This window comes from Streptomyces sp. NPDC107546 (genome assembly GCF_055639175.1).
Genome location: NZ_JBVKBA010000047.1, coordinates 1 through 41,018 on the forward strand (window position 1 = coordinate 1; position 41,018 = coordinate 41,018).

Consider the following 41,018-nt stretch of genomic DNA (forward strand, 5'->3'; position numbering starts at 1 on the left):
CGGTTACATTCCGAACCCGGAAGCTAAGCCTTACAGCGCCGATGGTACTGCAGGGGGGACCCTGTGGGAGAGTAGGACACCGCCGAACAATTCTTCAGAGCGGGTCCCCGAACTTCGGTTCAGGGACCCGCTCTTTTGCGTTGTGCGTCACTCCGCGTTCACGTTGCCGGACCACCATCCCAGCCATGGGTACTGCTGGAATGCTCACGGCCGCAGGTGTCGGCCGCGGTGACGAGGTCATCGTGCCGGCGTTCGGCAACATCGAGGTGGCCGAGGCCGTGGCCTCGGCGGGTGCGACGCCGGTCTTCGCGGACATAGACTCTGCGACGTACTGCCTGGATCCGGCGGCCGTGGAGGCCGTCGTGAGCTCCCAGACCGTCGCGGTCGTCGTCGTGCACCGCTTCGGGCGGCCGGCCGATGTCGGCGCGCTCCACGAGGTCGGGCAGCGGCACGGCCTGCTGGTGCTGGAACAGGGCGAGTCAGAGACGCCGTACGCCGAGGTGGCGCAGCGGCGGGAGCGTGCGGCGTACCTCGACAAGCGGCTGCGGGGCGTGCGAACGCCCGAGGACGGCGGCGGGCACACCTATCAGCAGTACGTCGTGCGGGTGCCGGGCAACGGGCGGCCCGACCGGGACGCCTTCGCACGAGCCGTGCGGGCCAAGGGAGTTGAGTGCCGGGTTCCGGTGAAGACGCCCGTGCACCGTATGCCGGCGTTCCGGCGCGACGTGTATCTGCCGGAGACCGAGCGGGCCGCCGACGAGACGCTCTCGCTACCGGTGGACGCGTCCCTGACCAAGCGTGAGATGAACAGGATCGTGTCCGCGTGCAATGCCCTGGGCGGACTGCTGCAACCCGCTTTCTGAGCCGGTGCACCGATGGTTGGGAGCACACGTCAGTTCGGGGTATGATCTATCCCGTTGCCGCGAGGGAAACCTCAAAAAGCGCGACAAGCCCCTATAGCTCAGTCGGCAGAGCGTCTCCATGGTAAGGAGAAGGTCAACGGTTCGATTCCGTTTGGGGGCTCCGAGAAAAGGCCTCGCCCAGCAGGGCGGGGCCTTTTTCTCATGCCCAGACCCTCACTCCTTGGGAAGGTCCGGGACGCGCATCGCCAGAATCGCCATGTCGTCCGACGGGGCGTCGGAAGCGAAGCGTTCCACCGCGCGCATGATGCGGGCCGCCACCGCGCCCGCTGTAAGACCCGTGCAGGTCGTCAGCACGTCCGCGAGACCGTCGTCGCCCAGCATGCGTCGGCCCTCGCGGCGTTCCGTGACGCCGTCGGTGACACACAGCAGGACGTCGCCCGGGTCGAGCGTCACCGTCTGCTCGTACAGCTCCAGGTCCTCCATGACGCCGAGGAGCGGCTGCGGTTCGGCCGCCGGTTCCACCGTGCCGTCCTGGCGCAGCCGGAGCGGCAGCGGATGGCCGGCGCACACCACCTTCAGGACCGCACTGCCGTCCTCCTGCGGCCACAACTCGCCGTAGAGGAGCGTCAGAAAGCGGCTGCGGGCGCCCTCGTCGAGAATCGCGGAGTTCAGGCGTTCGAGGACAGCGGGGCCGCCGAAGCCCTCGCGGGCCAGCAGACGCAGCGCATGGCGGGCCAGGCCCGTGACCGCGGCGGCCTCCGGTCCCGTACCGCACACGTCGCCGATGGCGAAACCGTATGCGCCGTCGCGGATCGGGAAGAGGTCGTAGAAGTCGCCGCCGACCTCGTTGCCCTCGCCGGCCGCGCGGTAGATGACCTCGACCTCGACGCCGTCGATGGGCGGGAGTCCCGGCGGGAGCAGGCTGCGCTGGAGGGACTGGCTGATGGCCGTGCGCTCCGAGTACAGCCGGGCGTTGTCCAGGGCGAGTGCCGCCCGGCGGCTCAAGTCCTCGGCCAGTTCCAGGATCTCCTGCCGGAAGTGTTCGTCCGTCGGCTTGCCCAGCGTCAGCATGCCGATGACGCGGTTGCGGGCCACCAGCGGCAGTACGACCGTTTCGCCGCCCACCGTCGAGGCCGTCGCCAGCGTGGTGCCGATGCCGGAGCTGACCGTCGCGGGCTCGCCGAGGCCGAGGCTGCGCATGGAGGTGCGCAGGGCGGCCTGGTGGGCCGCCTCCCCGGGGGCCGTCCAGATGCGGGCGCCCGGTGTGGGGATCGGCTCCGGAGGCGGGATCTTGGACAGGAGGGCCTTGAGGCCGTCGATGCGGTCCTCGTCCTCGTGCAGGACGTACGACAGGTACGGCTCGGAGGCCTGGTCGGCGATCGTGTAGACCGCGCACCAGGTGGCCAGGGTCGGGATCGTCATCTGGGCCATCAGCGCCAGCGTCTGGTCGCGGTCCAGGGTGCCCGCGAGGAGGTCGGAGGCCTCCACGAGGAAGCTCAGGGAGCCGCGGCGCAGGCGTTCCAGCTCGCCCAGTCGGGCCGATTCCACGGCGAGGGCGATGCGGTCGGCCGCGAACTGCAGGCGTAGCGCCTCCTCGTTGGAGTACCGGGAGGGTGCCTCGGCCGCCACGCCGAGGGAGCCGGTGAGGCGCCCCTCGACCTTCAGCGGGACCGTCACCACCGAGCGCATACCGGTGCCGTTCAGCAGCGGGACCGCGCCCGGTACGGCCGTGAGGTCCTCGTGGACGGCCGGCATGCGGGCCGAGCCGTAGCGGCCGGGGCCGGCCTCGACGGGGACGCGGGCGAAGCGCTGGCGGGCGGAGGGCAGGCCAGTGGAGGCCCGTACCTCCAGCTCGGTCTCGTCGTCGGTGGCCAGCAGCAGGAAGGCCGCGTCGCCGTCGAGCATGTCGCGGGCGCGTTCCACCGTGCGTTGCAGCAGGCCGTCGAGGTCGTCGGGGGCGGGGGAGCCGATGAAGACCTCGAAGGGGTCCGCGGTCTGGCCGTCCGCGGTCGTGGTCGTGTCGGGGGCCGGGCCCCGCAGCGGGGTCTGCAGGACGGCCCGCTCGTGGTCGCGCACCAGCAGGCAGACCGTGGACGGCTCGCCCGCCGTGTCGCGGACGCGCAGGTGGGAGGCGTAGACGGGGATGACACGGCCGTCGGCGCCGCGGATGCCGTAGCTGCCCTCCCAGCGGGAGAGCTGGAGGGCCTCGGCGATGCCCGTGCCGGTTCCCGGGGTGTGCGGCCAGGCCGCGAGGTCGGTGAGGGGCTTGCCGGTGACCTGCTCCCCGGCGTAGCCGAACAGTTCCTCCGCGTCCTCGTTCCAGGCGGTGATGCAGCCGGAGCGGTCGATCTGGACGACGGCGACGCGCACCCGGCCGTCGGCGAGCGGCAGCAGGTCGGCGGGGAGGGCGGGGCCCGCCGCCCGCGTGCCGACCGGGCGCTCGGGCAGGTCGAGCTGGAACCAGACCTGCTTGTGCGTGGGTGTGTAGTCCACGCCCCAGCGGCCGGCCAGGGCGGCGCAGAGCTGCAGGCCCCGGCCGCCCTCCCGGTCCGGGCTGCCCATGTCGACGGCGGTCGACTGCAGCGGGATCTCGCGCTCCGGATACCGGTCGGCGACCTCGATGCGCACGCCGTCGTCGCTGCGCAGACACAGGACGTCCGCGGCGGTGCCCGCGTGCACGACGGCGTTGGTGACCAGCTCGCTGGTGAGGACCACGGCGTCGTCGACGATGTCGGCGAAACCCCAGCCCTGGAGGGTGTCGCGGACGAAGGACCGGGCGCTCGCGACCGATCGTCCTACGGGCTCGAAGCTGGCGGCCGCGCGCGCGGTGATCACAGAACTCCTCGTCCGGTTCTCGACGTGCAGGGCTCCCGGGCCGACCCCCTCCTGCCGAGGCAGTGGCTCGTCCTCACTCTGCCGGGGATCCTGGGGTGGTCCCCCGGGATGCAGTCCGGTGGTCATGGTGCGGCGCCCCTCCGATGCCTGCCCGCTCGTGCTCGTGCCACCGCCCAGGCCGGTCGACCGCTGCGGCTGGACAGCCGCATGCAAGGTTACTTACCTTCGCCGTCCATGCGGATGCCGGTCGCCGGTGTTTACGTCCGGAGAGTGTGCGGAGCGTGTGCGAAGCTGCCGAACTGTTATGGCCTGGTTCCGGCATGGTGAAACACTGGGCAAGCTTCTAGAAGAAGGTTCGGCGGGCCGAGTGTCTTCTGCCACGCCGGGCAGGAGCACGCGCGTGTGCCTGGCTGGATCGGGCAGGACTACGCATCGGTAACCGTTATGTCGAGCAGTACCCCTGAGCACAGCAGTGATGGTCGATCCCCGCGGGAGGGACACAGTGGAGTCTGGCGCAGCGACGCGTGGCACGAAGACGCGCGCGAAAGGCGGACAGTCCCTGGGCAACCAGCGCGCGGGGCGGGGCGGAACCACCGCGGTGGACACGGCGGCCCTGAACCGGCTGCTGGCGGCCCTGGTGTCGATGAGGGACGGCAACTTCCGTAAGCGGCTGACCGTCTCCGGTGACGGGGTCATGTCCGAGATCGCGGCCGTCTTCAACGAGGTGGCCGACCGGAACATGCACCTGACCGGCGAGCTGGCGCGGGTGCGGCGTGTGGTCGGCCGTGAGGGCAAGCTCACGGAGCGGCTGGAGACGGGTGCCTGTGAGGGTTCCTGGGCGTCGGCGATCGAGGCGTCCAACGCGCTCGTGGACGATCTCGTCCGGCCGGTCTCCGAGGTCAGCCGGGTGCTGTCCGCGGTGGCCGAGGGCGATCTGTCGCCGCGCATGGAGTTGCGGACGCCGGGTCCGGAGGGGACGGGGCATGCGCTGCGCGGCGAGTTCCTGAAGGTCGCCCGTACGGTCAACAATCTGGTCGACCAGCTGTCGACGTTCACCGACGAGGTCACGCGGGTCGCGATCGAGGTGGGCACCGAGGGCAAGCTGGGCGGGCAGGCCCGGTTGCGTGGCATGTCCGGTTCGTGGAAGGACCTGACGGAGTCGGTCAACACGATGGCGTACCGGCTGACCGCGCAGGTGCGCGACATCGCGCTGGTGACGACGGCGGTCGCGAAGGGTGATCTGTCCCGCAAGGTCACGGTACATGTCGCCGGCGAGATGCTGGAGCTGAAGAACACCGTCAACACGATGGTGGAGCAGCTGTCCGCCTTCTCGTCCGAGGTGACGCGGGTTGCCCGCGAGGTGGGCACGGAGGGCATCCTGGGCGGCCAGGCGCAGGTGCCGGGCGTCGCCGGGGTGTGGAAGGACCTCACCGACTCGGTGAACGTGATGGCCGGCAACCTGACGGCCCAGGTGCGCGGGATCGCGCAGGTCACCACGGCCGTCGCCAACGGCGACCTGTCGCAGAAGGTCACCGTGCCGGCGCGCGGCGAGGTCGCGCGCCTCGCCGAGACGATCAACCAGATGACCGAGACGCTGCGGATCTTCGCGGACGAGGTCACGCGCGTGGCCAACGAGGTGGGCGCCGAGGGGCAGCTCGGCGGTCAGGCGAACGTGCCGGGTGCGGCGGGAACGTGGAAGGACCTCACCGATTCGGTGAACACGGTCTTCCGGAATCTGACCACCCAGGTGCGGGACATCGCCGCGGTGACGACGGCGGTGGCCAACGGCGACATGTCGCAGAAGGTCACGGTCGACGTGGCCGGCGAGATGCTCGAGCTGAAGAACACCGTCAACGGCATGGTCGACCAGCTGTCGGCGTTCGGTGCCGAGGTCACGCGCGTGGCGCGGGAGATCGGCGTCGAGGGTGAGCTGGGCGGTCAGGCGCAGGTGCCGGGCGCGGCCGGTACGTGGAAGGATCTGACGGACTCCGTCAACACCGCTTTCCGCAACCTCACCGGTCAGGTCCGCAACATCGCGCAGGTGACGACGGCGGTGGCCAACGGCGACCTGTCGCAGAAGGTCACCGTGGACGTCTCGGGTGAGATGCTCCAGCTGAAGAACACCGTGAACACGATGGTGGACCAGCTGTCGTCGTTCGCCGACCAGGTCACACGGATGGCGCGGGACGTGGGTACGGAGGGCCGCCTGGGCGGCCAGGCCCGCGTGGACGGCGTGTCGGGCACGTGGAAGGAGCTCACGGACTCCGTCAACTCGATGGCGTCCAACCTGACCGGTCAGGTGCGCAACATCGCGCAGGTGACGACGGCCGTGGCGCGCGGTGATCTGTCGCAGAAGATCGACGTCGACGCGCGCGGGGAGATCCTGGAGCTGAAGAACACCATCAACACGATGGTCGACCAGCTCTCCGCCTTCGCCGAGCAGGTGACGCGGGTGGCCCGCGAGGTGGGCACGGAGGGCCGGCTGGGCGGTCAGGCGCAGGTGCCGGGCGTGGCCGGCGTGTGGCGTGACCTGACGGACTCCGTGAACGGCATGGCGGGCAACCTGACCGCGCAGGTGCGCAACATCGCGCAGGTCGCGACCGCCGTGGCGCGCGGTGACCTGTCCCAGAAGATCACCGTGGACGCGCGCGGGGAGATCCTGGAGCTGAAGAACACGCTGAACACGATGGTGGACCAGCTGTCGTCGTTCGCCCAGGAGGTCACGCGGGTGGCCCGTGAGGTCGGTACGGAGGGCATCCTGGGCGGTCAGGCCGAGGTGCAGGGCGTCTCCGGCACCTGGAAGGACCTCACGCAGTCCGTGAACGGCATGGCGAACAACCTGACCATGCAGGTGCGCAACATCGCCGAGGTCACGACCGCGGTCGCCAAGGGCGACCTGTCCAAGAAGATCACCGTGGACGCCAAGGGCGAGATCCTCGAACTGGTCACCACCGTCAACACGATGGTGGACCAGCTGTCGTCGTTCGCCGAGCAGGTGACGAGGGTGGCCCGCGAGGTGGGCACCGAGGGCATCCTGGGCGGTCAGGCGCACGTCCCGGGGGTCACGGGCATCTGGAAGGACCTCAGCGACAACGTCAACCTCATGGCCAACAACCTGACCATGCAGGTGCGGAACATCTCCCAGGTGGCGGCGGCGGTCGCCAACGGTGACCTGACGCGGACGGTGACGATCGAGGCGCGCGGTGAGGTCGCGCAGCTCGCGGACACCTTCAACACGATGGTGAAGACGCTGAGTTCGTTCGCCGACCAGGTCACCAAGGTGGCCCGTGAGGTGGGCACGGACGGCATCCTGGGCGGCCAGGCCTACGTTCCGGGCGTGGCCGGCACGTGGAAGGACCTCACCGAGTCCGTGAACCAGATGGCGTCGAACCTGACCGGTCAGGTGCGCAACATCGCCATGGTGACCACGGCGATCGCCAAGGGCGACCTGACCAAGAAGATCGACATCGACGCGCGCGGTGAGATCCTGGAGCTGAAGACCACCATCAACACGATGGTCGACCAGCTGTCCTCCTTCGCGGAGGAGGTCACGCGCGTGGCCCGCGAGGTGGGCACGGAGGGTCAGCTCGGCGGTCAGGCACGCGTGCGGGACGTCGACGGCACCTGGCGGGATCTCACGGAGTCCGTGAACGAGATGGCCGGGAACCTGACCCGGCAGGTGCGCGCCATCGCGCGCGTGGCGACCGCGGTGACGCGCGGCGACCTCAACCTGAAGATCGACGTGGACGCCTCCGGGGAGATCCAGGAGCTTCAGGACTACATCAACAAGATGATCGCCAACCTGCGCGACACCACGATCGCGAACAAGGAGCAGGACTGGCTCAAGGGCAACCTGGCCCGTATCTCCGCGCTGATGCAGGGCCGCCGTGACCTGGAGGACGTGGCCTCCCTGATCATGAGCGAGCTGACGCCGGTGGTCTCCGCGCAGCACGGCGCGTTCTTCGTCGCGATGCCGCTGGTCGACGGCCAGGACGTGAGCGCCGAGAACGACGACCAGTACGAGCTGCGCATGCTGGGCTCGTACGGCTACTCGATGGGCTCCATGCCGACGTCGTTCCGGCCGGGTGAGGCGTTGATCGGGACGGCGGCCATGGAGAAGCGCACGATCCTGGTGGAGAACGCGCCCAGCGGCTATCTGAAGATCTCCTCCGGGCTCGGGGAGGCGCCGCCCGCCCAGGTGGTCGTCATTCCGGTGCTCTTCGAGGGGAAGGTGCTCGGCGTCATCGAGCTGGCGTCCTTCACGCCGTTCACGCAGATCCAGAAGGACTTCCTCAACCAGATCGCCGAGATGATCGCGACCAGCGTCAACACCATCTCCGTCAACACCAAGACGGAGGTGCTGCTGAAGCAGTCGCAGGAACTGACCGAGCAACTGAGGCTGCGGTCGGAGGAGTTGGAGCAGCGGCAGAAGGCCCTCCAGGCGTCCAACGCCGAACTGGAGGAGAAGGCCGAGCTGCTGGCCCAGCAGAACCGCGACATCGAGGTCAAGAACACCGAGATCGAGGAGGCGCGGCAGGTCCTGGAGGAGCGTGCCGAGCAGCTCGCGGTGTCCATGCGTTACAAGAGCGAGTTCCTGGCCAACATGTCGCACGAGCTGCGCACGCCGCTGAACTCGCTGCTGATCCTGGCCAAGCTGCTGGCCGACAACGCCGAGGGCAACCTCTCGCCGAAGCAGGTGGAGTTCGCCGAGACCATCCACGGAGCCGGCTCGGACCTGCTGCAGCTGATCAACGACATCCTGGACCTGTCGAAGGTCGAGGCGGGCAAGATGGACGTCTCCCCGACGCGGATCGCGCTCGTCCAGCTGGTGGACTACGTGGAGGCCACCTTCCGGCCACTGACCGCGGAGAAGGGCCTCGACTTCTCGGTGCGGGTGTCGCCGGAGCTGCCCGCCACGCTGCACACCGACGAGCAGCGGCTGCTGCAGGTGCTGCGCAACCTGCTGTCCAACGCGGTGAAGTTCACCGACACCGGGGCCGTGGAGCTGGTCATCCGGCCGGCGGGCGGCGACGTCCCGGTGGCCATCCGGGAGCAGCTCCTGGAGGCGGGCTCGCTGCGGGACGCGGACGCGGAGATGATCGCGTTCTCGGTGGCCGACACCGGCATCGGCATCCCGGCGAGCAAGATGCGGGTGATCTTCGAGGCGTTCAAGCAGGCCGACGGCACCACCAGCCGCAAGTACGGCGGTACGGGTCTCGGGCTGTCCATCTCGCGGGAGATCGCCCGGCTGCTCGGCGGTGAGATCCACGCGCAGAGCGAGCCCGGCCGCGGCTCCACGTTCACCCTGTACCTGCCGCTGCACCCGAGCGAACTGCCGCCGCACGGCTACCCTCAGCTCGCGCCCGCCCTGGAGGCCGGTGAGCTGCTGGCCTCCGAGGCCGAGCTGTCCGCGCCGGACATCGAGACCCCGGCCGAGGTGAAGTCCTACCAGGAGACCCAGAACGGTCCCGCGGCGCTCTTCCGGCGCCGCCGCAGGGCCGTGACCGCGGGTCGCGGCGGAGCGGGCCAGGAACAGGCCGGCGGTGAGCCTCAGGGAGGCGTGCTGCCGCGGCAGGGCGTGCGGTTCGACGGCGAGAAGGTGCTGATCGTCGACGACGACATCCGCAACGTCTTCGCGCTGACCAGCGTCCTGGAGCAGCACGGTCTGTCGGTGCTGTACGCCGAGAACGGCCGGGAGGGCATCGAGGTCCTGGAACAGCACGACGACGTCGCGGTCGTCCTGATGGACATCATGATGCCGGAGATGGACGGGTACGCCACGACCACCGCGATCCGGCGGATGCCGCAGTTCGCGGGGCTGCCGATCATCGCGCTGACGGCGAAGGCGATGAAGGGGGACCGGGAGAAGGCCATCGAGTCGGGCGCTTCCGACTATGTGACCAAGCCGGTCGATCCCGATCATCTTCTTTCGGTGATGGAGCAGTGGATGCGCGCGGAGTGAAGGGATGGCGGAGAAGCCCTGCCGTTCACGCGGAGTTGCCGGGTGAGGGCGGCGACAGCCGTGTAGAAGTGCGGTGTGCGGGGAACCTTCTGGTTCCCTGCCGCGTTTCTGCTATGTGCACAGTGACATCGCGGTGACAGGGTGTGGCGACGGGCGGGGTGCGGCTACGATGACCGGCACAAGGACGGGCGGCGCAAGGGAGTCGTCCCCTGGGGCGGCGCCGGGCGGTGTCATCCCGAGTCCTGCGGACAGGGGAGGCCCCAAGCCGGGGCGAGGAGGGCGGGCCATGGTGCAGAAGGCCAAGATCCTCCTGGTCGATGACCGGCCGGAGAATCTGCTGGCGCTGGAGGCCATTCTCTCTGCGCTCGATCAGACGCTGGTCAGGGCATCGTCCGGGGAGGAAGCGCTCAAGGCGCTGCTGACGGACGACTTCGCGGTCATTCTGCTGGACGTCCAGATGCCGGGCATGGACGGTTTCGAGACCGCCGCGCACATCAAGCGGCGCGAGCGGACCCGGGACATCCCCATCATCTTCCTGACCGCCATCAACCACGGCCCGCACCACACCTTCCGGGGGTACGCGGCGGGTGCGGTGGACTACATCTCCAAGCCGTTCGACCCGTGGGTGCTGCGGGCGAAGGTCTCCGTTTTCGTCGAGCTGTACATGAAGAACTGCCAACTGCGGGAGCAGGCGGCCCTGCTTCGGCTCCAGCTGGAGGGCGGCAAGTCCGGTGGCGGCGACAGCAAGGAGCCGGCGGGCATCCTCGCCGAGCTCTCTGCGCGGCTCGCGGCGGTGGAGGAGCAGGCGGAGGCGCTGTCCAAGCAGCTGGACGACGAGTCCGCGGACGCCGCCGCGGTGGCGACGGCGGCCCACCTCGAGCGCAAACTCACGGGCCTGCGCAGGGCGCTGGACGCGTTGGAGCCGGGGACGGGCAGCGGGGCGCCGTCGGTGCCTTCGCAGAACTGACGCTGGGCGGGGACCGGCGCGGCGCCGTGAACGCCCGGTTGAGGCGACGTCAACTTCGCGCATCTCTTGAGGCGACACGAACGGGTGAAGCCGCAGGGACGTGTGTTCCCTGCCCTTTCCACCGGTAATCTCACACCCATGGCCCCACGTCCCGCAGCCAAGAAGTCGCCCGCGAAGAAGGCGGCCGCTCCCAGGAAGGCTCCGGCGAAGAAGGCCCCCGCCAAGAAAGCCGTCGCCAAGAAGGCAGCGGCGAAGAAGCCCGTCCCCGCACCGGCGCCCAACCCGACCGCCGGCGTGTACAGACTCGTACGCGCGCTGTGGCTCGGCGCCGCGCACGCCGTCGGAGCCCTGTTCCGCGGGCTGGGGCGGGGCGCGAAGGGGCTCGACCCGGCGCACCGCAAGGACGGTCTCGCGCTCCTGTTGCTCGCGCTGTCGTTGATCGTCGCCGCCGGCACCTGGGCCAATCTCCGCGGTCCCGTCGGCGACCTCGTCGAGATGCTGGTGACCGGCGCCTTCGGCCGCCTCGACCTGCTGGTGCCGCTGCTGCTCGGCGTGATCGCCGTGCGCCTGATCCTCCACCCGGAGCGCCCGGAGGCCAACGGCCGCATCGTCATCGGCCTGTCCGCGCTCGTCCTCGGCGTGCTCGGCCAGGTGCACATCGCCTGCGGCGCCCCCGCGCGCGGCGACGGCATGCAGGCGATAAGGGACGCCGGTGGGCTCATCGGCTGGGCGGCGGCCACCCCGTTGACGTACACCATGGGCGACGCCCTCGCCGTGGCGCTGCTCGTCCTGCTCACGTTCTTCGGCCTGCTCGTCGTCACCGCCACCCCCGTCACCGCCATCCCGCGACGGCTGCGCCACGTCGGCATCAAACTCGGGCTCCTGCACGACCCGCAGGACCAGGAGCACCTGAGCGAGGACGACGAACGCTACGACGAGCAGTGGCGCGAGGCGCTGCCCCGCACCCGGCGCCGTGGCCCCGCCCCCGACGCCTACGACCCGGACGGAGTCGAGCAGGAGGCGCTCTCCCGGCGACGCGGCCGTCCGCGGCGCCCCGCCGTGCAGCAGCCGGCCATGGGCAGGGAGATGGACGCCGTGGACGTCGCGGCGGCCGCTGCCGCGGCCCTGGACGGCGCCGTCCTGCACGGCATGCCGCCGTCCCCGGTCGTCGCCGACCTCACCCAGGGCGTGAGCGTCACAGACCGGGAGCCGACCACGCCCACGCCCGTGCCGACCGCGCGCCCCCAACCGGAGGAGCCCGCATCCCAGGCCGCGGTGCCCGACCTGACGAAGAAGGCCCCCAAGGAGCCCCGCGAGCTGCCGCCGCGGGCCGAGCAGCTGCAGTTGTCCGGCGACATCACCTACGCCCTGCCCTCCCTGGACCTGCTCCACCGGGGCGGCCCCGGCAAGGCACGCAGCGCCGCCAACGACGCCGTCGTCGACGCACTCACCAACGTCTTCACCGAGTTCAAGGTCGACGCCCGCGTCACCGGCTTCACCCGCGGCCCGACGGTCACCCGGTACGAGGTCGAGCTCGGCCCCGCCGTCAAGGTGGAGCGGATCACCGCGCTGACCAAGAACATCGCGTACGCCGTCGCCAGCCCCGACGTGCGGATCATCAGCCCGATCCCCGGCAAGTCCGCGGTCGGCATCGAGATCCCGAACACCGACCGGGAGATGGTCAACCTCGGGGACGTCCTCCGCCTCGCCGAGTCCGCCGAGGACGACGACCCGATGCTGGTCGCCTTCGGCAAGGACGTCGAGGGCGGCTACGTCATGCACAGCCTGGCCAAGATGCCGCACCTGCTGGTCGCCGGCGCCACCGGCTCCGGCAAGTCCTCCTGCATCAACTGTCTGATCACCTCGGTCATGATGCGCGCGACCCCGGAGGACGTGCGCATGGTCCTCGTCGACCCCAAGCGGGTCGAGCTGACCGCGTACGAGGGCATCCCGCACCTGATCACGCCCATCATCACCAACCCGAAGCGGGCCGCCGAGGCGCTCCAGTGGGTCGTACGCGAGATGGACCTGCGCTACGACGACCTGGCGGCGTACGGCTTCCGGCACATCGACGACTTCAACGAGGCCGTTCGGCACGGCAAGGTGAAGCCGCAGGAGGGCAGCGAACGCGAGCTGCAGCCCTACCCGTACCTGCTGGTGATCGTCGACGAGCTGGCCGACCTGATGATGGTCGCGCCCCGGGACGTCGAGGACGCGATCGTGCGCATCACGCAGCTCGCGCGCGCCGCCGGCATCCACCTGGTGCTCGCCACGCAGCGGCCGTCCGTGGACGTCGTCACCGGCCTGATCAAGGCGAACGTCCCCTCCCGGCTCGCCTTCGCCACCTCCTCCCTGGCCGACTCGCGCGTCATCCTCGACCAGCCCGGCGCCGAGAAGCTGATCGGCAAGGGCGACGGGCTGTTCCTGCCGATGGGCGCGAACAAACCGGTGCGCATGCAGGGCGCGTTCGTGACCGAGGAGGAGGTCGCGGCCGTCGTCCGGCACTGCAAGGAGCAGATGACGCCCGTCTTCCGGGACGACGTCGTGGTCGGCGGCAAGCAGAAGAAGGAGATCGACGAGGACATCGGCGACGACCTCGACCTGCTGTGCCAGGCCGCCGAGCTGGTCGTCTCCACCCAGTTCGGATCCACCTCGATGCTCCAGCGGAAGCTCCGCGTCGGCTTCGCCAAGGCCGGGCGGCTGATGGACCTCATGGAGTCGCGGAACATCGTCGGTCCCAGCGAGGGGTCCAAGGCACGTGACGTTCTCGTGAAACCGGACGAGTTGGACGGCGTGCTCGCCCTGATCCGTGGGGAGGCTCAACCGTAGGGATCCGGACGGTCCCGGGCCGCTCTCGGGAGGGCCGGCCGAGCGGGTCCGAGTGCGCCCGGCGGGGCGCTCGGACGCTCGGCCGTGACCCACTCGTAAGTGTTCCGTGAGCAACCGTTTCCCGCCATCGGACGTCAAGTTGGAGAGAGGACAGACCACTCTCCCGGCATCAGGATGACCGGCCATTCTGATGGCGTACAAAGTCCTACCGCCCGGTTGCCCCACCCTTTCGCACCCCTCCTAGACTGAACTTCCAGCACAGGTGGCTACACGCTCGAAAGGCGTCCCCGTGTCCATCGGCAACTCCCCTGACGGCAACTCCCCTGAGGACGCTCGTCCGTTCGAAGACGGCCGTGACGACGCCTCCGCGTCGGATCGCCCCTCGATCGGCCGGGCCCTGCGACAGGCGCGGATCACGGCCGGGCTGACCGTCGACGACGTCAGCAACGCCACCCGGGTCCGTGTCGCCATCGTGCACGCGATCGAAGAGGACAACTTCGCCCCCTGCGGCGGCGACGTCTACGCCCGCGGTCACATCCGCACGCTCGCGCGCGCAGTGCACCTCGACCCGGCGCCGCTGCTGGATCAGTACGCCGCCGAGCACGGCGCACGGCCGGCCCCGACCCCGGCGGCCCCGCTCTTCGAGGCGGAGCGCATCCGGCCCGACCGGCGGGCGCCGAACTGGACCGCGGCCATGGTCGCCGCCATAGTCGTGGTGATCGGTTTCGTCGGGTTCACCCTGATCAAGGGGACCGGCAGTTCGGACACCGCCGACACACCGGTCGCCAAGGGCCCCGCGGCGACCACCGGAAAGTCCGCCTCGCCCACGCCCAAGAGCAGCAAGCCTGCCGAACAGAGGCCCGAGCCGTCCGAGAGCGCCATCGCGGCCGCGCCCCGGGACAAGGTGACGGTCCAGGTGAGCGCCACCGACGGCCGCAGTTGGATCTCCGCCAAGGACCACAACGGCCGCACCCTCTTCGACGGGCTGCTCAAGAAGGGCGACTCGCAGACCTTCCAGGACAAGGAGAAGATCGACCTCGTCCTCGGCGATGCGGGTGCCATCCAGCTCTACGTCAACGGCAAGAAGATCCAGGACGACTTCCGGCCCGGCCAGGTCGAGCGCCTGACCTACACCAAGGGCGACCCCGTCACCGGCTGACCGAGCGGCACTCGGCGGTACTCAAGGGGCAGGGACACACGGGGTTGGCCAAGATCGGCCAACCCCGTCGACGTGGGCTGTCAGTGGGACGAAGTAGTCTTGAGCCCATGCCTGAACGCCGTACCGTCGCACTCGTCACCCTTGGCTGCGCCCGTAACGAGGTGGACTCGGAGGAGCTCGCAGGCCGTTTGGAGGCGGACGGCTGGCAGCTCGTGGAGGACGCCGAGGACGCTGACGTCGCCGTGGTGAACACGTGCGGCTTCGTCGAGGCCGCCAAGAAGGACTCCGTGGACGCCCTCCTGGAGGCGAACGACCTCAAGGGCCACGGCAGAACCCGGGCCGTGGTGGCGGTCGGCTGCATGGCCGAGCGGTACGGCAAGGAGCTGGCCGAGGCCCTCCCGGAGGCCGACGGCGTGCTCGGCTTCGACGACTACGCGGACATCTCCGACCGCCTGCAGACCATCCTGTCCGGCGGCATCCACGCCTCCCACACCCCGCGCGACCGCCGCAAGCTGCTCCCGATCAGCCCGGCCGAGCGGCAGGAATCGGCCGCCGCGGTGGCGCTGCCCGGCCACGGCCCGGCCGACCTTCCGGAGGGCGTCGCGCCCGCCTCCGGCCCGCGCGCGCCCCTGCGCCGCCGCCTCGACGGCTCCCCGGTGGCCTCGGTCAAGCTGGCCTCCGGCTGCGACCGGCGCTGCTCCTTCTGCGCCATTCCCTCCTTCCGGGGCTCCTTCATCTCACGCCGCCCGAGCGACGTGCTGAACGAGACCCGCTGGCTGGCGGAACAGGGCGTGAAGGAGATCATGCTGGTCTCCGAGAACAACACCTCCTACGGCAAGGACCTGGGCGACATCCGCCTCCTGGAGTCCCTGCTGCCGGAGCTGGCCGAGGTGGACGGCATCGAGCGGGTCCGCGTCAGCTACCTCCAGCCCGCCGAGATGCGCCCGGGCCTCATCGACGTGCTGACCTCCACGCCGAAGGTCGCGCCCTACTTCGACCTGTCCTTCCAGCACTCCGCGCCCGGCGTGCTGCGCGCCATGCGGCGCTTCGGTGACACCGACCGTTTCCTGGAGCTGCTCGACACGATCCGTGGCAAGGCGCCCGAGGCGGGCGTGCGCTCCAACTTCATCGTGGGCTTCCCCGGCGAGACCGAGGCCGACCTGGCCGAACTGGAGCGCTTCCTCAACGGCGCCCGGCTGGACGCGATCGGTGTCTTCGGCTACTCCGACGAGGAGGGCACGGAGGCCGCCACGTACGACAACAAGCTCGACGAGGACGTCGTCGCCGAGCGGCTGGCCCACATCTCCCGGCTCGCCGAGGAACTGGTGTCCCAGCGCGCCGAGGAGCGCGTCGGCGAGACCGTCCACGTGCTCGTGGAGTCGATGGACGAGGACGACGACGAGTTCGCCGCGTACGGCCGAGCCGCGCACCAGGCGCCCGAGACGGACGGCCAGGTGCTGTTCACGAGGGGCGAGGGCCTGAGCGTCGGCCGTATGGTCGAGGCGAAGGTGGTCGGTACGGAAGGTGTCGATCTGGTGGCAGAGCCCCTCGCGGGGGCGCTCGGGTGTCCTGAGGAGGCGGGCAGATGACCGGAATCCCAGCCTCCGCGGCGGGTGGCTCCTCCGGTGCGCGTGGCGCGACGCCCACGCCGGGCGCCTCGGGCGCGACCGGCAGGTCCGGGGCCAAGCCGGCCAAAGGGCCCGCCGCTGCTTCGGTCGCCAAGTCGGTCGGCCGCCCGGACGGCACGGACGCACCCGGTGGCCCCGGCCCTGCCGACGGGCAGGAGGACGCACGGGCGGCGCGGGGCGGCAAGCTGACGGCCGCCGCGGTCAACCAGGCCAGCGTGTGGAACGTCGCCAACCTCCTGACGATGCTCCGCCTGCTCCTCGTCCCGGGCTTCGTCGCCCTCATGCTGGCCGACGGCGGGTACGACCCGGCATGGCGCTCGCTCGCCTGGGCGGCCTTCGCCATCGCCATGATCACCGACCTGTTCGACGGCCATCTGGCCCGCACCTACAACCTGGTCACCGACTTCGGGAAGATCGCCGACCCCATCGCCGACAAGGCGATCATGGGTGCGGCGCTGATCTGTCTGTCCTGGCTCGGCGATCTGCCGTGGTGGGTGACGGCCGTCATACTCGGCCGGGAGCTCGGTATCACCCTGCTGCGCTTCCTGGTCATCCGCTACGGGGTGATCCCGGCGAGCCGGGGCGGCAAGCTGAAGACGCTGACGCAGGGCGTGGCGGTCGGCATGTATGTGCTGGCGCTCACCGGGTGGCTGGCGACACTGAGGTTCTGGGTGATGGCCGTGGCCATCGTGCTGACCGTGGTCACCGGGCTCGACTATGTGAGACAGGCCATTGTGCTGCGCAGGCGCGGTATCGCCGAGCGCCGGGCCACGGCCGAGGAGGCGGAACGGTGAATTCCATGGCTGCCGAGCTGCTGCGACTACTCACGGTGAGAGGCGAGACCCTCGCCGTCGCCGAGTCGCTGACCGGTGGCCTGGTGGCCGCGGAGCTCACGGCGGTGCCCGGGGCCTCCGCGGTCTTCCGCGGCTCCGTGACCGCGTACGCCACCGATCTCAAGCGGGACCTGCTCGGTGTGGACGGTACCCTGTTGGATACCCGCGGTGCGGTGGACCCGCAGGTCGCGGGGCAGATGGCGGTCGGCGTGCGCAAGGCGCTCGGCGCCGACTGGGGACTCGCCACGACCGGAGTGGCCGGCCCCGACCCACAGGACGGACAGCCTGTCGGCACGGTCTTCGTGGCCGTCGCCGGACCCTTCGAAGAGGTTTCCGACGAACTCGGTGGCGAGAAAGTGGCCTCCCTGCGGTTGAACGGCGACCGTGCGGAAATCCGTATGGAGAGTGTACGGAGCGTGCTCGCACTGCTCCTGGAGCAGCTTGCGGGCGAACAGACCGGGAACGAGCGGGCACAGGATACGGAACAGAACGGGGGGACTTGATGTTTGCAGCTTTCAGTGAACACAACAGCGCTCCCCGCACGGCCGCGGCGCAAGGCGGTACGGTGGGGCGAGAAGGATGCGGCTACGCGGTCCGAGGAGGGAGCCACCGATGATTCTGCTCCGTCGCCTGCTGGGTGACGTGCTGCGTCGGCAGCGCCAGCGCCAGGGCCGTACTCTGCGCGAAGTCTCCTCGACCGCCCGAGTCTCGCTCGGCTATCTCTCCGAGGTGGAGCGGGGGCAGAAGGAGGCGTCCTCCGAACTGCTCTCCGCGATCTGCGACGCGCTGGACGTACGGATGTCCGAGCTCATGCGGGAAGTGAGCGACGAGCTCGCGCTCGCCGAGCTGGCACAGTCGGCGGCGGCCACCGAGCCGGTGCCCGCACCGGTGCGTCGCCCGATGCTCAACTCCGTGTCCGTCACCGGTGTCCCACCGGAACGGGTCACGATCAAGGCGCCCGCCGAGGCAGTGGACGTGGTGGCCGCCTGATCCTCACGCGCGGGAGCGGGTGAGGCGGCAAGCTGTACGAGAGCCCCGGCCGGGGCTTCTCCGGGGAGACCTGGAGGGGCACGGTCGGGGCTCTCGCGCGCTCCCGGCGCCGGCGTGACTCCCGTTTGCCGGGTTCGGGTGGGGCCGTCATGGTGGAGGGGCGGGGGCTCGGGGTCGTACGAACGCTCTCGGAGGATGCCGATGTACGTCGTGAAGAGCCCGCTGCCCGACACGGACCTGAAGACCGTCTCCGAGGCCCTGCAGGGCGCCCTGGTCGACCTGCTGGACCTCTCCCTCGTGGCGAAGCAGATCCACTGGAACATCATCGGGCCGCGCTTCCGTTCCATCCACCTCCAGCTCGACGAGGTCGTCGACACCGCACGGAGGCACTCCGACACCGTGGCCGAACGGGCCTCCGCGCTCGGCGTCCCGCCGGACGGGCGCGCCGCGACGGTGGCCCAGAGCAGTGGCATCGGCTCCGTGCCCCAGGGCTGGGTCAAGGACACGGACGCGGTGGGAACCCTCGTGTCCGCCCTCGGCGCGGTCATCACACGGATGCGCGAACGGGTGCAGACGACCGCCGACGCCGACCCGGTGAGCCAGGACATCTTCATCAACGTCACCGCGGAGCTGGAGAAGCACCACTGGATGTTCCAGGCGGAGAACGCGTGAGCGCACAGCGACCCGGGGCGGCCCGACTGGGGTGTGCGCGGGGTGCGCCGCGTGCGCCAGATGCCCGGGGCATGCGCTGGGTCCGGTGCGCCTGTGTGCCGCTGGTGCGCCCTCCCTGGCGGTGACGGCCCGGTCTAGGGTCTGGTTCCTCGGGTTGGAGGTGACGGCCATGGCGGGGCGCACGGCGCGCTGGGGGGTTGCGCTGGCGCTGGGTGCGCTGTGGTGGTGGGGGGTGCTCCGACTCGTGCTGGCACCCGACGCAGGGGTGCTGGAAGGTGCGGTCGCCATCGGGGGATGGGGACTGAGTCTGTTGCCGGTGCACTGTGTGCCGAAGGCCAGGGCCGTGGGGGCGGCCGGGTCGGATCAGCGGGCTCGGACCCTGCGGCGGTGGCAGGCCGTGAGGGGGCGCGGGAGGGGCGCGCAACCAGGGTGAGGGGGTGGGTGCAGGGGGAGTGCGCGGGGCCGGTACGACGGCGTCCGGGAGTGTTCAGGGAACTCCTGGGGGCGGCTCGTGACCGGCCCGGCCGCGCCTGCCCCCGGGCCCTGTCGGTGCGGCGGCCCCTGTCGCTGTGGCTGTCACCAGGGCATCGCCACGCCGCCGTTCGGGCGGAGGATCTGCCCCGTGACGAAGGACGAGGCGTCGCAGGCCAGGTACAGCGCCGCGTGCGCGACGTCCTGCGGTTCGCCGGTCGGGCCCAGCGGTGACAGCCGCGCCATGAACGCCTCCGTGCGTTCCTGCGCCTCCCCGTGCCGGTCGGTCATCGGCGTACGGGTCCAGCCCGGCGCCACCGCGTTGACCCCTATGCCGTGCGGCCCGACCTCGGTCGCCAGGGTCTTCGTCAGCTGCACCACGGCCGCCTTCGCCGCGCCGTAGCAGAACAGCGCCGGGCCGCCGGTGTCGACGGCGCTCGACGCCATCGTGACGATGCTGGCGCGGGTCCCGTCGGCGATCATCCGGCGCGCCGCCTCCTGGCAGGCGTGCAGGACCCCCTTGAAGTTGACGGCCAGTACCCGGTCCAGATCCTCGTCCCGCGTCTGGAGGACCGGGCTGCTGTGCATGATCCCGGCGACGGCCGCCAACGCGTCGAGGCGCTCACAGGACGCGACCGCCTGCCTGAGCCGGGCCCGGTCGGTCACGTCGAGGTGGTGGGTGTGCGCCGTGCCGCCCCGGTCCTCGATCAGGGCCGCCGTCTCGCGGAGTCCCGGCGCGTCGCGGTCGGCGCAGTGGACGGTCGCGCCTGCCTCGGCGAGCAGCACGGCCGAGGCCCGGCCGATGCCGCTCGCGGCGCCGGTGACGAAGACGGTGCGTTCACTGAGGTCGTACGCCGTGACGGGCATGACACCGACGCTACGAGCGAATCTGATGGACCGTCAATTGCCTGGGCGCAGGCGGCTGTGGAGGCGGCCCGCCGCGCCCGGGGCCGGAGCCGGGCCCCACTGGCAGGCCGGGCACCAGTAGGTGGGCCGCTCCCGGGAGCCGTCGCCCTGCTCCGCCACCTGGACCGGGGTGCCGCAGCGCAGGCAGGGGCGGGGCGCACGACCGTAGACGAAGAGGTTCTGGTCGCGCCGTCCGGTGGTGTTGCGGGCCGGGCGGTCGCGGTTCGCCTCCAGCAGCTTCTTGGCGAGGGTGGGCAGGCGGGCCGCGTGCTCGGCCGGGAACTCGCCGACGGGCAGCCAGGGGGTCACCCGCAGCAGGAAGCACAGCTCGCTCTTGTAGACATTGCCGATGCCGGCGAGGTTGCGCTGGTCGAGCAGGGCCTCGCCGAGGGGGCGGCCGGGGTCGCGCAGCAGGTTCTCCAGCGCCGTGCCGGGGTCCCAGTCGGGGCCGAGGAGGTCCGGGCCGAGGTGCCCCACGGCGCGGCGCTCGTCGGCGGTGCGCAGCAGTTCCAGGACGGGCAGGCGGTAGCCGACCGCCGTGCGGTCGACGGTGCCGAGGATCGCCCGGATCTGGTGGGAGGGACCGCCGCTCCAGCGCTGCCCCGCCGCGAACACCTTCCACGCCCCGTCCATCATCAGGTGCGAGTGCAGCGTGAGCCCGCCCTCGATACGGGTCAGCAGGTGCTTGCCGCGCGGGGTGACGTCCAGGACTGTACGGCCGGTGAGATCGGCCGTCGCGTACCTGGGCACCCGCAGGTCGGAACGCGTCAGCACCTTCCCCGCGAGTGCGCCGTGCAGACGCTTCGCGGCCTGGTGGACGGTGTCACCTTCGGGCATGGGTCAAGAGTGGCACGTCGCGGCTCAGGCACGGATCCGCAGTCCCCGCGGGGTCGCTATGAAGCCCGCTCCTTCCAGGAGGACCCCGAAGGGGGACGACAGGGCCGAGGCTCCGTTGATCCGTTCCACCGTCACGGTGCCGAGGGAACCCGCCCTGGCGGCCGTCCCCAGGGCCTCGGCGGCCATGCGCAGACGCTCGTCCTCGGTCGGCCCGGCCTCCGGGGCCAAGGGCCAGGCCAGCACGGTCTTGCCGCCCCGCTCCACGTAGAGCGTCAGCTCGCCGTCGACCAGGACCACCAGCGAACCCGCCTTCCGCCCCGGCTTGTGCCCCGCACCCGTGGGCGGCTCCGGCCAGGGGAGCGCCGCGCCGTACGCGTTCGCGGGGTCGGCGGCGGCCAGGACCACGGCCCGGGCCGGTGCGGAGGTGCGCGTGCGGTTCGGCGGGAGGCCCCCTCGTCCGTGCTGCCCGTAGGGGGAGCGGGTGGCGGGAACCCCGGCGGAGAAGCCGGACCCCGAGCGGGGGCCCCCGAAGCCCGGGGCGGACATCGGATCCTGGGTGGCCGGGCCCATGTCGAAGGCGTCGGCGAAGTCGATGTCGAACGGGTCTTCGGGGCCGTCGCTGCCCAGGCTGCCCGGGCCTGTGCCGGATAGGCTGCCCGGGCCTGCGTCGGAGGCGAACGGGTCTGCGGAAGCTCCGGCCGAACCGTTCCCCGCGCCGGGTCCCGCTCCGGCGCCCGGCAGCGGTTCGCCCCGCTCGCGGGCGTTCGCCACCGCGCGCAGCCGGTCCACCGCGCCGTCCATCGCGAACTGTGCCGCGCCCAGCCCCTCGACGACATAACCGCGCCGTGCCTGACCGCTCTCCTCGAAGGCGGACAGGACCCGGTACACGGCCGAGAAGCCGCCCTCCACCCCCTCCGCGGCCACCGCCCCCCGGGTCACCACGCCGTGCCGGTCGAGCAGCGTCCGGGCCAGGGCGTGGGCGCGGACCGTGGGGTCGGCCTCGTGTGCGGGCAGCAGGGACCAACGGCCCGCGACGGTCGGTGGACCCGTACGGGACTGGGGCCGGGCGGCGGCCGTCAGTGAGCCGTAGCGCCCGCGCGGGACGGCGCGCTTGGCGCGGTGGGCGGTGGCTCCCGCGGTGCGGCCCGAGCCGAGCAGGGACCGCATCGGCGCCAGCGTGTCGTTCGTGAGCCGCCCGGACCACGCCAGGTCCCAGATCGCGTCGGCCAGCTGGGGCTCGGTGACGTCCGGGTGGGTGGTGGCGCGGACCTGGTCGGCGATCTGCCGGAAGAACAGTCCGTAGCCGCCCGAGAGGGCGTCCAGGATCGACTGGTGCAGGGCGGTCAGCTCCAGGGGGTGCGGGGCGGGCAACAGCAGGGGGGCGGCGTCCGCCAGGTAGAGGGAGATCCAGCCGTCCTTGCCGGGCAGCGCGCCCGCGCCCGCCCACACCACCTCGCCGGCGGCCGTGAGTTCGTCCAGCATCGCGGATGTGTAGTTCGCGACGCGGGACGGCAGGACGAGCTTCTCGAGGGCGGACGCGGGCACGGACGCGCCCTGCAACTGCTCGATGGCGCGTACCAGTCCGTCCACGCCCCGCAGTCCGTGCCCACTGCCGACGTGCTGCCACTGCGGCAGGAACTGCGCCAGGGCCGGCGCCGGCACCGGCTCCAGCTCGTGCCGCAGCGCCGCCAGCGAACGGCGCCGCAACCTGCGCAGTACCGCCGCGTCGCACCACTCCTGGCCGATGCCCGCCGGATGGAACTCGCCCTGGACGATCCGCCCGGACGCCGCCAGCCGTTGCAGCGCGCCCTCGGTGACCGCGACCCCGAGCCCGAACCGCGTGGCCGCCGTCGCCGATGTGAAGGGACCGTGGGTGCGCGCGTAGCGGGCGAGGAGGTCGCCGAGCGGGTCCTTGACCGGTTCGGTGAACGCCTCCGGGACGCCGACGGGCAGCGCCGTGCCGAGCGCGTCGCGGAGCCGGCCCGCGTCCTCCACCGCCGCCCAGTGGTCGGCGCCCGCGATCCGGACCTTGATCGCGCGGCGGGCCGCCGCCAGCTCACGGGCCCACTGCGGGTCGGCACCCCGCGCCACCAAGTCGGCGTCAGTGAGCGGCCCCAGCACCCGCAGCACGTCCGCGACCCCTTCGACGTCCTTGACGCGCCGGTCCTCGGTGAGCCACTGCAGCTCCCGCTCCAGCTCGGTCAGGACCTCCGCGTCGAGCAGCTCCCGCAGCTCTGCCTGGCCCAGCAGCTCCGCCAGGAGCCGGGAGTCCAGCGACAGTGCCGCGGCGCGCCGCTCGGCGAGGGGAGAGTCCCCCTCGTAGAGGAACTGGGCGACGTACCCGAACAGCAGCGAGCGGGCGAACGGCGACGGCTCGGGGGTGGTCACCTCGACGAGCCTCACCTTGCGGGACTCGAGGTCGCCCATCAGCTCGATCAGGCCCGGGACGTCGAAGACGTCCTGCAGGCACTCGCGTACCGCCTCCAGGACGATCGGGAACGAGCCGAACTCGCTCGCCACCTGCAGCAGTTGGGCCGCGCGCTGGCGCTGCTGCCACAAGGGGGTGCGCCGGCCCGGGTTGCGGCGCGGCAGCAGCAGCGCGCGGGCCGCGCACTCGCGGAACCGGGACGCGAACAGCGCCGAGCCGCCGACCTGGTCGGTGACGATCTGGTCGACCTCGCCCTTGTCGAAGGCGACGTCGGCCGCGCCGACGGGCGCCTGCTCGGCGTCGTCCGCCGTGTGGAAGGGGGTGCCGGCCCTCATCGGTTCCTGGTCCAGCAGATCCAGGCCCATCAGGTCGGCGTCCGGCAGGCGCAGCACGATGCCGTCGTCGGCGTGCATGACCTGGGCGTCCATGCCGTAGCGCTCGGACAGGCGGGCGCCCAGCGCGAGCGCCCACGGGGCGTGCACCTGGGCGCCGAAGGGCGAATGCACCACGACCCGCCAGTCGCCCAGTTCGTCACGGAACCGCTCGACGACGATCGTGCGGTCGTCGGGGACGTGGCCGCAGGCCTCGCGCTGTTCGTCCAGGTACGACAGCACGTTGTCCGCGGCCCAGGCGTCCAGGCCCGCCGCCAGCAGCCTCAGCCGCGCGTCCTCCTTGGGCGTCGAGCCCACCTCGCGCAGGAACGCGCCCACCGCGCGCCCCAGTTCCAGCGGGCGGCCCAGCTGGTCGCCCTTCCAGAACGGCAGCCTGCCGGGGACGCCGGGCGCGGGGGACACCAGGACGCGGTCGCGGGTGATGTCCTCGATGCGCCAGGAGCTGGTGCCGAGGGTGAACACGTCCCCGATCCGGGACTCGTAGACCATCTCCTCGTCCAGCTCGCCGACCCGGCCGCCGCCCTTCTTGGGATCGGCACCGGCGAGGAACACCCCGAACAGCCCGCGGTCCGGGATGGTGCCCCCGGAGGTGACGGCGAGTCGCTGGGCGCCCGGGCGACCGGTGATCGTGCCCGCGACGCGATCCCACACCACGCGCGGCCGCAGCTCCGCGAAGGCGTCGGAGGGGTAGCGGCCCGCGAGCATGTCCAGTACCGCCGTGAACGCCGACTCCGGCAGCGAGGCGAACGGCGCAGCCCGGCGCACCACCGCGAGGAGGTCGTCGAACTGCCAGGTGTCGAGCGCCGTCATCGCGACGATCTGCTGCGCGAGCACGTCCAGCGGGTTCGCAGGAACCTTCAGCGACTCGATCGCGCCCGTGCGCATCCGCTCGGTGACCACGGCGGCCTGTACGAGGTCGCCGCGGTACTTGGGGAAGACCACGCCGGTGGAGACCGCGCCGACCTGGTGTCCCGCCCGGCCCACCCGCTGCAGCCCGGACGCCACGGACGGCGGCGACTCGACCTGGACGACGAGGTCCACCGCGCCCATGTCGATGCCCAGCTCGAGGCTCGAGGTGGCGACCACCGCCGGCAGCCGGCCCGCCTTCAGATCCTCCTCGACGAGCGCGCGCTGCTCCTTGGAGACCGACCCGTGGTGGGCGCGGGCGAGGACCGGGGGTGCCCCTTGTGCCGCGCCGGAGCCCCCCATCAGCTGGGCGGGCGCGTGGTGCTCCTGAAGCGTCTCGCCCGTCGCCCTCTCGTAGGCGATCTCGTTCAGCCTGTTGCACAGCCGCTCCGCGAGGCGGCGGGAGTTGGCGAACACGATCGTGGAGCGGTGCGCCTGGACCAGGTCGGCGATGCGCTCCTCGACATGCGGCCAGATGGACGGACGCTCCGCGCCCTCGGTGCCGTCGGAGACCGGGGAGCCGCCCAGCTCGCCGAGGTCCTCGACAGGCACGACGACCGAGAGGTCGAACTCCTTTCCCGACTCGGGCTGGACGATCTCCACCCTGCGGCGCGGGGAGAGGAAGCGGGCCACCTCGTCCACCGGGCGCACGGTGGCGGACAGGCCGATGCGGCGCGCGGGCTTCGGCAGCAGCTCGTCGAGCCGCTCCAGGGAGAGCGCCAGGTGCGCGCCCCGTTTGGTGCCCGCGACGGCGTGCACCTCGTCCAGGATGACCGTCTCCACGCCCGTCAGCGCGTCGCGCGTGGACGACGTCAGCATCAGGAACAGCGACTCCGGAGTGGTGATCAGGATGTCCGGCGGACGCGTGGCCAGGGCGCGGCGCTCGGCGGCCGGGGTGTCGCCGGAGCGGATGCCCACCTTCACCTCCGGCTCGGTCAGGCCGAGCCGGACCGACTCCTGGCGGATGCCGGTGAGCGGACTGCGCAGGTTCCGCTCCACGTCGACCGCGAGGGCCTTCAGCGGGGACACGTACAGCACCCGGCAGCGCTTCCTGTGGTCGGCGGGTGGCGGGGCGGACGCCAACCGGTCCAGTGCGGCGAGGAAGGCGGCCAGCGTCTTGCCGGAGCCGGTCGGGGCCACCACGAGCACGTCGGAGCCCGCGGCGATGGCACGCCACGCCCCGGCCTGGGCCGCGGTGGGCGCGGAGAACGCCCCCGTGAACCAGGCGCGGGTCGCGGGTGAGAAGCCGTCGAGGGCTCGGTGTGCGGAGCTGACCATGCGTCCATCCTGCACCCGCCCACTGACAATGCCCCGTGACCTGCGGAGACGTACGGCAAGGCGACCCGACCGAGGCAGGGCGGCGATCGTGGGCGGGGCCGACCGGGCCCGGCGCGGAAGGGGCCGTGCGCGGGCCCGGGGGTGATGACGGCAGGATGCCGGCGGCGACGGGCGCGGCGGTCGGCGGTCGGCGGTCGGCCGGTCCGTGTGCCCCGGGGCGGCGCGCGCGTGAGGGTCGCCCTCCGTCAGCCGATGGGCCGTCCGTACGCCCTGAGGGTGAGCAGCGCATCGATGGTCACCATGGGGCGGGCCTCCAGGGCGGTGCCCGGAGCCCACTGGCGCCAGCGGACCGGCCAGCCGCCGTCCTCCTGCTGCTCGGCGGCGAGGCAGTCCAGGGCACGCGCCATCTCCTCGTCGGTGAACCACGCGCGTGCGAGGGAGTCCGGGGTACGCGCGAAGTCGTACGGGAAGTGGTGCTCGCCCGGTGCGTACCCGGAGGCGACCGGATACGCCTCCGGACGGTCCGGATCCAGGACCGCGAGTCGCTGTTCACGCACCAGGCGGCCCAGGTGGTCGGCCGCGGCCTTGGCGCGCGGGCGGTCGGGCGCCGAGTCCAGGAACGCCACGGCCGCCTCGACCTCGTACGGATGCGACTTGTCCAGGGACTCGACCGCCTGCCAGCAGAAGTCGGTGGCCCGGAACATCCACGCGTGCCACACCTCGTTGCGGTGCAGCAGGCCCACCACCGGGCCCGTGGCGAGCAGATCGCTCGGCGGGTCGTCGGTGATGGGCACGAAGGGCGCGGCCGGATAGCCGCGCTGCACGGGATGCACCGCCGGAAGGGCGCCGTCCGGTGTCGACACGGCGGTCAGATAGCGGCACACGCGCTCCACCCGCTGGCCGCCGCAACGGCCGATCGAGTCCAGCACTCGCAGGGCGTGGGCGGTGTGCAGGGGCTGGCTGACCGGGCCGCGCAGATCGGGTTCGAGGGCGTGACCGTACCCCTCGTCCTCGTTGCGGTAGGCGGCCAGCGCGGTCTCCACGGGATCGGCGCCGCCGCCCAGGAAGTGGTACGCGAAACGGCGCTGCTCCAGCACGCGCGCGGTGAGCCACACGAAGTGCTCGGCGCGGGAGAGCGGGGTGCGCGCCGAGGGCGCGGGAAGGAGTGGGGATGCTCCGGTTTCGGCCATGGACAGACCGTAGGACGGAAAGCGTTCTCGGCAAGCCGTCCCGGCCCGGCCCCACTCTCAGGGGCGGGATACTGGTGTCATGCGGTTGACGGTCTTCTGGCAGCGGATGGCGGATCACTTCGGTGAGGCCTACGCCGACACCTTCGCGCGCGACCACGTGATGTCGGAACTCGGCGGGCGCACCGTGCGCCAGGCGCTGGAAGCAGGCTGGGAGGCCAGGGACGTGTGGCGCGCCGTGTGCACGGCCATGGACGTTCCGCGGGAGAAGCGCTGAAGAAGCGCGGAGATCCACAGGGGTCCCCGGATGCCGCCGGTGTGGGCGAGACTTGCTCCGTGGCCCCGACAGACGAGACCGCGCAGGTCCCCCAGCAGGCATCACCGCTCGGCACGACACCGCCCCAGCCGCCCCCGTCGGACGGCGGCGCCGCACAGGGCGCCCGTATGCCGCGCTGGCTGCCGCGCGCCATGGTGCTCGCGCTTGCGCTCATCGCCGTCTTCCAACTGGGCAGCTGGGCGTTCCACCAGCTCATCGGCCTGTTGATCAACATCCTGATCGCGTTCTTCCTGGCGCTCGCCATCGAGCCCGCGGTCAGCTGGATGGCCGCCCATCGCATGCGCCGGGGGCTGGCCACCTTCCTCGTGTTCCTCGGCCTGGCGATCGCCGTCGCCGGGTTCGTCACGCTGCTCGGCTCGATGCTCGCCGGCCAGATCATCAAGATGGTCGAGGGCTTCCCGGGTTACCTCGACTCGGTGATCAACTGGATCAACACCACGTTCCACACCCATGTCAGACGCGTGGACGTGCAGGACAGCCTGGTCCACTCCGACTGGCTCAGAAAGTACGTCCAGAACAGCGCCACCGGTGTCCTGGACGTCTCCGCCCAGGTCCTGGGCGGCCTCTTCCAGCTGCTGACGATCGGCCTGTTCTCGTTCTACTTCGCCGCCGACGGGCCCAGGCTGCGGCGCGCGCTGTGCTCGGTGCTGCCGCCCGCCCGGCAGGCCGAGGTGCTGCGCGCCTGGGAGATCGCCGTCGACAAGACGGGCGGCTACCTCTACTCGCGCGGCCTGATGGCGCTGATCTCCGGCATCGCGCACTACGTCCTGCTGCAGGCCCTGAGCATTCCGTACGCGCCCGTGCTCGCCGTCTGGGTCGGCCTGGTCTCCCAGTTCATCCCCACCATCGGCACCTATCTCGCGGGTGCCCTGCCGATGCTGATCGCCTTCACCGTGGACCCCTGGTACGCGCTGTGGGTGCTGATCTTCGTCGTGGTGTACCAGCAGTTCGAGAACTACATGCTGCAGCCCAAGCTGACCGCGCGTTCAGTGGACATCCACCCCGCGGTCGCCTTCGGGTCCGTCATAGCGGGCACCGCCCTCCTCGGCGCGGTGGGCGCACTGATCGCCATCCCCGCGGTCGCCACGCTGCAGGCGTTCCTGGGGGCGTACGTGAAGCGTTACGACGTCACCGACGACCCCCGCGTCCACGGGCACCGCACGCGCGGCCCGGGCAGCCTCACGGCGCGCGTGCGGCGGCTGTTCGAGCGCTGAGGGCACCCGCTCACCAGGAGACAGCCGCCCAGATCCCCGCTCCGAGCACCGCGGCCGCGTAGCCGCCGACCGCCACGTACATGACCCGCCGCCTGGTGGCCTCGCGCCAGGACGTGCGGGACAGCAGCCAGGCCAGCGCGGGCAGCACCAGCACGGCGTGCAGGCTGACCCCGTGCAGCGGCTTGAGCGGCGCCGTGCAGTGGTACGCCGCCTGCTGGTGCCCGGTGCGGGACAGCACGGTCCCGCGCGCGATCATCACGGCGCCCGAGAGCAGCGCCACGATCAGGATCGCGAACCCGGAGCGCAGCGCGAGCGCCATGCCGAGGGGGCCGTCCGGCCGGTGCCGGAACGCGGCGGCGGCGAACGTCGACAGCACGACGACGAGGACGGCGCCGCCCAGCGCGAGCGTCATCGCCACCGCCGTGTCGAAGGGCGTCTCGGTGTTGAGGTGCGAGGGCACGCGCCGCCACGCCTGGAGGGTGATCCCGGCGACCTCCACGACGCAGTCGGCGGCGAACACGGCGAGCAGCACCGTGCGGAGCCGCGCCCCGACGCGGAGGTACGACGTCACCCAGGTGACCGCGATCAGCGTGAGCCCGAAGGAAAGCCCGAACGTGAAGGGCTTGCGCCAGGAGACGGGCCCGTCCCAGGGGCCGCCGTCGACGAGGAACACCACCAGGTGCAGCAGACCGGAAACGACCAGGAAGACACCGGTCGCATGGCAAAGGCGCTCCACCGGGCGCATGCCGGATCGCCGTTCCGGCAGGAGTGACGGCAACGCCCCGGTGGTGGGCGTCCCCGGCAGCCTCTCGATTTCCATGGGGCAAGGCTCCCGGGGGCGGCCTCGGCCCGTCGTCCTCCGGCCGAAGACACCCGCCGTACCCCGCGGGGAGTAGCCCGGCACCGGGCCGCTGTGCGTGCGGGACCGTGGACCGTGCGCTCGCAGGTGCCTATCGGTGCGCTTGACACAAAAATCGAACATCCATTCCTATGGAGACTCCGGCGGGGCTCACGGCGGGGATTTCGACACGGTTTTGACGGAGAAGTGCCCGAGTTATCCACAGCCGGACGAGCGTCGGGGCGCATTGTCAGTGGCAGGCGTTAGCGTCTTTGACGTGAAGCGATCGACTCAAGCAAACCGGGTGGAACCCATGGCAGGTACCGACCGCGAGAAGGCCCTCGACGCCGCCCTCGCACAGATTGAACGACAATTCGGCAAGGGCGCGGTCATGCGCATGGGCGAGCGGTCCAAGGAGCCCATCGAGGTCATCCCGACCGGGTCGACCGCGCTCGACGTGGCCCTCGGCGTCGGCGGCCTGCCCCGCGGCCGCGTCGTCGAGATCTACGGTCCGGAGTCGTCCGGTAAGACGACCCTGACCCTGCACGCGGTGGCGAACGCGCAGAAGGCCGGTGGCCAGGTCGCCTTCGTGGACGCGGAGCACGCCCTCGACCCCGAGTACGCACGCAAGCTCGGCGTCGACATCGACAACCTGATCCTCTCCCAGCCGGACAACGGCGAGCAGGCCCTGGAGATCGTGGACATGCTGGTCCGCTCCGGCGCCCTCGACCTCATCGTCATCGACTCCGTCGCGGCGCTCGTCCCGCGCGCGGAGATCGAGGGCGAGATGGGCGACAGCCACGTCGGTCTGCAGGCCCGCCTGATGAGCCAGGCCCTGCGGAAGATCACCAGCGCGCTCAACCAGTCCAAGACCACCGCCATCTTCATCAACCAGCTCCGCGAGAAGATCGGCGTGATGTTCGGCTCCCCGGAGACCACGACCGGTGGCCGGGCGCTGAAGTTCTACGCCTCGGTGCGTATCGACATCCGTCGCATCGAGACCCTGAAGGACGGCACGGAGGCGGTCGGCAACCGCACCCGCTGCAAGGTCGTCAAGAACAAGGTCGCCCCGCCCTTCAAGCAGGCCGAGTTCGACATCCTCTACGGCCAGGGCATCAGCCGCGAGGGCGGCCTGATCGACATGGGCGTGGAGCACGGCTTCGTCCGCAAGGCCGGCGCCTGGTACACGTACGAGGGCGACCAGCTCGGCCAGGGCAAGGAGAACGCGCGCAACTTCCTCAAGGACAACCCCGACCTGGCCAACGAGATCGAGAAGAAGATCAAGGAGAAGCTGGGCGTCGGGGTCCGGCCGGAGGAGCCCACCGCCGAGCCGGGCACGGACGCGGCGAGCGCCGCCGCTCCCACGGCCGACGACACCGCCAAGGCGGCGCCCGCACCGGCGGCCAAGGCGGTCAAGGCCAAGGCCCCGGCGGCCAAGAGCTAGCCCATGACACGACGAACCGACTGGGCCGAGTACGCCCACCCCATGGCCCCGCAGCGGCGGGGAAGCGGGCGCGACACGGGGTTCGTCGGGGGCGACGACGGGGCGTACGACGACGTGCGCGGCGACGCGGACGCGGACGCGCACGGCGAGGACGCTCCACGCGGCGAGGGCCGCGTGCGCGGCGGACGCGGGCGAAGGCGGCGGCGCGGTGGCGGGGAGCCGGCCGACGCCCCACAGGACGGAGGCTCTTCCTTCTCGTCGAGGGCCGGGACGGGGGAGCATCCGGGGGACCCGGTCGAGCAGGCGCGGGCGATCTGCCTGCGTCTGCTCACCGGAACTCCACGTACGCGCAAACAGCTCGCGGACGCCCTGCGCAAGCGGGAGATTCCCGAGGACGTCGCGGAGGAGGTGCTGTCGCGGTTCGAGGAGGTCGGCCTGATCGACGACAGCGCCTTCGCGGACGCCTGGGTGGAATCCCGGCACCACGGCCGGGGCCTGGCCCGCCGGGCGCTCGCCCAGGAGTTGCGGACGAAGGGCGTGGACTCCGCGCTGATCGACGCGGCGGTGGGACAGCTGGACACCGAACAGGAAGAGGCGACCGCGCACGAGCTCGTCGCCCGCAAACTGCGCGCCACGCGGGGCCTCGACCGCGACAAACGCCTGCGCCGCCTCGCGGGCATGCTCGCCCGCAAGGGCTATCCCGAGGGGATGGCCCTGCGCGTGGTCCGCCAGGCCCTGGCGGAGGAGGGGGAGGACACGGAGGGGCTGGGGGACGAGGGGGTCTGACGCCGGGGGAGGGGGAGGGGCCCTCCCCTCGATCACGAAGCCCAAGCCCCCAACAAGCCCAGAGCCCCAACGTCCAACCCCAGCAAAGCCGTCCCCTACGACGTCACCGGCAGCCCCGCCGCTCTCCAGGCCTGGAAGCCGCCCACCAGGTCGGTGGCGCGGTGCAGGCCCAGTTGGCGGAGGGAGGCGGCGGCCAGGCTGGAGGCGTAGCCCTCGTTGCAGACGACCACGACACGCAGGTCGTGGCCGGTGGCCTCGGGGAGGCGGTGGCTGCCCTGCGGGTCCAGGCGCCACTCCAGTTCGTTCCGTTCGACGACCAGCGCGCCGGGGATGAGTCCGTCACGGTCCCGTAGGGCCGCGTAGCGGATGTCCACGAGCAGGGCCTCGTCGGCCCGTGCAGCCTCGTGGGCCTCCGTGGGCTCCACCCGGTCCAGGTCTTCGCGGACCCGTTCCAGCAGCTCGTCGATGCCCACGGGGTGTTCGGGTGCGGAACTCATTGCCAGTCCTCCGGGCGTTCGACCTGCTCCAGACGCAGCACCTGCCCCGTGCGACTGTAGCGGCGGATCTGCGGCAGGGGCGGGTAGTAGGCGTGCACCGAGACCGCGTGTCGCTCGGTGGACTCGTTGAGCACCTCGTGCACATGGTGCCGGCCGAAGGAGCGGCCCTGACCGGCCGGCAGTCGCCGCTCCCGGTCGACTCCGTGGTTGAGTTCCAGCGTCTTCCAGCCGTCGGACGGCAGCCGGACCGCGAGGGAGTTCTCCTTGAGTTCGCCCGTTGCGGTGACGAAGGCGCCGACCGACTCGGCGTGGTCGTGCCAGCCGGTGCCCGTGCCAGGCGGCCAGCCGATCAGCCAGGCCTCGCTGCCGCCGGGACCCTCGAGCCGTACCCAGGTACGGCCCTCGGGATCCAGCGGGAGTGAGGCGATCAGCTCGGCGTCGGCGGCCGCACGGCGAGCGAAGTCGAGGAGTTCGGCCTGGGTGGGGGCCTCGGTCCGGGGGGAGTCCGCGGACAGGGGCACAGAAGGGAAGACAGACAAGGGGTACCGTCCTGAGGGTTCGCCGGGGCGCGCGGCGGCAGGGGCACTGCGCGCGGTGAAGGAAGCGAGTTCAACAGGACGGGCGACACACGCAGCCCGCATAGCGGACGAGGTCCATATGGACCCTCCGCCACAGGCGCGCATACGTGTCGGTCATGGTCCGGAGTACACCATGGCGGTGTCGACGGGTCAACTCACGGTCACCATGTGGACCTCATGGTGACCGTGCGTTCAGGCAACGGGCTTTGTGGAGGCAACGGGCTTCCCTCACACGGCTGCACGGCGCCTCAGCGCGCGCTCGCCGCCGCCTGTGTCTTCGCCGGACCGCCCAGTGCCGCCTCGGCCGCCGCGTACAGGTCCGCGGGGCGCACCCCGGCGAGCGCCGTCACCAGATGGCCGTCCGGCCGGATCAGCAGGACGGTGTGGGCGGCGGCGCCCGGGTAGCTCTCGGCCACCAGCAGCTCCGCGGGATGCGGCAGGGCCGTCACCGCCGCAGCGAGCCGGGGCATGATCCCGGCCGACACCCAGTGCTTGCGCTCCCATACGCCGGTGCCCGGCGCGACCAGCACCACGAGCAGCGATCCGCGGCCGAGCCGGTCCCGCAGCCGTACGGACGCCCCGTCCTCCGCGGTCACCCGTACGTCCACCACCTGCGCTCCGGGCTCTGTGCCCACGAACGCCGTCGACTCGCCGTCCGCTGTCGCCAGCGGCGAGGCGGCGTACGTCCCCGGCATGCCCAGCGCGCCCCTGCCCAGGTGGCCGTCCGTGAGCAGCGCGTCATGGCCGCGGGCGGATCCGGGTACGTAGGACCGCAGGCCCCCGCTGCCGCGCAGCAGCGGCAGCGTCTGGTCGGCGGCGCGCAGCCGGGCCGCGACGACGGCGCGGCGCTCCGCCTGGTAGCTGTCGAGCAGCGCTTCGTGCGGCCCGTGGTGCCAGACCAGCGCCAGCTTCCAGGCGAGGTTGTCGACGTCCCGCAGGCTCTCGTCGAGGCCCTGCGTCCCGAGCGCGCCGAGCAGGTGCGCGGCGTCCCCGGCGAGGAAGACCCGGCCGACGCGCCAGCGGCGGGCGAGCCGGTGGTGGACGGTGTGGACGCCGGTGTCCAGCAGGTCGTAGGCGGGGGTGGTCCCCCCGTTCCATCCGGCGAGGGTCTCCCGGACGCGGGTCACCAGCAGTTCGGGCGTGACCAGGTCGTTGCCCGGCGGCAGCAGCCAGTCCAGCCGCCACACCCCGTCGGGCAGGGGACGCGCCGTGACCTCGCCGCCCGAGGGACCCGACGTCCGCCACGGCGGCATGCGGTGCAGCAGTGCTTCGCCGGGCCAGGGCAGTTCGGCGCGCAGGGCGGCGACGGCGTGCCGTTCCACCGCCGTACGGCCGGGGAAGCGGATGTCGAGGAGCTTGCGCACCGTCGAGCGGGGCCCGTCGCAGCCGACCAGGTGGCTGCCGCGCCACCAGGTGTTCCGGGGGCCACGCGTGTGCGCGGTGACGCCTGAGGGTTCCTGTTCGAGGGCGTCGAGGCGGCTTTCGACGGCGACCTTGACCAGCGGCTGTCCGGCGATGGCGGTGCGCAGGGCTCCGGTCAGCACGTGCTGCGCGATGTGCAGCGGTGCCGGCCCTCCGGGTTCCTCCACCGTGCCCTTGCGGCCCTCGGGGGCCCGCTCGGCACCGGGCCCGTACCCGCCGCCGGACTCCTCCTGCCGTGTGCCCTCCGCGTAGAAGACGACCTTCCGGGTGACCTGCTTGCGCCGCATCGACCGCCACCCCGTGAAGCGCAGCCCCGGCCCGGTGAGCGGCACTCCGGCCAGGCGCTCCATCAGGGCGGCCGTGTCCTCGCGCAGCACCACCGTGCGCGCGGCCCGCTGTTCGTCCTTGCCCGTTCCCTCGTCGAGGACCACGGACGGCACCTCCTGCCGCGCCAGAGCCAGCGCGAGCGAGAGCCCGACGGGCCCCGCTCCCACGATGATCACCGGGTCCACGGTGCGGCGCCCCCCGCCCTGCGTGGTGTGTGGGGGAACGTTCGGGAACAGGCAGGTGGAGTGGGGTGCACGATCACACACCGTATGCAACCCATTGCCGCAGCGCCCGTCAAGCGACGAGGGCAGTGGCGTGACGCCACTGCCCTCTGCGCCCCAGGGGATTGAGGAGCCGTCAGGCGGCCGCGCCCGTCGACTCGGCGGCCCCGACCGCCGCCGGGGGCAGCACCGCGCCGGTCGACTTCTTGCCGCGCCGCAGCCGCTTCTCCAGCCAACTCGCGAACGTCGTCAGCGAGAAGTTGATGGCGATGTAGATGACGGCCACGATCGTGAAGCTGGCGATGGTGTTGGCGCCGTAGTAGGAGCTCATCGGCGAGACCGAGGCCAGCAGTTCCGGGAAGGTGAGGACCGCTCCGCCCAGCGCGGTGTCCTTCACGATCACCACCAGCTGGCTGACGATGGCCGGCAGCATCGCGGTCACCGCCTGCGGCAGCAGGATGAACCGCATCACCTGGTTCTTGCGCAGACCGATCGCCAGTGCCGCCTCTCCCTGGCCCTTCGGCAGGGCCAGGATGCCCGCCCGGACGATCTCCGAGAGGACGGAGGCGTTGTAGAGGACGAGGCCGGTGATCACCGCGTACAGCGGGCGGTCGTCCGTGCTGACATCCGTGTACTGGGCGAACAGGGCGAGGCCGAAGATCATCAGGACGAGCACCGGGATGGCGCGGAAGAACTCGACGACGATCGCGGCCGGGATCCGGATCCAGGCGTGGTCGGAGAGCCGGGCGATGCCCAGGACGGCGCCCAATGGCAGTGAGATGAGCATCGCGAGGGCGGCCGCCTTCAGCGTGTTCTGCATGCCCGGCCAGAGGTACGTCGTCCATGCCTCCGTACCGCCGAAGAACGGCTTCCACTTCTCCCAGTCGAGCTGGCCCTTGTCGTCGAGGCTGGTGAACACCCACCACCCGAGCGCGGCCAGGACGACCAGGAACACCACCGTGTAGACGACGTTGCGCCGCCTGCCCCGGGGGCCCTGGGCGTCGTAAAGGACGGAACTCATCGCTTCACCGCCACCTTCTTGCCCACCCAGCCGAGGATCAGGCCGGTCGGCAGCGTCAGACACACGAACCCGAAGGCGATCACCGCGGAGATCAGCAGGAGCTGGGCCTCGTTCTCGATCATCTCCTTCATCAGCAGGGCCGCCTCGGTGACGCCGATCGCGGCCGCAACCGTGGTGTTCTTGGTCAGCGCGATCAGGACGTTCGTCAGCGGGCCGACGACGGAGCGGAACGCCTGCGGCAGCACCACCAGCCTGAGCACCTGACCGAAGCTCAGCCCCAGCGCACGGGCCGCCTCCGCCTGCCCGACGGGCACGGTGTTGATGCCGGCCCTCAGCGCCTCGCACACGAACGCCGAGGTGTAGAGGGCCAGACCGAGCACGGCGAGCCGGAAGTTGATCACCTTGAAGTCGGTCGCGCCGAGGCCGACACCCAGGGTCTGGTTGAGCCCCAACGAGGTGAACAGAATGATCACCGTCAGCGGGATGTTCCGCACGATGTTCACGTACGCGGCCCCGAAGCCGCGCATCACCGGCACCGGCCCGACCCGCATGGCGGCCAGCAAGGTGCCCCAGATCAGGGAGCCGATCGCGGACAGGACGGCGAGCTGCACCGTCGTCCAGAACGCTCCCAGCAGGTCGTAGCGATCAAGAAAGTCGAACATGAGGTCCCGCGCTTCCGCGTGTCGGACAGGCCCGGGTGCGCCGCTCCCCCGTGGGCGGCGCACCCGCGGAGCCCTGCTTACTGGACGATGTTGCCGATCTTCGGCGCGGGCTCGTACTTGTAGTTCGCGGGGCCGAAGTTCTTCTCCACGGCCGTCTTCCACGAGCCGTCCGAGACCATCTTCTCCAGGGCGCTGTTGATCTTCGCCTTGAGATCGCTGCCCTTCTTGACCCCGATGCCGTAGTTCTCGTTGGTCATCTTGAAGCCGCCGAGCTTGAACTTGCCCTTGAACGCGGCCTGCGAGGCGTAGCCGGCGAGGATCGAGTCGTCGGTGGTCAGCGCGTCGACGGCACCGTTCTGCAGACCCGTCAGGCAGGCCGAGTACGTCGGGTACTGCAGCAGGTTGGCCTTCGGGGCGAGCTTGTCGTGGACGTTCTGCGCCGAGGTCGAGCCCGTCACCGAGCACAGCTTCTTGGAGTTCAGGTCCGAGGGCGACTTGATGGAGTTGTCGTCGGCGCGGATCAGCACGTCCTGGTGGGCGAGCAGGTACGGGCCGGCGAAGTCGACCTTCGCCTGGCGCTTCGGAGTGATCGAGTACGAGGCGACGATGAAGTCGACGTCACCGCGCTGCAGCATGGTCTCGCGGTCGGCGCTCTTCGACTCCTTCCACTCGATCTGGTCGGCGTTGTAGCCGAGTTGCTTGGCGACGTACGTGGCGACGTCCACGTCGAAGCCGGAGTAGCCCTGCGGCGTCTTCTGGCCGATGCCCGGCTGGTCGTACTTGATGCCGATCTTGATCGTCTTGCCGCCGCCGGAGGACGAGCCTCCGTCGCTCTTCTTGTCCGATCCGCAGGCGGTGGCGGCGGTGGCGAGGGCGAGGACGACGGCCGTGGCCGCGGTGACCTTGCGGAGCTTCATGGTGAACATCCTTTGCGTGGTGAAGAGATGCGGACCGGGGACCGGCGCCCGGGAGGCGGGCCGTGGGCCGTCGGCGGCGGTGACGCGGGCCGTGCGGGGTGTCGATGGTGACGCGGGCCGTCGGTGGCGGTGACGCGGGCTGTGCGGGGTGTCGGCGGTGGGACGCTCGGGGTGAGCGGCCGGATGCCCCCCGGCGCGGGGCGTCAGTGGTGCAGGATCTTCGACAGGAAGTCCTTCGCCCGGTCGCTGCGCGGGTTGCTGAAGAACTGGTCCGGCCGAGCCTCTTCCACGATGCGCCCGTCGGCCATGAAGATCACCCGATTGGCGGCCGAACGGGCGAAGCCCATCTCATGGGTGACCACGACCATGGTCATGCCGTCCCGGGCGAGCTGCTGCATGACCTCCAGGACCTCGTTGATCATCTCGGGGTCCAGGGCCGAGGTCGGCTCGTCGAAGAGGATGACCTTGGGGTCCATCGCCAGCGCGCGGGCGATCGCGACACGCTGCTGCTGGCCGCCGGAGAGCTGGGCGGGGTACTTGTCCGCCTGGGTGCCGACGCCCACCCGGTCGAGCAGCGCGCGCGCCTTCTCCTCGGCCTTCTGCTTGTCCGTTCGGCGGACCTTGATCTGGCCCAGCATCACGTTCTCGAGCACCGTCTTGTGCGCGAAGAGGTTGAAGGACTGGAAGACCATCCCGACGTCGGCGCGCAGTCGGGCCAGCTCCTTGCCCTCCTGGGGCAGCGGCCTGCCGTCGATCAGGATCTCGCCCGCGTCGATGGTCTCCAGACGGTTGATGGTGCGGCACAGGGTGGACTTGCCGGACCCGGAGGGGCCGATGACCACGACGACTTCACCACGCGCGATGGTCAGGTCGATGTCCTGGAGCACGTGCAACGCGCCGAAGTGCTTGTTGACGCTCCTCAGGACGACCAGTTCGTCGGTCGCGGCCACCGAGTCCTTGGCCACCGATACTTCGGTCATGTGCTCACTGGCTCCGTCCTCGCTCGGTTTCGGAGGACAGTAGTGAGGCCGCACGACCAGCGTCATTACATCTGAGGGAGATCTGAGCATCACAATCCGGTAGCGGCCGGACACGAGTCGTAGCGAATCCGGCCGACCGCGTACCGGCTGGGTAACGGAAGCCGCCCGCGGCCCGAAGTCTCTTGACGGCGTCCTCGTTCATCGGCCTGACTTCCTTGGTGCACGCGCGCGTGCCCACGTGTTCGGGTGGGTGACGTCTTTTGCGGTGCGGGGCGACGCCCCTGCGCACGCCGAGAGCGCACAGAGACCGTAGGGCCGAACAGACCGTGGGACCGAGAAACCGGAGGGGGCCGGCATGAGACTGCTTCTCGTCGAGGACGACAACCACGTCGCGGCCGCCCTGTCCGCGGTCCTGGCCCGGCACGGCTTCGAGGTCACGCACGCCCGCAGCGGCGAGGAGGCACTGCAGGCGCTGGTCCCCGAGGGCGCCGGCTTCGGCGTCGTCCTGCTCGACCTGGGCCTGCCCGACCAGGACGGCTACGAGGTCTGCGCCAAGATCCGCAAGCGCACCGGCACCCCGGTGATCATGGTCACCGCGCGCTCGGACGTGCGGTCCCGGATCCACGGCCTGAACCTCGGCGCCGACGACTACGTGGTCAAGCCGTACGACACCGGGGAACTGCTCGCGCGCATCCACGCGGTCAGCCGACGCACCCCGCACCTGGACGACACCGGCGCCACCGAGACCGCGCTGCGCCTCGGGCCCGTGCACATCGAGTTCCCCACTCGCCGCGTCAGCGTGGACGGCTCGGTCGTCCAGCTGACCCGCAAGGAGTTCGACCTGCTGGCCCTGCTGGCCCAGCGCCCCGGTGTGGTGTTCCGACGTGAGCAGATCATCAGCGAGGTGTGGCAGACCAGTTGGGAGGGGACCGGGCGCACCCTGGAGGTGCACGTCGCCTCCCTGCGCTCCAAGCTGCGCATGCCCGCGCTGATCGAGACCGTGCGCGGCGTCGGGTACCGGCTCGTCGCCCCGGCCGCGTAGCGGGTACGGGTGCGCACACGTCTCCTTCCGCTGCTCATCGTCCTGATGGCGGCCGTGCTGCTCGCGCTCGGTGTGCCGCTCGCGGTGAGCCTCGCGGCAGCACAGCAGCAGCGGGTCGTCGTCGACCGCATCGACGACACGGCGCGCTTCGCCGCACTCGCACAGTTCGTCACCGACCGGCCCACCGGCTCCCGGGCCGACGCCACGGACGAGCGCGGCGAGACCCTGGCCGGCGAACTGCGCATGTACTACAGCGTGTACGGCATCCGGGCCGGCGTCTTCTACCGCGACGACACGCCCATGGCCAACGCGCCGGGGGACTGGTTCCTGCCCGAGAAGGGCGAGGGACGCGACGCCTTCAACGAGGCCCTGCTCGGGCGGCGCAGCCACGATCCCGAGCAGGTCTGGCCCTGGCAGCGCACCCGGCTCGTGGTCGCCTCGCCGGTCATCCGCGACGGTGACGTCGTCGCGGTCGTCGTCACCGACTCACCCACCGGGCAGATGCGGTCGAAGATCCTGCACGGCTGGCTGTTCATCGGCGCCGGGGAGGTCGCCGCGATGCTGCTCGCCGTCGGCGCGGCGCTGCGGCTGACCGGATGGGTGCTCAGACCGGTGCGGGTCCTGGACGCGACGACCCACGACATAGCGACCGGCCGCCTGAAGTCCCGGGTCGCGGCGGCGGGCGGGCCGCCGGAACTGAGGCGTCTCGCCCGGTCGTTCAACGAGATGGCGGACAACGTCGAGCAGGTCCTCGAGCAGCAGCGCGCCTTCGTCGCCGACGCCTCCCACCAGTTGCGCAATCCGCTGGCCGCGCTGCTGCTGCGCATCGAACTGCTCGCGCTGGAACTGCCGGAGGACAACGAGGAGATCGCCTCGGTGCGCACCGAGGGCAAGCGCCTCGCGCAGGTCCTGGACGATCTGCTCGACCTGGCGCTCGCCGAGCACGCCGAGGCGGACCTCAGGCTCACCGACATCGGCGCGCTGACCGCCGAGCGGGTCGCGGCCTGGGGGCCGGCCGCCGAGGCCAAGGGCGTACGGCTGACCGGCAGCTGCCCGGCCACCACGGCCTGGGCGGACCCCGTGACCCTGTCCAGCGCGCTGGACGCGGTCATCGACAACGCGGTGAAGTTCACACCCGCGGGCCGGAGCGTGGAAGTGGAGGTCGCGGCCGCCGGTGACACCGCCACCGTGGTGGTCACCGACGGCGGCCCCGGCCTCAGCGACGAGGAACTCTCCCGTGTCGGCGACCGCTTCTGGCGCGGCGCCGCCCACCAGAACATCAAGGGCTCCGGCCTCGGCCTGTCGATCACCCAGACGCTGCTGGCGGCGGGCGGGGGCTCGATCTCTTACGCGCATCACGAGCCGCGCGGCCTCAGGGTGACGGTGTCGCTTCCGCGGACGGCGACCGGGGCGGGACGCGCCGGGGTTTGAGGGCCTTCGCAGCCGGGGCAGGGCGCCACCGGCCTGTCCTGCGTTCGGGCACGGGGCGGTTGAGGCCGATCGGGGCTCCGGGGGGGGGGGGGGGCTCCGACGAAGACAAGCCGACCCCAGGTCGTACCCTCCCGCTCCCGTCCCCCCGCACCACGGCT

The 41,018-nt window shown here is 71.3% G+C and carries 30 protein-coding genes, 1 tRNA gene and 1 rRNA gene; 18 read left to right on the forward strand and 14 right to left on the reverse strand.

What is annotated here, in order from left to right; genetic code table 11:
- The 3 genes from rrf to ACZ7L1_RS35925 all read left to right on the forward strand — a co-directional run.
- Nucleotides 1-88, forward strand: a 5S ribosomal RNA gene (gene rrf / locus ACZ7L1_RS35915); the annotation flags it as partial.
- A 112-nt stretch (nt 89-200) separates the two neighbouring features.
- Complete coding sequence (locus ACZ7L1_RS35920; RefSeq protein ID WP_471443505.1) at nt 201-863, forward strand: DegT/DnrJ/EryC1/StrS family aminotransferase; 663 nt, start codon at nt 201-203, stop codon at nt 861-863.
- An 87-nt stretch (nt 864-950) separates the two neighbouring features.
- Nucleotides 951-1,023: transfer RNA gene (locus ACZ7L1_RS35925), tRNA-Thr, on the forward strand.
- Between the two features lie 53 nt (nt 1,024-1,076).
- Here ACZ7L1_RS35925 and ACZ7L1_RS35930 read toward each other — a convergent pair.
- On the reverse strand, nt 1,077-3,824 hold the full coding sequence (locus ACZ7L1_RS35930) for a SpoIIE family protein phosphatase (RefSeq protein WP_471443456.1): 2,748 nt from the start codon (nt 3,822-3,824) through the stop codon (nt 1,077-1,079).
- A 376-nt stretch (nt 3,825-4,200) separates the two neighbouring features.
- On the opposite strand from ACZ7L1_RS35930, the gene ACZ7L1_RS35935 reads away from it, so the two are divergent.
- From ACZ7L1_RS35935 to ACZ7L1_RS35975, 9 genes are all read left to right on the forward strand, one after another.
- On the forward strand, nt 4,201-9,660 hold the full coding sequence (locus tag ACZ7L1_RS35935; RefSeq protein ID WP_471443458.1) for a HAMP domain-containing protein: 5,460 nt from the start codon (nt 4,201-4,203) through the stop codon (nt 9,658-9,660).
- A gap of 286 nt (nt 9,661-9,946) precedes the next feature.
- Nucleotides 9,947-10,627, forward strand: coding sequence for a response regulator (locus ACZ7L1_RS35940; RefSeq protein WP_263232409.1), 681 nt, complete (start codon nt 9,947-9,949; stop codon nt 10,625-10,627).
- A 138-nt stretch (nt 10,628-10,765) separates the two neighbouring features.
- Nucleotides 10,766-13,456, forward strand: a complete 2,691-nt coding sequence (locus tag ACZ7L1_RS35945) for a DNA translocase FtsK (protein ID WP_471443460.1) — start codon at nt 10,766-10,768, stop codon at nt 13,454-13,456.
- Between the two features lie 289 nt (nt 13,457-13,745).
- On the forward strand, nt 13,746-14,615 hold the full coding sequence (locus ACZ7L1_RS35950) for a helix-turn-helix domain-containing protein (protein ID WP_471443462.1): 870 nt from the start codon (nt 13,746-13,748) through the stop codon (nt 14,613-14,615).
- Nucleotides 14,616-14,722: 107 nt separating this feature from the next.
- Nucleotides 14,723-16,204 carry a 30S ribosomal protein S12 methylthiotransferase RimO gene (gene rimO, locus ACZ7L1_RS35955; RefSeq protein WP_471443464.1) on the forward strand — a complete coding sequence of 494 codons (1,482 nt, stop codon included), beginning with the start codon at nt 14,723-14,725 and terminating at the stop codon, nt 16,202-16,204.
- Nucleotides 16,201-17,037 (forward strand): CDP-diacylglycerol--glycerol-3-phosphate 3-phosphatidyltransferase, encoded by an 837-nt coding sequence (gene pgsA / locus ACZ7L1_RS35960; protein WP_471443466.1) that lies wholly within the window; start codon nt 16,201-16,203, stop codon nt 17,035-17,037. The genes rimO and pgsA overlap by 4 nt, the downstream gene beginning before the upstream one ends.
- Nucleotides 17,034-17,579: a CinA family protein gene (locus tag ACZ7L1_RS35965; protein WP_471443468.1), complete on the forward strand. Its 546-nt coding sequence runs from the start codon at nt 17,034-17,036 to the stop codon at nt 17,577-17,579. The genes pgsA and ACZ7L1_RS35965 overlap by 4 nt, the downstream gene beginning before the upstream one ends.
- Before the next feature lie 109 nt (nt 17,580-17,688).
- A complete protein-coding gene (locus ACZ7L1_RS35970; RefSeq protein WP_103845022.1) occupies nt 17,689-18,066 on the forward strand; it encodes a helix-turn-helix domain-containing protein in 378 nt (125 codons plus the stop codon).
- A 201-nt stretch (nt 18,067-18,267) separates the two neighbouring features.
- Nucleotides 18,268-18,738, forward strand: coding sequence for a Dps family protein (locus ACZ7L1_RS35975; protein WP_471443471.1), 471 nt, complete (start codon nt 18,268-18,270; stop codon nt 18,736-18,738).
- A gap of 576 nt (nt 18,739-19,314) precedes the next feature.
- On the opposite strand, the gene ACZ7L1_RS35980 is transcribed toward ACZ7L1_RS35975, so the two are convergent.
- The 4 genes from ACZ7L1_RS35980 to ACZ7L1_RS35995 form a co-directional block, all read right to left on the reverse strand.
- Nucleotides 19,315-20,076 (reverse strand): SDR family NAD(P)-dependent oxidoreductase, encoded by a 762-nt coding sequence (locus tag ACZ7L1_RS35980; protein WP_471443473.1) that lies wholly within the window; start codon nt 20,074-20,076, stop codon nt 19,315-19,317.
- A 33-nt stretch (nt 20,077-20,109) separates the two neighbouring features.
- Nucleotides 20,110-20,952, reverse strand: a complete 843-nt coding sequence (locus ACZ7L1_RS35985) for an Fpg/Nei family DNA glycosylase (protein WP_471443475.1) — start codon at nt 20,950-20,952, stop codon at nt 20,110-20,112.
- Between the two features lie 24 nt (nt 20,953-20,976).
- Nucleotides 20,977-25,956 (reverse strand): DEAD/DEAH box helicase, encoded by a 4,980-nt coding sequence (locus tag ACZ7L1_RS35990; protein ID WP_471443477.1) that lies wholly within the window; start codon nt 25,954-25,956, stop codon nt 20,977-20,979.
- 245 nt (nt 25,957-26,201) lie between these two features.
- On the reverse strand, nt 26,202-27,146 hold the full coding sequence (locus ACZ7L1_RS35995) for a hypothetical protein (RefSeq protein WP_471443479.1): 945 nt from the start codon (nt 27,144-27,146) through the stop codon (nt 26,202-26,204).
- Nucleotides 27,147-27,225: 79 nt separating this feature from the next.
- Here ACZ7L1_RS35995 and ACZ7L1_RS36000 point away from each other — a divergent pair, with 79 nt between their 5' ends.
- Together ACZ7L1_RS36000 and ACZ7L1_RS36005 are read left to right on the forward strand one after the other, a co-directional pair.
- Entirely contained in the window at nt 27,226-27,420 is a 195-nt protein-coding gene (locus ACZ7L1_RS36000) for a DUF3046 domain-containing protein (RefSeq protein WP_471443481.1), read from the forward strand.
- A gap of 59 nt (nt 27,421-27,479) precedes the next feature.
- The gene (locus tag ACZ7L1_RS36005) at nt 27,480-28,694 is read left to right on the forward strand and encodes an AI-2E family transporter (RefSeq protein ID WP_471443483.1); all 1,215 of its coding nucleotides are present in this window, start codon (nt 27,480-27,482) and stop codon (nt 28,692-28,694) included.
- 10 nt (nt 28,695-28,704) lie between these two features.
- On the opposite strand, the gene ACZ7L1_RS36010 is transcribed toward ACZ7L1_RS36005, so the two are convergent.
- Nucleotides 28,705-29,439: a hypothetical protein gene (locus tag ACZ7L1_RS36010; RefSeq protein WP_471443507.1), complete on the reverse strand. Its 735-nt coding sequence runs from the start codon at nt 29,437-29,439 to the stop codon at nt 28,705-28,707.
- A 406-nt stretch (nt 29,440-29,845) separates the two neighbouring features.
- Between ACZ7L1_RS36010 and recA the strand changes: the two genes are divergently transcribed.
- Nucleotides 29,846-30,976: a recombinase RecA gene (gene recA / locus ACZ7L1_RS36015; RefSeq protein ID WP_471443485.1), complete on the forward strand. Its 1,131-nt coding sequence runs from the start codon at nt 29,846-29,848 to the stop codon at nt 30,974-30,976.
- A gap of 3 nt (nt 30,977-30,979) precedes the next feature.
- Complete coding sequence (recX, locus tag ACZ7L1_RS36020; protein ID WP_471443487.1) at nt 30,980-31,762, forward strand: recombination regulator RecX; 783 nt, start codon at nt 30,980-30,982, stop codon at nt 31,760-31,762.
- Nucleotides 31,763-31,857: 95 nt separating this feature from the next.
- Here the strand turns inward: recX and ACZ7L1_RS36025 are convergent, their stop codons facing one another.
- The 8 genes from ACZ7L1_RS36025 to ACZ7L1_RS36060 form a co-directional block, all read right to left on the reverse strand.
- A complete protein-coding gene (locus ACZ7L1_RS36025) occupies nt 31,858-32,259 on the reverse strand; it encodes a rhodanese-like domain-containing protein (RefSeq protein WP_471443488.1) in 402 nt (133 codons plus the stop codon).
- The gene (locus ACZ7L1_RS36030) at nt 32,256-32,798 is read right to left on the reverse strand and encodes a cupin domain-containing protein (RefSeq protein WP_471443491.1); all 543 of its coding nucleotides are present in this window, start codon (nt 32,796-32,798) and stop codon (nt 32,256-32,258) included. Before ACZ7L1_RS36030 ends, ACZ7L1_RS36025 begins: the two co-directional genes overlap by 4 nt.
- A 70-nt stretch (nt 32,799-32,868) precedes the next feature.
- On the reverse strand, nt 32,869-32,955 hold the full coding sequence (locus ACZ7L1_RS36035) for a putative leader peptide (RefSeq protein ID WP_315986099.1): 87 nt from the start codon (nt 32,953-32,955) through the stop codon (nt 32,869-32,871).
- A 130-nt stretch (nt 32,956-33,085) separates the two neighbouring features.
- The gene (locus tag ACZ7L1_RS36040) at nt 33,086-34,771 is read right to left on the reverse strand and encodes an FAD-dependent monooxygenase (RefSeq protein WP_471443493.1); all 1,686 of its coding nucleotides are present in this window, start codon (nt 34,769-34,771) and stop codon (nt 33,086-33,088) included.
- Nucleotides 34,772-34,943: 172 nt separating this feature from the next.
- Nucleotides 34,944-35,828, reverse strand: coding sequence for an amino acid ABC transporter permease (locus tag ACZ7L1_RS36045; RefSeq protein ID WP_471443495.1), 885 nt, complete (start codon nt 35,826-35,828; stop codon nt 34,944-34,946).
- A complete protein-coding gene (locus tag ACZ7L1_RS36050) occupies nt 35,825-36,490 on the reverse strand; it encodes an amino acid ABC transporter permease (protein ID WP_471443497.1) in 666 nt (221 codons plus the stop codon). Before ACZ7L1_RS36050 ends, ACZ7L1_RS36045 begins: the two co-directional genes overlap by 4 nt.
- A gap of 77 nt (nt 36,491-36,567) precedes the next feature.
- Complete coding sequence (locus tag ACZ7L1_RS36055; protein ID WP_471443499.1) at nt 36,568-37,407, reverse strand: glutamate ABC transporter substrate-binding protein; 840 nt, start codon at nt 37,405-37,407, stop codon at nt 36,568-36,570.
- A gap of 203 nt (nt 37,408-37,610) precedes the next feature.
- Nucleotides 37,611-38,387, reverse strand: a complete 777-nt coding sequence (locus ACZ7L1_RS36060) for an amino acid ABC transporter ATP-binding protein (RefSeq protein ID WP_471443501.1) — start codon at nt 38,385-38,387, stop codon at nt 37,611-37,613.
- A gap of 355 nt (nt 38,388-38,742) precedes the next feature.
- Here ACZ7L1_RS36060 and ACZ7L1_RS36065 point away from each other — a divergent pair, with 355 nt between their 5' ends.
- On the forward strand, nt 38,743-39,429 hold the full coding sequence (locus ACZ7L1_RS36065) for a response regulator transcription factor (RefSeq protein ID WP_103843240.1): 687 nt from the start codon (nt 38,743-38,745) through the stop codon (nt 39,427-39,429).
- 9 nt (nt 39,430-39,438) lie between these two features.
- Nucleotides 39,439-40,860, forward strand: coding sequence for a sensor histidine kinase (locus ACZ7L1_RS36070; RefSeq protein ID WP_471443503.1), 1,422 nt, complete (start codon nt 39,439-39,441; stop codon nt 40,858-40,860).
- Nucleotides 40,861-41,018 lie beyond the last annotated feature (158 nt).

Excerpts from the sequence above, each read along its gene's own strand:
- ACZ7L1_RS35920 (WP_471443505.1), top strand. The coding sequence starts at position 201 with ATGCTCACGGCCGCAGGTGTCGGCCGCGGTGACGAGGTCATCGTGCCG.
- ACZ7L1_RS35930 (WP_471443456.1), bottom strand. The coding sequence starts at position 3,824 with ATGACCACCGGACTGCATCCCGGGGGACCACCCCAGGATCCCCGGCAG.
- ACZ7L1_RS35940 (WP_263232409.1), top strand. The coding sequence starts at position 9,947 with ATGGTGCAGAAGGCCAAGATCCTCCTGGTCGATGACCGGCCGGAGAAT.
- ACZ7L1_RS35945 (WP_471443460.1), top strand. The coding sequence starts at position 10,766 with ATGGCCCCACGTCCCGCAGCCAAGAAGTCGCCCGCGAAGAAGGCGGCC.
- rimO (WP_471443464.1), top strand. The coding sequence starts at position 14,723 with ATGCCTGAACGCCGTACCGTCGCACTCGTCACCCTTGGCTGCGCCCGT.
- pgsA (WP_471443466.1), top strand. The coding sequence starts at position 16,201 with ATGACCGGAATCCCAGCCTCCGCGGCGGGTGGCTCCTCCGGTGCGCGT.
- ACZ7L1_RS35970 (WP_103845022.1), top strand. The coding sequence starts at position 17,689 with ATGATTCTGCTCCGTCGCCTGCTGGGTGACGTGCTGCGTCGGCAGCGC.
- ACZ7L1_RS35975 (WP_471443471.1), top strand. The coding sequence starts at position 18,268 with ATGTACGTCGTGAAGAGCCCGCTGCCCGACACGGACCTGAAGACCGTC.
- ACZ7L1_RS35980 (WP_471443473.1), bottom strand. The coding sequence starts at position 20,076 with ATGCCCGTCACGGCGTACGACCTCAGTGAACGCACCGTCTTCGTCACC.
- ACZ7L1_RS35985 (WP_471443475.1), bottom strand. The coding sequence starts at position 20,952 with ATGCCCGAAGGTGACACCGTCCACCAGGCCGCGAAGCGTCTGCACGGC.
- ACZ7L1_RS35990 (WP_471443477.1), bottom strand. The coding sequence starts at position 25,956 with ATGGTCAGCTCCGCACACCGAGCCCTCGACGGCTTCTCACCCGCGACC.
- ACZ7L1_RS35995 (WP_471443479.1), bottom strand. The coding sequence starts at position 27,146 with ATGGCCGAAACCGGAGCATCCCCACTCCTTCCCGCGCCCTCGGCGCGC.
- ACZ7L1_RS36000 (WP_471443481.1), top strand. The coding sequence starts at position 27,226 with ATGCGGTTGACGGTCTTCTGGCAGCGGATGGCGGATCACTTCGGTGAG.
- ACZ7L1_RS36010 (WP_471443507.1), bottom strand. The coding sequence starts at position 29,439 with ATGCGCCCGGTGGAGCGCCTTTGCCATGCGACCGGTGTCTTCCTGGTC.
- recA (WP_471443485.1), top strand. The coding sequence starts at position 29,846 with ATGGCAGGTACCGACCGCGAGAAGGCCCTCGACGCCGCCCTCGCACAG.
- recX (WP_471443487.1), top strand. The coding sequence starts at position 30,980 with ATGACACGACGAACCGACTGGGCCGAGTACGCCCACCCCATGGCCCCG.
- ACZ7L1_RS36025 (WP_471443488.1), bottom strand. The coding sequence starts at position 32,259 with ATGAGTTCCGCACCCGAACACCCCGTGGGCATCGACGAGCTGCTGGAA.
- ACZ7L1_RS36035 (WP_315986099.1), bottom strand. The coding sequence starts at position 32,955 with ATGACCGACACGTATGCGCGCCTGTGGCGGAGGGTCCATATGGACCTC.
- ACZ7L1_RS36045 (WP_471443495.1), bottom strand. The coding sequence starts at position 35,828 with ATGAGTTCCGTCCTTTACGACGCCCAGGGCCCCCGGGGCAGGCGGCGC.
- ACZ7L1_RS36050 (WP_471443497.1), bottom strand. The coding sequence starts at position 36,490 with ATGTTCGACTTTCTTGATCGCTACGACCTGCTGGGAGCGTTCTGGACG.
- ACZ7L1_RS36055 (WP_471443499.1), bottom strand. The coding sequence starts at position 37,407 with ATGAAGCTCCGCAAGGTCACCGCGGCCACGGCCGTCGTCCTCGCCCTC.
- ACZ7L1_RS36060 (WP_471443501.1), bottom strand. The coding sequence starts at position 38,387 with ATGACCGAAGTATCGGTGGCCAAGGACTCGGTGGCCGCGACCGACGAA.
- ACZ7L1_RS36065 (WP_103843240.1), top strand. The coding sequence starts at position 38,743 with ATGAGACTGCTTCTCGTCGAGGACGACAACCACGTCGCGGCCGCCCTG.